General features: G+C 44.0%; 34 protein-coding genes, 1 other RNA gene, 1 pseudogene and 1 CRISPR repeat array. Of the genes and pseudogenes, 21 read left to right on the plus strand and 15 right to left on the minus strand.

Going from position 1 to position 41808, the window contains the following annotated elements; all coding sequences use genetic code 11:
- Window positions 1–207 precede the first annotated feature (207 nt).
- Window positions 208–2012: direct repeats of the CRISPR family, unit length 35 nt; unit sequence CTTGCTTCCAATTCGTGAAGCGTATGAATGGAAAC.
- Window positions 2013–2300: 288 nt separating this feature from the next.
- The 6 genes from EWV60_RS03325 to EWV60_RS03350 all read left to right on the plus strand — a co-directional run bounded on the left by EWV60_RS03325 (window position 2301) and on the right by EWV60_RS03350 (window position 10644).
- On the plus strand, window positions 2301–3992 hold the full coding sequence (locus EWV60_RS03325; protein WP_287230941.1) for a Cas10/Cmr2 second palm domain-containing protein: 1692 nt from the start codon (window positions 2301–2303) through the stop codon (window positions 3990–3992).
- Window positions 3993–4466: 474 nt separating this feature from the next.
- Window positions 4467–5471: a CRISPR-associated protein gene (locus tag EWV60_RS03330; protein WP_287230944.1), complete on the plus strand. Its 1005-nt coding sequence runs from the start codon at window positions 4467–4469 to the stop codon at window positions 5469–5471.
- Entirely contained in the window at window positions 5472–6350 is an 879-nt protein-coding gene (locus EWV60_RS03335) for an RAMP superfamily CRISPR-associated protein (protein WP_287230945.1), read from the plus strand.
- A 293-nt stretch (window positions 6351–6643) separates the two neighbouring features.
- Window positions 6644–7114, plus strand: a complete 471-nt coding sequence (locus EWV60_RS03340; RefSeq protein ID WP_194013702.1) for a hypothetical protein — start codon at window positions 6644–6646, stop codon at window positions 7112–7114.
- A 1-nt stretch (window position 7115) separates the two neighbouring features.
- Window positions 7116–8861 (plus strand): RAMP superfamily protein, encoded by a 1746-nt coding sequence (locus tag EWV60_RS03345; RefSeq protein WP_287230949.1) that lies wholly within the window; start codon window positions 7116–7118, stop codon window positions 8859–8861.
- Between the two features lie 244 nt (window positions 8862–9105).
- Window positions 9106–10644, plus strand: a complete 1539-nt coding sequence (locus tag EWV60_RS03350) for a hypothetical protein (protein ID WP_287230952.1) — start codon at window positions 9106–9108, stop codon at window positions 10642–10644.
- Between the two features lie 501 nt (window positions 10645–11145).
- Here EWV60_RS03350 and EWV60_RS03355 read toward each other — a convergent pair.
- From EWV60_RS03355 to EWV60_RS03365, 3 genes are all read right to left on the minus strand, one after another.
- On the minus strand, window positions 11146–11523 hold the full coding sequence (locus EWV60_RS03355) for a DUF5615 family PIN-like protein (RefSeq protein ID WP_193979061.1): 378 nt from the start codon (window positions 11521–11523) through the stop codon (window positions 11146–11148).
- 5 nt (window positions 11524–11528) lie between these two features.
- Window positions 11529–11963 (minus strand): ribbon-helix-helix domain-containing protein, encoded by a 435-nt coding sequence (locus tag EWV60_RS03360; protein WP_002753696.1) that lies wholly within the window; start codon window positions 11961–11963, stop codon window positions 11529–11531.
- A 483-nt stretch (window positions 11964–12446) separates the two neighbouring features.
- Window positions 12447–14171, minus strand: a complete 1725-nt coding sequence (locus EWV60_RS03365; RefSeq protein ID WP_287230958.1) for a diflavin flavoprotein — start codon at window positions 14169–14171, stop codon at window positions 12447–12449.
- Window positions 14172–14479: 308 nt separating this feature from the next.
- Here EWV60_RS03365 and EWV60_RS03370 point away from each other — a divergent pair.
- Window positions 14480–15073, plus strand: a pseudogene (locus EWV60_RS03370) (transposase family protein); the annotation flags it as partial.
- A gap of 326 nt (window positions 15074–15399) precedes the next feature.
- Here EWV60_RS03370 and EWV60_RS03375 read toward each other — a convergent pair.
- On the minus strand, window positions 15400–16446 hold the full coding sequence (locus EWV60_RS03375; protein ID WP_287230960.1) for a glucokinase: 1047 nt from the start codon (window positions 16444–16446) through the stop codon (window positions 15400–15402).
- Window positions 16447–16636: 190 nt separating this feature from the next.
- On the opposite strand from EWV60_RS03375, the gene ccmP reads away from it, so the two are divergent.
- Entirely contained in the window at window positions 16637–17278 is a 642-nt protein-coding gene (gene ccmP / locus EWV60_RS03380; protein ID WP_002766539.1) for a beta-carboxysome protein CcmP, read from the plus strand.
- A gap of 386 nt (window positions 17279–17664) precedes the next feature.
- Here ccmP and EWV60_RS03385 read toward each other — a convergent pair whose 3' ends face one another.
- From EWV60_RS03385 to ssrS, 3 genes are all read right to left on the minus strand, one after another.
- Window positions 17665–17919, minus strand: a complete 255-nt coding sequence (locus tag EWV60_RS03385; RefSeq protein WP_287230961.1) for a hypothetical protein — start codon at window positions 17917–17919, stop codon at window positions 17665–17667.
- 52 nt (window positions 17920–17971) lie between these two features.
- The gene (locus EWV60_RS03390; RefSeq protein ID WP_287230963.1) at window positions 17972–19351 is read right to left on the minus strand and encodes an NAD(P)/FAD-dependent oxidoreductase; all 1380 of its coding nucleotides are present in this window, start codon (window positions 19349–19351) and stop codon (window positions 17972–17974) included.
- Window positions 19352–19550: 199 nt separating this feature from the next.
- Window positions 19551–19738: non-coding RNA, 6S RNA (gene ssrS, locus EWV60_RS03395), on the minus strand.
- A 293-nt stretch (window positions 19739–20031) separates the two neighbouring features.
- On the opposite strand from ssrS, the gene EWV60_RS03400 reads away from it, so the two are divergent.
- The 3 genes from EWV60_RS03400 (at window position 20032) to EWV60_RS03410 (ending at window position 23128) form a co-directional block, all read left to right on the plus strand.
- A complete protein-coding gene (locus tag EWV60_RS03400) occupies window positions 20032–21321 on the plus strand; it encodes a M16 family metallopeptidase (RefSeq protein ID WP_287230964.1) in 1290 nt (429 codons plus the stop codon).
- Window positions 21322–21641: 320 nt separating this feature from the next.
- Window positions 21642–22502 carry a fructosamine kinase family protein gene (locus EWV60_RS03405; protein ID WP_287230965.1) on the plus strand — a complete coding sequence of 287 codons (861 nt, stop codon included), beginning with the start codon at window positions 21642–21644 and terminating at the stop codon, window positions 22500–22502.
- Between the two features lie 35 nt (window positions 22503–22537).
- Window positions 22538–23128 carry a Uma2 family endonuclease gene (locus EWV60_RS03410; protein WP_287230967.1) on the plus strand — a complete coding sequence of 197 codons (591 nt, stop codon included), beginning with the start codon at window positions 22538–22540 and terminating at the stop codon, window positions 23126–23128.
- On the opposite strand, the gene murG is transcribed toward EWV60_RS03410, so the two are convergent.
- A complete protein-coding gene (murG, locus tag EWV60_RS03415) occupies window positions 23110–24183 on the minus strand; it encodes an undecaprenyldiphospho-muramoylpentapeptide beta-N-acetylglucosaminyltransferase (protein ID WP_287230970.1) in 1074 nt (357 codons plus the stop codon). The two genes, EWV60_RS03410 and murG, sit on opposite strands and share 19 nt — an antisense overlap.
- A gap of 77 nt (window positions 24184–24260) precedes the next feature.
- Between murG and EWV60_RS03420 the strand changes: the two genes are divergently transcribed.
- A complete protein-coding gene (locus tag EWV60_RS03420; protein ID WP_287230972.1) occupies window positions 24261–25067 on the plus strand; it encodes a DUF8623 domain-containing protein in 807 nt (268 codons plus the stop codon).
- A 111-nt stretch (window positions 25068–25178) separates the two neighbouring features.
- On the opposite strand, the gene EWV60_RS03425 is transcribed toward EWV60_RS03420, so the two are convergent.
- The 3 genes from EWV60_RS03425 to psb32 form a co-directional block, all read right to left on the minus strand.
- Window positions 25179–25997 (minus strand): transglutaminase-like domain-containing protein, encoded by an 819-nt coding sequence (locus EWV60_RS03425; RefSeq protein WP_016515376.1) that lies wholly within the window; start codon window positions 25995–25997, stop codon window positions 25179–25181.
- A gap of 370 nt (window positions 25998–26367) precedes the next feature.
- Window positions 26368–26967 carry a hypothetical protein gene (locus tag EWV60_RS03430; protein WP_287230976.1) on the minus strand — a complete coding sequence of 200 codons (600 nt, stop codon included), beginning with the start codon at window positions 26965–26967 and terminating at the stop codon, window positions 26368–26370.
- A 144-nt stretch (window positions 26968–27111) separates the two neighbouring features.
- A complete protein-coding gene (psb32, locus tag EWV60_RS03435; protein ID WP_287230978.1) occupies window positions 27112–27795 on the minus strand; it encodes a photosystem II repair protein Psb32 in 684 nt (227 codons plus the stop codon).
- A 189-nt stretch (window positions 27796–27984) separates the two neighbouring features.
- On the opposite strand from psb32, the gene EWV60_RS03440 reads away from it, so the two are divergent.
- The 6 genes from EWV60_RS03440 (at window position 27985) to apcB (ending at window position 35273) form a co-directional block, all read left to right on the plus strand.
- Window positions 27985–29994 carry a GAF domain-containing hybrid sensor histidine kinase/response regulator gene (locus tag EWV60_RS03440; RefSeq protein WP_016515378.1) on the plus strand — a complete coding sequence of 670 codons (2010 nt, stop codon included), beginning with the start codon at window positions 27985–27987 and terminating at the stop codon, window positions 29992–29994.
- A gap of 74 nt (window positions 29995–30068) precedes the next feature.
- Window positions 30069–30521, plus strand: a complete 453-nt coding sequence (locus tag EWV60_RS03445; RefSeq protein WP_149107819.1) for a hypothetical protein — start codon at window positions 30069–30071, stop codon at window positions 30519–30521.
- A 5-nt stretch (window positions 30522–30526) separates the two neighbouring features.
- Window positions 30527–31168, plus strand: a complete 642-nt coding sequence (locus tag EWV60_RS03450) for a hypothetical protein (protein ID WP_036396050.1) — start codon at window positions 30527–30529, stop codon at window positions 31166–31168.
- 280 nt (window positions 31169–31448) lie between these two features.
- Window positions 31449–33413 carry a single-stranded-DNA-specific exonuclease RecJ gene (gene recJ / locus EWV60_RS03455; RefSeq protein WP_287230981.1) on the plus strand — a complete coding sequence of 655 codons (1965 nt, stop codon included), beginning with the start codon at window positions 31449–31451 and terminating at the stop codon, window positions 33411–33413.
- 28 nt (window positions 33414–33441) lie between these two features.
- Window positions 33442–34581 carry a glutamate 5-kinase gene (gene proB, locus EWV60_RS03460; protein WP_287230983.1) on the plus strand — a complete coding sequence of 380 codons (1140 nt, stop codon included), beginning with the start codon at window positions 33442–33444 and terminating at the stop codon, window positions 34579–34581.
- A 182-nt stretch (window positions 34582–34763) separates the two neighbouring features.
- The gene (gene apcB, locus EWV60_RS03465) at window positions 34764–35273 is read left to right on the plus strand and encodes an allophycocyanin subunit beta (protein WP_036386273.1); all 510 of its coding nucleotides are present in this window, start codon (window positions 34764–34766) and stop codon (window positions 35271–35273) included.
- Window positions 35274–35343: 70 nt separating this feature from the next.
- Here apcB and ruvX read toward each other — a convergent pair whose 3' ends face one another.
- Together ruvX and EWV60_RS03475 are read right to left on the minus strand one after the other, a co-directional pair.
- Window positions 35344–35802: a Holliday junction resolvase RuvX gene (ruvX, locus tag EWV60_RS03470; protein WP_016515383.1), complete on the minus strand. Its 459-nt coding sequence runs from the start codon at window positions 35800–35802 to the stop codon at window positions 35344–35346.
- Window positions 35802–37043, minus strand: coding sequence for a GNAT family N-acetyltransferase (locus EWV60_RS03475; protein ID WP_149107821.1), 1242 nt, complete (start codon window positions 37041–37043; stop codon window positions 35802–35804). The genes ruvX and EWV60_RS03475 overlap by 1 nt, the downstream gene beginning before the upstream one ends.
- A 211-nt stretch (window positions 37044–37254) precedes the next feature.
- Here EWV60_RS03475 and EWV60_RS03480 point away from each other — a divergent pair, with 211 nt between their 5' ends.
- On the plus strand, window positions 37255–37761 hold the full coding sequence (locus EWV60_RS03480) for a hypothetical protein (protein WP_002741066.1): 507 nt from the start codon (window positions 37255–37257) through the stop codon (window positions 37759–37761).
- Between the two features lie 8 nt (window positions 37762–37769).
- Window positions 37770–38177, plus strand: a complete 408-nt coding sequence (locus EWV60_RS03485) for an MAPEG family protein (RefSeq protein ID WP_002774974.1) — start codon at window positions 37770–37772, stop codon at window positions 38175–38177.
- Between the two features lie 90 nt (window positions 38178–38267).
- Here EWV60_RS03485 and EWV60_RS03490 read toward each other — a convergent pair whose 3' ends face one another.
- Window positions 38268–39308, minus strand: a complete 1041-nt coding sequence (locus EWV60_RS03490; protein ID WP_002753648.1) for an adenosine deaminase — start codon at window positions 39306–39308, stop codon at window positions 38268–38270.
- Window positions 39309–39571: 263 nt separating this feature from the next.
- On the opposite strand from EWV60_RS03490, the gene EWV60_RS03495 reads away from it, so the two are divergent.
- Entirely contained in the window at window positions 39572–40402 is an 831-nt protein-coding gene (locus EWV60_RS03495; protein WP_149107823.1) for a hypothetical protein, read from the plus strand.
- Between the two features lie 6 nt (window positions 40403–40408).
- Here EWV60_RS03495 and EWV60_RS03500 read toward each other — a convergent pair whose 3' ends face one another.
- Window positions 40409–41299 carry an alpha/beta fold hydrolase gene (locus EWV60_RS03500; protein WP_287230988.1) on the minus strand — a complete coding sequence of 297 codons (891 nt, stop codon included), beginning with the start codon at window positions 41297–41299 and terminating at the stop codon, window positions 40409–40411.
- Window positions 41300–41808: the final 509 nt, after the last annotated feature.

Raw genomic sequence — 41808 nt, forward strand, 5'->3', positions numbered from 1 at the left:
TCGGTTATCAACATTTTTCGCGGGTTAGACACAATGGCTGAAAATCTAGAGTTTTCGTTGAGGTGCGTCGATGCCTTGTCCAGTAAGGCTTTGAGCCTGATGACCGAGGTGACTATTGAAAATTATTATTAATAATGTCTATGCTTTTCAATATCCCACGAAAAATCGTTGTACAATCCTTGTACAGCCTAGCTTTGCAAAGCTAGTCTTGCTTCCAATTCGTGAAGCGTATGAATGGAAACTTGGAATACTTCCGGTCTATGCGACCAGAGAACATCTTGCTTCCAATTCGTGAAGCGTATGAATGGAAACCACGATGGGAGGCTCCTCGGGAGGCTCCTCGCAAGCACTCAACTTGCTTCCAATTCGTGAAGCGTATGAATGGAAACAGCTCGAGGCAAGCGTCGTTAGGCGACATCCCCGTTCGACTTGCTTCCAATTCGTGAAGCGTATGAATGGAAACATAAACAAGTTAGCATCTGTTTTTAATTGCTTAGGAATCTTGCTTCCAATTCGTGAAGCGTATGAATGGAAACGAAAAAGGTCGCCCAGCAGGCTTTCTCCTGCCAGTCTTCTTGCTTCCAATTCGTGAAGCGTATGAATGGAAACTCCGTCCAGTTGTGCCACCGCAGCCCGTTAGGGCGGCGTTGCTTGCTTCCAATTCGTGAAGCGTATGAATGGAAACAGTGTCTGGGACACTATTTTTCTGTGATCGCACCTCTTGCTTCCAATTCGTGAAGCGTATGAATGGAAACTCTCATTACGCGTGATGCGTGTAGCATCTGCCAGCGGCTTGCTTCCAATTCGTGAAGCGTATGAATGGAAACGTTTTCTCGGGAACAGGAACCGCTGGTTTTGCTTGCGGCTTGCTTCCAATTCGTGAAGCGTATGAATGGAAACCTGTAGGGGGGGGCGAAGGACCGCATCAATGGCCCACACTTGCTTCCAATTCGTGAAGCGTATGAATGGAAACATCACGATAGGAGAAGAACCTGCGTTTGGTTGCTTGACTTGCTTCCAATTCGTGAAGCGTATGAATGGAAACTACTGTGCTCCGTTTCATAATCAACCTCGAAAGATCCTAAGTTCTTGCTTCCAATTCGTGAAGCGTATGAATGGAAACACGATTTCCTCTTTTATCTCTGATTGGTATTCCAGAGATTCTTGCTTCCAATTCGTGAAGCGTATGAATGGAAACATCAGAAATCCTGGGAAGTCGTCGCCAGGGGCTCCAACGACTTGCTTCCAATTCGTGAAGCGTATGAATGGAAACCAAAAAGGCATAGCGCAACAAATAGCCAGAAGCTTGCTTCCAATTCGTGAAGCGTATGAATGGAAACTCCAAAGCCTTTTAGCTTCGGATTTTATAAAGTCTTCTTGCTTCCAATTCGTGAAGCGTATGAATGGAAACAATTCAATTGCACGCCGTACATTTGCCGCACCCTCGTCTTGCTTCCAATTCGTGAAGCGTATGAATGGAAACTGGGTATAACCATGAATCATAGAACTTTTTTTCTGGAATCCTTGCTTCCAATTCGTGAAGCGTATGAATGGAAACCGTATATACGGATAGCCTCTGCCAAGGAAATTTTTTCTTCTTGCTTCCAATTCGTGAAGCGTATGAATGGAAACAATGCCTGATAATTAGCTCTCCCGGTCATTTGTAAGGCATCTTGCTTCCAATTCGTGAAGCGTATGAATGGAAACACAAAGCTTGCCGCGGTGATAAGCTGATTGGCGTTTTCCTTGCTTCCAATTCGTGAAGCGTATGAATGGAAACCCAACTGTCTTCGAACAACTTGCAGGGAAAAATACTGTATCCTTGCTTCCAATTCGTGAAGCGTATGAATGGAAACCTACATTAGGACTAAAAGGGCTTGTTGACATTGGTTTGATGTCAACTTGCTTCCAATTCGTGAAGCGTATGAATGGAAACCTACGGAATCGAATTTTTAAATTAGGAGATTCCCCCCGCGCCTTGCTTCCAATTCGTGAAGCGTATGAATGGAAACAATGTGTAGGGTTAATTCATGAATTAACCCTACAATTTTTTTAATTCCAATTAGTTAAGTGCCTGAATAGAAACGATGCTTAATTAAGAAAAATCAATAAAAATAAAGATTGTTTAAGAAAAATTATTTAAAATTAACACAATAATTAGAAATTTAGTGATAGATATAAAAGTACAAAAGAGCCAATTAATCTAACAATCCTATTTTTTTAGCCAGAGATAAGTCCTTTCTAGGTCTTTTCAAGGCTGTTGAATATACCTCTTAAACAATCGAGTTTTCTATAGCTTTATGCCCAAATATATAGCCATCACCTTCTCCCCCGTCCAAAGCTTTATTGAAAAATCCCGCAAATTGAGGGACCTGTACGGAGCCTCTCAGATTCTCTCGGATCTGACCAGTACAATCGTCACCCACCGGCCCGAGCAGTACCACCTAATTAGCCCCGGACTGCTAAACTCCCAACAGGGAATGCCCAACCGTGTTCTCCTGAAAGTCGATAGCGAAATACAGTCCTCCTCCTCCGAGGAAATCATTGCGGAACTGCAACGAGCCTTTTTAAATCGTTGGAAAAATATTCTCGCAACCTGTAGAAAATGGGTCGAAAACGCCCTCGCGCCTTACTATCGATCCTCAGAATGGAATTGGCAAAAAAGCTGGAAAAAGTGGGAAAAACGCACCTGGGAATTTTTCTGGGGCATGGGGGACGATCTAGAGTCCGCCATGGTCGATCTAGAAAATCGTAAACTCGCCCGCAATTGGCAAGGGGTGAATTGGGTCGGGGAAAGCTCTAGTCTGTCCGGGACTGACGCGATCGCTTGGTACGGGATGGATCGGGAAAACCAAGATATGAAAACGCTTGACTGGAGCGAAGAAGACCGACATATCGCCCTATTCTACCGAAGATTAGCCTTCCTTCTCGATGGAGTTAACGATCCTGACGGCCAACCCAAAGATAAACAACCGGAAGGCAAATACATCGATGGAAACGAAAGATTGAATATTCCCGAATTAACCAAACGGTTGATCACTCTCCCACATATCGCCCGCTCTCTAGGAGTTAAACTTCCCGAAGAACTTCGCCAGCGAGGATTTCGAGACCTGATCAGGAGACCGCAAGATAACCCCGCCTCAGTGGGACAAAAAACGGGCTGGTTCATGGGAGATGGCGATAAAGTAGGCGATTACCTGAAAAACCTCGGCTCAGACCAAAAAATCCGAGATTTCAGCAAGATTATGCGTCAGTGGGGACAAAAATTTCAGAGGGACTTTAACCAGACCGAACTCGGCAGAATAATTTACGCCGGAGGAGATGATTTTTTGGGCATCGTTTATAATAGCCAATTTCCCGATCCACAACTCGACTCGATCGAGATCGATCGAGTTTTCCACTGGCTACAAACCCTCGATCAACAGTGGAAAACTGGAAAAACTGAAGAAATCAATCAACGGGTGACTCTAAGTCTCGGCTTCGTTTGGGCAGCCCACAGCATTCCCCAGAGAGACGTTTTACAGCACTGTCGGGAAGCAGAACAGCGATCGAAAAAACTAGGACGCGATCGCCTCACCATCCGCGTTTTATTTAACAACGGGCAATATGTTCAATGGACAACCAGATGGAAATACTTGAACACGCTAAACCACTATCGAGATCGGGACGGCGGGAAAAACTGGGGTCATATCTATAGCGACTTTGCCCGACTAAAAGCCCGTCACGCTTTCGGTCTGGGCTATCTCGATAACCCTAGAAGCCATTCCGATGGCGCAGACTTGGAAATCCTCGATAACCTCTCCACACTCCTACAGTTTTTCGATCTATACTTTAGCGGCTATAAAGAAATTTTAGAAAAAGAAGATAATCAGATCGTCTCCCTCCCAGAGGGCGCGCCATCGAAGGACTACGCTAGGGCGATCGTTCGCTGGATAGACGAACTGATCGCGATCGGTTGGCATCTCTCGATCGGGGAAACGATCAAAAAATAATCCTAAATCCGGTTATTAAAGACCGATTATCTATTGCCATCTGCCTTGAAAATACAAGCTGAAATAACGCAAATTTGTCAATCATACTAAATCCCTTGAGTATAAGCTACATATCAGGAGAGACACTACTGCAAGGGGAGTGACTCTTAGATTATTACAGATGTGTCAGCGGCTGCGTGTAAGCATCCCACCGAAAAACTAATGCGCGGGGGGTTTGGGGGCGGCGCCACGCCCCCAACGGGGGGTTTGGGGGGTAGAACCCCCCAAAAGCTTGGATTGAGTGATAAAATCGGCAGTAATGCTAAATCCGTTGAGTATAGGCTACATATCAGGAGAGGCACTCATGCAAAAGGGGAAATAAATAATCAGTTTTTAATAACTGGATTTAGGATCAGAATATTTTCGGGCTTGGCGGCGTCAACTTTGGCATCAGGACTGCCGACCGCCTTCGTTAACTTTTCCCGCTTAAATTTTATGTTTTCCCATCTCATCATCATTAAACCCCTCGGCATGATGTACGGCAGTTCCGGCGCGTTCCTCTCCCCGGAAAACCTTGTCGGACGTTCTGGCTCTAAATTTCCCCCCGATGCCGCCACCCTATCCGGACTATTTTTCAGTGCCAATAAAACGACCCATCAGTATAGCCATCGGGAATTAAGAGACAACCTCTTCATCGCTGGCCCCTTCTGGGCCGAAACCGATAGTCTTCGTAACGTCTATATCCCGATTCCCCGCACGAAAATAATCGCCGCCAAGAAATCCGACGAATGGCGAATCATAGCTGCACCCGATCGACAAGTCGTCTGGGAGCGAGATTGCGACAAGGACTCAATAGAACCCGAATTTTCCTGGATTTCTAGTGAAGATTGGACAGAATCGGCGCAATACATCGCCGACAAAGGATTTGCGGAACTCTCACCGTGGGAATTTACCCCCATCCTACATCCCAAGCTAGAGATCGATCGACGCTGTACCGTCGAGAAGGACGGTCTGTTTTTAGAATACGCCGTGCAGATGAAGGAGGGAACCTGTTTGATCTATCTAGCCACCCATCCCCTCGATCCGGGATGGTATAAATTCGGCGGAGAAAATCATCTAGTCGAGATCGAGAGCGTTGAGATTAAACCGGATTGGGCCATCTATCAATTGCTGAGACAGCCAATCGAACAGGCCTTTGCGACGATTACTCCGGCCATCTGGGGATCGAAACGATTTTCCTCCCGAATTCCCGAACAACCCGATTTCCCCTCAGTTCAACTGCTGCTCACCGACAAACCCATCCCCTACCGTTACGGTTTAGGTGGACGCTTGGGACGGGGTAGGTATTCCGTTCCTTCGGGAAGCGTGTATGTGCTGGAAGAACCGATCGGGCGATCGTGGTGGGACTGGCCGGAAGACTGGTTTCCTAGAGAGGGGTTTCCCCTCAAACATATCGGCTGTGGACTATCTCTACCGCTAACAATAAAAGGATTGAATTGAATGTATCTAAAAGCCTACGGCATCATTGAAACCCTTGCCCCACTCCATCTGGGAGCCGCCGCCGGGGAAGAAAGCGGCAACCTTAACCTGATCTTTCGCGATCAGTTTACCCAAACGGGCATAATCCCCAGTAGTTCCCTACGCGGTCGTCTCCGCTCCGATATGTTAGCCCGTTTAACAAGCCAATACAAGAAGCGAGGGCAACCCCCGGAACAGGCCAAAACGAGCGCATTACAAGAAGTGGAACGCTGGTACGGCCGCGGTGCGGAAAAAAACCGACAGGAAAACTACGATTATGAATCGATTATCAAACCAGAACACGCCTCGATCGTCTGGCTGCCAGTTTTCTGCCCCGGACAACCGATCGTTTGGGTTAGTTGTCCGAGTTTACTGCGACGCTACCAACGCATTGCCGACGTCAAGGCAGACATCCCCCCCGCGTACACCGGCTCGCAAACTCTAAAAACCCGTTCCAAAAACAACTCTGACCCCGTACTTTTCTTCAACTTGGGGTTTATCACGGTGAGTTACCCCAATCGGGATCTAACACCCTGGTTTCCCCTCAAAAACCTGCCCGCCGTGGTGGTCGATGACAATGATATGGGTATGATCCACGATATGGCTCTCTATCGTCAGAGTCGCGTGCAGTTAGAAGAGGGGCGGAAAGTGGCGGCTAATAAAGCTTTTTTTAATGTCGAGGCAATACCAGAAGGAACAGTCCTCGCTTTTCCCCTTGCCCTTAAACCGATCGATGATAACGTTTGGGACAACTGGAAACCACTGGAACAAGATAAAACGGGGGATATTTATCTAGGGGGACTCGAATCGGTCGGCTTCGGCCACTGCATGATGACCTTGAAAAACTTATCGAAAGTTTAACCGGAAACTGTTAAGTAGGTAGGCGTTAAAAATTATCAGATGCCCCCCTTATCAAGGGGGATCCCCCCGCCTATCGGCACCCCCCTTATCAAGGGGGGCAGGGGGGATCGGCACCCCCCTTATCAAGGGGGATCGGCACCCCCCTTATTAAGGGGGGACTAAGGGGGGATCGGCACCCCCCTTATCAAGGGGGGCAGGGGGGATCGGCACCCCCCTTATCAAGGGGGGCAGGGGGGATCGAACCTAAAATCCATTTTTAATTTAATTATAACCAGCTACTTAGGAGACGCGAAATGACATGGAATCCTTATAACCTCGATCGGGCTGCCCAGGAATTGGTCTTAAAATACCGAGACAGCGACAAGGTGTTAAATGAATCCCACAAAATGAGAACCACCGTCGCCTACGGTTTAGAACGTTTTTGGGGTGAACACCTGAGATTGATCGACAAAAATGACGCTACTGATCAACAAAAAGGACGATACTGGCGAGATGTCTGGCAGAAATTCGTCGATATCTTAGAAGATGCGGGATTACGGGTTCCCCGTGGCAAGATTAATCCTCAAGATAAACCGGAAGCTCAAACCAAAGCTATCCAAGCGATCGCCAGAGAGTTCTGGAATCAAGAAACTTTTCCCCTAGAAGATCAGAGAATCGCTCTCTACGTCCTCACCCAACTTTGTGATAGCTTGGTCTGGTGGACGCAACGATACAAACAACCTAGCACCAACCCCCAAAATTCCAAGATCGAGGAGGAAGAATAAAATGCCAGACTGGTCAGATGTACCCCTCCTCTATCAAGCACAGATCGAGGGAAGATGTCAATTACAAAGACAAGAAAATAAACAAAAATCGCGAGCCTACGATTGGGTCGATCAGTGGACAAAATTTTATCATTCTGCTGACGATAGCGGTGGTCGATCCGGGCAACCCGATAACAGTAACCAATGGAGACGAAATTTATCTCCCGTCAACAGAAATAACTCCCCCGAACCACCGCAATTTAGCGAAGAAGCCAAGACGCGACCCTATACTATGACTTGGCGACTCGTCACCAATGGAGGTCAAGATGATGGCATTATCCGACCAGCTATCGGTGCGCGGGGCTATCCCTACTACCCCGGATCATCGATGAAAGGGGCTTTCCGTCGTGCCTGTACTACCGAACAAGCCCTAAAGTATTGCGGCAAACCCTCTCAAGGCGATCAGGGTTCTGAACCAGGTATTCTGCGCTTTCTAGGAGGCTATCCTACGGATAATAACTGGACTCGAAACTTAGTCGATATCGCTCATCCCCAGCAGGAAAAACAAGTTATTCAAGACGGAAAAACTAACGCTAATGTACTATTATCTTTTCACGAGGTAACTCTCAACTTCGGGATTTCCAGTACCATTCCCCTCGACGAACAAGAATGGCGAACGATCTGGCAAATTTGGGAGAAAGCGATCGGCAATGGACTCGGTTCCAGAGTTAGCGCCGGATACGGTCGCTTTAAAGATGTACCCTCACCAGAAACCCTCTTACAAGTTCATCTCAAAGGACAGGGAATCACCGCTACATTACTCGACAAAACTCCCGAATTCCGTCCCAATATGTTTAAAGCAGCCCTTCGAGGTCATACCCTACGTTTACTAGGAGGAATGACCGATGAAGAGACCGCTAAACATCTGACCCAAATCCTCTGGGGAGGCATCGACGGAGCGGCGATTCTGGGACAACTCGGCATCAGCTTCACCCACCATGATGATGATTTAAAATTTGACAAACATCGCTACACTCCCCCGGGTAAAAGCGAGCAAATTATGCCTCTATATAATCTCAAACGGGGAACTTTACAAATTTCCTGTATGAATCGTCGCACTTCCTCGGAAGATCGGCAAGAACTCGCGGAATTAGCCAAGGCAATAGTGCAATTCTCTCTCTTACTCGGTGGATTCGGCAAATCATGGCGAAGAGCGGATCACTGGCAGTTTTTCCGTCCCTATTTAGAAAAAGGCAATAAACCGATGATCGGGTGTCATTGGAAATTTATAGACTCTTCAGAATCTCTTTATCTTCCTATCACCGATTTACAACAAGATCTATCGCAATTTATCGATCGCCTTCGGACACTATTCCAGAATTACGCCGCTAAACAAGGCTATACGATTCATCCCGATAATCCTGTACACTGTGATTGGCGAGAAGCTTGGTATCCTTACGATAATCAAGGTGGGGTGCAAGTCTGGGGAAGAATTGTCGAGGATCGGATTAAAGCTATCAAATGGTTCCATCAACCTTACGAGGGAACCCACACCCTGCGGAACTTACAAGGAAGCATCGGACGGGACTCGCAAACTGGAAGACTTTGGCATCGAATTTACCCTTATTATCACTTGAATTCTGAAGGTAAACTGCAACGACAGAAACCACCGATCGAACTATTGACTTTCTTTCCCGAAACAACCGAGGATAGCGCTCATTTTATCGCTTTTCTCAACGAGCGATCGGACTTTGTACAAATTTGGTAATATTTGTCATATTTATCGGGTATGCTGAAAAAGTAGGGGCGAAGCATTCGGATAGAAAATCTACAGTTTCACCGATAGGTTATTGCCCGAATGCTTCGCCCCTACAGGACGCGGGCCGATAAAGACGCAAGGTTTTGAACGATGATCAAAATCTTGCACCTGTGAGAGCAAAACAGAACCCTAAAACCCTTACCTCGTCCATATTGCCCATTTATTCAGCAAACCCTATTTATCGGGTAAAACCATGACTACTTGGATTATCACAACGGGAAACAGCGATATTCAATTAAATACCGATGCCAATTGGATGAGAGGGGAGCGATTATTTAAGAAGGCTAGAAACAACAAACCTCTCTGTAATTGCCAGGGAGAAGGTGAAGATTTTGCCAATCTTAAACGAGAAAACGATACTAAGTCTTTTCCCGTTGCCGCTAGAGTTTTGGGATTAGTTTATCAAGGTCATGAACATTGTTATTCAGATTTAGTATTCCCTTTGCTTGATGGTTTAATTGAAAAATTTCAAGATAAAAAATCTCCCGATCGAGTTTATATCATCCTAACCGATCAAGAAGAGCTTTTTAAAACATCGGACATCAAAAATTCTTCCTGTCCTTTCTGGCAAGATACCTGTACCTTAAAACCGCTTTTTGAATGGTACTTCCAGACCAAACTTAAGCTAAAACCACATTTTATCACTTTACAGCCTTCTGTTAATAATAGAGGACTAGATCACTCTGATAAGGATACAGGACTAGATCACTGGGATCAAGTGTTAACTCTTGTCACCGAAGAGTTAAAAAAAATACGGCAAGATGATGTTTTTTACATCAGTCATCAAGCTAGTACCCCCGCTATTTCCTCGGCCGTTCAATTTGTCAGTATTGGTTACTTCTCTAACGTCAAGTTCTTGATAGTTAATCGATATTATGAAGAAAATAATATTAAAACAAGCCCCGAAATTATTCCGATTTCTAGCTATTGGAAACAATTACAAATACAGAAGGCTAAAAAATTAATCACAGATGGTTTTCCGGGATCGGCATTGGCATTATTAAAAGAGGTAGGATACAATAACTCAGAAAAAATTAAGGAGCTAGAAAGCTACATCGATCTTTTTAATATTAAAACCATAGATACTGGCGATGAATTTGATCCGAAACAAGCGATCAAGAGAGTTCGTAAAACCTTAGATTTAATCGAATATTTCTTGAAACAAGAAAACTATCTTCAAGCAATTATTCTATTATCTGCCGCTCAAGAAACGTTTTTAAAAGCTTCTATTTCACTCTACTTACAAAAACATATACCAGGAGGTTTTAAAGAATGGAACGAGAAAGGATTATCACTTAACTTAAAAGAAACAAAAATCCAGGAAGTGATTAAGCAACTTAAATTAGATAAAGCTGACAATCATAAATTTCAGAATTCTCATAAACTTTTTCCTTTACTCAAAGAATTTACGAAAACTGTAGATAATGATTATTGGCAATTATTAATTTGGTCATCCACAGAAAAAAGAGAGCATGAATTCGATCGCCGTAACCAACTAATGCACAATTTACGGGGAGTAAAAAAAGAAGAAGTGATTCTTTATCTCACCGATCCCAAAAAGTTAATCGATCTAAATCAAAACGATAGCAATCTCCCCAATAAGGTAGATGAGGTTTATAGAAACGAGATTAAAGGTAAATTTATTTCTGCATTGGAAACCCTATGTGGATGGACGGAAAATGATTATATCCCTTTAGAGCATCATCTCGAAAAATTAGCAAACTCCCTATAAAAAATAGGTTCCCCTAGTTTTTAGTTAAACTAGGGGATATTGATTACTTAGGGCTTGCTGAATAAATGTGAAATATAGACGAGGTAAGGGTTTTAGGGTTCTATTTTGCTCTCACAGGTGCAAGATTTTGAGAGAATCGTCGTTCAAAACCTTGCGTCTTCATCGGCCCGCGTCCTGTAGGGGCGAAGCATTCGGACAATAACCTATCGGTGAAACCGTAGATATTTTTCATCTTTTGGCTTTCTGTTGTTTATGCAGATTTCGATCGATCCCCAGACCAGAACGTTTAGCGCAGGTGCGATCGCATCGTGCGGTGCAACTACCGAGACTACATTACAGACAACTAACGCGGAAACCTTAATGGCGGCGATTTTGGTGATTTTCATTACTACGTCTCCATGCGTAGACAAAAATCAGGTCTTTTCGCGATGGATAATTGTAGTCATTTCTGCCACACCTTTGACTAATATAACACATCAGATCGCAATCTGTCCAAAAGAATTAGACTTTTGGCTTCAAATAAACAAGTCGGTTAGTCCAATCCTGCTTTCCTTGCAGTTCCCACAAGGCTAAAAGCGAACGGATCAAAAGACCGAAATTGCTAGGGGGAATAGACTCATAATCGATAAAAATAACGCCGCTATGACTTTTCCAAGCTTCTCCCCATTCCCACAAAACCGGGGTAATACTGTTCTGGTCGTAGGTTACTAGAGTTAATCGGGCTTCAGCCGCCGCTTTTAAGACGATTTCATCCGAATAGCCCAAATATCTACCTTTTTGCCAAGTTATTAGGGGAAAAATCGAGATTTCTGGACGTTTATAACTAATTTGTTCGGCAACCGTCGGAGAAATATGTTCATCCAATAAAAAAGATAGCATTTTAGCTATTCCCCGCTCAAATCAGCAGAAACCGTCATTGTTTCCAATTGCGGTAAGAGCCGCTTTATCGTCGTTTCATTCATCGCTTGAGCATCGGAAATCGCAGTTTGGACTTCGGACCGATAGGCTTCGGCATAGAGCAGGGCAGAGCGTACCCATTCCAGGGGTCGATGAAAATGTGCCGCCGTTTTTTCTTCATCTAGTCCGTAGCTTTGAGCGATTTGAATTACTTCCCACAGAGCCAAACTGGAGTTTTTTAGGTAGGGCTGCCGCCCCAAAGGAGAATGGCGAAATTCAATATAGGGGAACTCGCTTTCTCGGAGGGATTCCTCGATTAAAATCGCGCTGGTTTCGCTGGGGGTTTTTCCTAATCGGCGGGCTAACCTTTTCAGTCTTTCTGCTGTGTGGTCGGGCAGTCTGGTGCTAACAACTTGGGACATCAATTTTTTTAACTTTTAATTACACTGTAAACAGTGTAACTCAACTCATTCTGCCAATGCCATTAAAGAATTGACCGTTCACCGAAAAATTAGGACTAATACTAAATCCGTTGAGTACAGGCTAGTTATGAGGAGAGGCAAGAGGCAAAAGGGGGAATAAATAATCAGTTTTTAATAACCAGATTTAGTACAAGGTAGTGGCGCGGAGAAAAACCTTTTCTTTGAGTATTACCATAAGATAAATTTATATTGTTGTGACAATCTATAAGCATCTGAGGGGGTAAGACAATCGCTAAAATCCTTATTCTCTCGTTGACCCCCTCGGATGCCCTTGTACTTCTTTTGCCTATTGCCTATCCTGATATGTAGCCTATAATCAACGGATTTAGTATGACTAACTGGTTGAGAGGTTAAACAATCTCAAAAGCTGAGATCAAGCATCTTGATCTGTATTTTCTCAACCAGTCAAATCAAGCAAGAATCCTAATAATAATTACCGACTTTGCGATGGTGAACAGCCGTTAAACTATCAGGTTTAGAAACGCGACCATCGGTGACTTTATTGTAAACAATCAAGTGGTCAGCACATTCCATGCGACTAGCGACCTCACATTCTAAATAAGCGAGAGCATCGGCTAAAATTGGGGAACCATTATTAGCGGTGTGAGTATTGACTCCTGCAAAACGATCTTCCCCAGGTCCGAAACGTTTTAAAAAGTGTTTCATCAGGGTTTGATAATTGCCTTCTTCCAGAATATTTAAAATGAATTGATCCCCCACTTGCATTAAAGACTCGATCGCCCGATCTTTGGCCACAGCAACAGTAAAACCGGGAGGATCAAAACTTGCTTGCGTCACCCAAGAAGCAACCATTGCACCGCTTCTATCTCCTTTCTTGGTGGTAATAATATATAAACCACCGCTAATCCGTCCGATGGCTTTATCAAGGTCAGTATCGAGGGATTTTCTTTGTTTAACTTTTACCTCTTGGGTTAATATTTGTCCCATGTCTGTACCCGCTTCTTCACAGCGTTGATAGAGACTCTCGTTAGGAGTTTCTGCGCTACGAATGGGATCAAAAGCTTTGGTTAAACCAACTTCACGAAACTTATTAAATAGAGGTAAAATTGATTCATCATCATCCCCTTTAGATTCAAACATTCCGAGGTATTGTTTGGGGTTAACCGAGGCGAGAATTGTGCCTAGATTTCCCGTAATTTCTTGGGCATTAATACCAGAAACCGGGGGAGTACCGATGACGATTCCCACCGCAGAAGAAGCTAATTCTTTTACCTCCTGGGGATCGGCGGATTTCAGGTCTAAAGTTTCTACAGCCAAACCAGTTTTAGTAATACCTTTGGCAATCGATTGACAGAGGCGATCGCTATAACCATAGTCGGCAATGTAGAAAACAGCGACGGTTTTTTCTGCCTTAGTTTGTGCTTGACTCCAATCACGATAACGGGTCAATAATTCAGTAACATTATGTTTTAATACTGGTCCATGACCATTAGCCACGAGATTAATATTACCTAGGGGTTCCATCCGTTTCATCGCCGCTAGTACCGAGCGAGCATTAGGAGCCATTAAACATTCATAATAGAAGCGATAATCTGGTTCAATAGCACTTAATTGCTCATCGTAAAGATCATCGGAACAATAGTGCATTCCAAAAGCATCACAGGTAAATAAAATTCCCGAACCGTGATCGTAGGTAAAGATAGTATCGGGCCAGTGTAAATTAGGAGCGTTAACAAATTCGAGAATGTGACCATTGCCTAGGTCTAACTGATCGCCATTTTTGACCAGTTGACGTTGAAAGGGATGATGAACTAAATTCTCTAAAAACTGAATTGCTACCTTCGACCCAACGACGGTAATATTGGGAGCGAGTTGTAGCAGATCTTTGACTAAACCACTGTGATCAGGTTCAGTATGACTGATAATTAAATAATCGATTTCTTGGGGGTTAATTAATCCGTTGAGACTATCAAAATATAGTTGACGGAATTTTTCGTGAGAGGTATCCACAAGGGCGATTTTTTCCCCACGAATCAGATAGGAGTTATAAGTCGTACCGTTTTGTAATCCGAATTCAATATCGAAGCGATCGCGATCCCAATCGAGGGAACGAATAGCGGTGGTGTCTGCGGTGAGATCGGCCACCTGCACAGTGAGACGTTTTGTTTTGACTGGTGTAGCAACCATCGAACCCCTCCTTATTGTTAAGTTTTTTATACTTTGTCTCTATTGTGCCACGAGGAAATAAGGTATGGAGATTTATTTTCCCATAATTACTGATAACAGTTATCTTAATGGTCAGGGAGGAGTCGATCGTCGATTTGAGCAGAAACGCTCTCTAGGTATCTGTAGGAGGAAATGGGTGTTATACATTCCAGTCAAGGTGAACTACTTCCTATGTCACGGGGGATTGCCTCAAAACCGACTTACACCCAGTTTTTGGTCTTACATCCCCGACCTAGGCAGTATCTCCAGTTCCTATTTGGTATAAAGTTAGGATTGTAAATAAGACGGAAAAAATGCTTTTACAATCGGGAAACTTCCGTTTAAAAGGAAAAAAAGCTCTACTAAATCAAGCAGAGATACCGGTCATAACGGTAATGGATGTAACGGAAACTCCCAGGGAACGCCCCAAAAAGAAACAGAAAAATTTTTTTGGTGGTAAAAGAAGTTATCATACTTTAAAATCTCAATTAGTAGCTGATAAAAATACCGAGGAAATTATCTGTGTCTGTTGTGGGAAAGCTAGAGGTCACGATTTTAGTTTATTTTAAAAAAGTCGAGTTCGGTTTCATCCTTTAACTCCCAGCAGAGAAGACAATGATTATCAGGGAATAGATGCATAACATAGTAATAGTTATACACCGAAAAAGAAACCGAAAAATAGAAAATTAACAGAGTTATAAAAGGAGTATAACAATGCTTTAGCCAAAGAAAGGATTATCATTTAACCTATAAATAGGAAACTCAAAATCTTGAAAATATTATCGCGTAAATATCGGAATTGTCGTCGAAGATATAGTTTAAAAATTAACTTTTTGACGACTATTTATAACTATGAGTTAGGAATAGTTATAGCAACTTCTTAAAAGTTGCCAAACATTAATCCAGTCAAGGATAATTTATTCTCAATAATAAAAATTGAGATGGTTTCTGCAGCTTAAATAAAGAGGTTTTGATAACCAAATTAAAGCATATATAAAGAGTTTTGAGTTAAAAGTAAAACTTCAGGTTTTCATTCAGAAAAAATGCACTAACTGGCTAATTTTCCCAAAAAATTAGTTAGCCTACCATCATAACATATAATTAATTTGCAAGAGTTATAATGCACAGCAAAGGAAAGGATTAAGCCTCCATCACTACTACCGAATCACCACCTGAAAATAATCCCTAGCCATCTCCACTAAACCCTCCCTCATAGCTGACTAGCACAGTAAACCGCCCCCATCAGTCCCACTTGAGCATTAAGAACGATATGGACGGGAATATTGCTTAATAGCTCCCTCATCCGACCTTTAGCCCGAAAAGCCTTCATAAAGCTACCCTCGGTCATTAGGGGAAGATTTTTGGCCGCAATCCCTCCCGCGATGTATAATCCTCCGTAGGGAAGCAACTTCAGGGCTAAATTGCCCGCTTCCGCACCGTAGGCCTCGACAAAGATTTTCATGGTTTGATAACAGAGATGATCCGAGTTATCTTGGGCAAAACTGGCGATTTCAGCCGCTAAATCCACGTTTTTTTGCGGTTTATCCATTTCTGCTAACCAAGTGCGGTAAATTTCCGCCATGGCCGGCGACGACTGACTATAGTTACTATCGTGGAGAAATCGATAGATAGAAGTGATTCCAGGGCCAGAAACCACTCGCTCCACCGAAATTCGCTCGATATTATAGAGTTCCAAGAGATAATTTAATAGTTGATATTCTAAACTCGATCGAGGGGCAAAATCAGCGTGGGATCCCTCAGTAGCAAAGACCCGATATTTACCCTTCGAGATAGGAATCAAAAAACCCTCTCCTAACCCCGTTCCCGCACCGATAACCGCAATCGGGGCCTCTGGTACTGCTGGGGCCGACTGTAGATTGTGCAGCTCCTCTGGGGCTAATCCTAACACCCCATAACCGATCGCCGCAAAATCATTAATTAATTTTACTCGCTCAATCTGCAACTCTCGGCTTAGGCGATCGCCAGTTAGAGACCAACTTAAATTAGTCAATTCGGAACTATTGTTAACCACCGGACCTGCAATACCGAAACAAGCTTTTGCCACTGGGGGAATAGTAGCCTGTCGGGCCAAAAACTGCCAGACGATCGGCACCAGATCGGGGTATTGTTCACTAGGATAAATTTCTTGATCGAGAGTAGTTAGCAGGGGTTGGGGACTATCCGGTGAGTTTTGGCAATCCACTAAACGCAGGATTGTTTTAGTTCCCCCGATATCTCCCCCTAAAAGAATCGTCATGCTGGTTTTTCCCTTAGTTTGTACCCATAATTATAGTTTTTTACCCTTTCTATCAGGCAAATTTAAAGGCCACCAATTCTATACTATAGTGAAAGATGATAATGCCTAAACCCTAATTAAGGATAGATTAATCATCGCTCCCGGGTTGGAATGGGGATTGGCTAGAGGACAGAAAGAGGGAGAAATCAGCTTGGGTGTAGAACTTCGCAGTTACGTTTATCTTGACAATTTACAACTTCAACACGCCGCTTACATCGGTACAGTCGCCCAAGGATTTTTACCCTTACCCGGGGATGCTTCCCTCTGGATTGAAATTTCCCCCGGCATCGAGATTAATCGCATCACCGATATTGCCCTCAAATCCGCCGTGGTTCGTCCGGGGGTTCTATTCGTAGAACGACTCTACGGACTCTTAGAACTCCATTCTAGCAGTCAGGGAGAGGTCAGGGCGGCCGGCCAGGCAATTTTGCAGTATTTAGGCGTTAGTCAGCGCGATTGTCTGAAACCGCAAATTGTCTCTAGCCAAATTATTCGCAACATTGACGCTTACCAAGCCCAATTAATTAACCGTAGTTCTCGGGGTATGATGTTAATGGCAGGACAGACTTTATACGTTTTAGAAGTGCAACCAGCCGCCTACGCTTCCCTCGCTGCTAATCAGGCCGAAAAAGCTGCTTTAATTAATATCCTACACGTTACTTCCGTGGGCAGTTTTGGCCGCTTATATTTAGGGGGAGAAGAACGGGATATTATCGCCGGTTCCAGGGCGGCAGTTTCAGCTTTAGAAAATATTCAAGGTCGAGCTTTTCCGGGTAGCGACAAAAAAGAATAGGCTAATAAAGGCCGGAGGCAAAAGGCAAGAGGTGTTTAGATATGTATAATTAGGGCTTGCTGAATAAATGTGAAATGTAGGCAACGTAAGAGTTTTATGGCTTTTCTCGCGAAACAGGTGCAAGATTTTGAGAGAATCGTCGTTAAAAACCTTGCGTCTTCATCAGCCCGAGTCCTGTAGGGGCGAAGCATTCGGGCAATAACCTATCGGTGAAATCGTAGATTTTCTATCCGAATGCTTCGCCCGTACTTTTTGCCGCAAGCCCTAATTAATTGTGTCTAGCTACTTACTAAATCCCGTTTAAAAGGTATAGGATAGTGGGGAGTGGGAAGAAGGGAAAGAAAGTTTGAGCATTTGTACTAAATAGCTAAAAAAGGAATTTCGCCCTATTGAGGAGATTCAAAAATTAGTTCGCCATTATTCATTTTTTCAACGACTAAATGGCGATAGAGTGTCACTTGCCGGAGGATTTGGTCGGGATTATTTTTCTTATTAGAAAACATGATTGTTTTAATCGATTCAAATTCTATTCTTGTGATCACACCATCTTTGATCGCTCGTTCAATTGTAACTCGTAAATATTCTAATTCTTGGCTTTCCTCTGGGGTAATTTCTAGACTGTTAGGACGTTCTATTTTCATGATCGATTGTTTTTACCGGCTAACTGATAACTAGATAATCACGGCTATTTTTTCACACTTTCACGATCGGTGGAGAGAGAGTTTCCGTCTGGCTAGAAACGGCCAGATTATTATTATTTTGGCCGTTATTTTGCGGCAGTTGTCCCGAGGCTAAATTCTGCCCCTCTCCCGTAATCAAACGAGCGCCACGACCGCGGGTAAAATAATTCCAACCCCATTGCACCATCACCACTAATTTATTATCAAATTCGATCAGATAGTAAATATGGGCCCAAACCCAGACTAACCAAGCGATAAACCCGGAAAACTTGACAAATCCCAAATCAACCACGGCCGCATTTTGGCCGATCACTGCCAGACTACCTCGATCTATATAATGAAAAGGTTTAATACTTTGCCCTTTTAGGCGAGAAATTAATAAATTCGCCAGATATTCGCCCTCCTGCATGGCCACGGGGGCAATTCCAGGTAAAGGTTTATCTCCCTGATGGGCAAAATTAGCCAGATCCCCGATCACAAAAATATTGCCATAACCGGCGATACTTAAATCGGGTTCGACGATTACCCGGCCGACGCGATCAAGATTTACCCCGGTTCTTTCGGCCAAAATTCGCCCCATTCTCGATGCTTTTACCCCTGCTGCCCATAAAATTGTCTCGGCAGCGATTTCTGTCGTCTTTTCTCCCTGACGGACGCTGACACAACCTTCAACAATATTGGTAACGATGCTGTTAGTTTGCACTGTCACCCCTAATTTTGTGAGAGAAGCGGCAGCTTTAGCGGATAAATCGGGTGAATATGGGGGTAATACTCGATCCATCCCTTCTAAGAGCAAAATTTTCGCTTCTGTGGGGTTAATCTGGTGAAAATCAGACCTAAGCGCACCGTGGGCAATTTCAGCGATCGCTCCTGCTAATTCTACCCCCGTCGGTCCGCCACCGACAATAACAAAAGTTAATAAAGCTTGCCGCTTTTCGGCATCGATTTCTTTCTCGGCCTTCTCGAAAGCGAGATAGATGCGACGACGCATTTCTACTGCATCTTCAATGGTTTTTAACCCTGGAGCGTAGGGCTGCCATTGATCATTGCCAAAATAGTGATGACTGACTCCCGTGGCAATAACTAATTGATCGTAGGCGATCGGTGGGTGATCTTCCAAGATCACTTCTCCCTTGACTGGCTCTATATCTATGGCATGATCGAGGAGAATATCTGTATTGTCATGACCCCGTAGGATTAAGCGCAAAGGTGAGGAGATATCGGCCGGAGATAGCGCCCCAGTAGCGACTTGATAGAGGAGGGGCTGAAAAAGATGGAAATTTCGCTTATCGATGAGGGTAACATGAACGGGGGCGTTTTTTAGGGCTTTGGCCGTGTATAAACCCGCAAATCCGCCGCCTATGATAACAACTCTTGGCTGTTTTTCAGTCATTGCTTAACAATAATTCATAAATTTCTCCCTAGTGTAGTCCGGATTGTCACAATTTAGCGGTGACAAGCGTTACCGAAAATAGCAGTCTTTACCCTAGAAAAAAATATAGATACTGGCTTTTTTGACCAACCAAGAGGGCAAAACTAAGGAAGTACAGGAAATCTCCCCATAATTTGGCCTATATATGCTCGAAAAACTTGAAAAGACCGCTACGCCGTTTTACCTAAGTTTATGACCTGGGTTAACCAGGTGGGAACTTATATTCCGCGTTTCTGTTTCCGAGTACAAGCTCGGTTTACTACCACACGGATTGGTTACTTGCTCCCTTATCACAATCAAGCATAGATCAAAAAACTTGAAAGGCAGTCACCAACGTAGAAGCCCGATTTAGTTTTATCGTAGCATTTTTTTTTCTCAGAGGCAAGAGGGGAAGTGGGAAGTGGGGTGTGGGGTGTGGGGTGTGGGGTGTGGGGTGTGGGGTGTGGAAAGAATAAATAAAAATAATCTCCTGTCTCCTGTCTCCTGAATACTGTCTCCTGTCTCCTGAATACTGTCTCCTGAATACTGACTCCTAACTCCTAACACCCAACACCTGATCTTGTTGGCTCTGTGAAAGTCTGGGACTACAATAGGGAAAAGTGACAATTTTTGCCAGAGTGATTACCGAGGACTAATAAAGAATGACGGCTATCCTAGGGAAACCTGCAACGCTTAACACTCCGATTCTGCACCGTCTTGCCAATGGTTTAACGATTATTGCCGAAAGTCAACCGGTAGAAGCGGTTAATCTCAATGTCTGGCTGCAGGTCGGCTCGGCCTTAGAATCGGATCAGATCAATGGGATGGCTCATTTTCTTGAACACATGGTTTTTAAGGGAACCCGTAACTTAGACAGTGGTGAATTTGAACGGGCGATCGAATCGAGAGGAGCGGTGACTAATGCCGCTACTAGCCAAGAATACACCCATTATTACATTACCACTGCCCCGCAGGACTTCGCCCATCTGGCCCCGCTGCAGCTAGAAGTGGTTTTAGAAGCTTTAATTCCCGATGAAGCTTTTGAGCGGGAAAGACAGGTTATTTTAGAAGAAATTCGTCGTTCTCAGGATAATCCCCGTCGTCGCACTTTTTATCGCACCATGGAGACTTGTTTTCAAGTTTTACCCTATCGTCGTCCGGTGTTGGGTCCGATGGCAGTGATTGAAAATCTCACTCCTCAACAAATGCGCGATTTTCATCGGACTTGGTATCGTCCCGAATGGATGACGGTGGCGGTGGTAGGTAATTTGCCTGTAGATGATTTAATGGCTATTGTGAGCGATTCTCTAGATACTTTAGGCAGTAAGGGCAATTATGGGCTTATTTCCCATCCTATCGCTAATCTACAGCCCGAAGCTCCCTTTAACGAGATTATCCGTCAAGAATACGAGGATGAAAATTTGCAGCAGGCCCGCTTAATCCTATTTTGGAAAGTGCCGGGGTTGAGAGACTTAGAAAAAACCTATCCTCTCGATGTTTTAGCGGCTATTCTCGGTCAGGGCAAGGTATCGCGATTATTTCAATCTCTGCGCCAAGAAAAGGCCTTAGTTTCCCAAATAACTGCCAGTAATATGTCCCAAGCAGTACAAGGAGTGTTTTCCATTTCGGCCCAATTAGCCTCGGAAAATATCGAGCAGGTGGAGAGGGAGGTCGTAGCACAGATTGAACAAATTCAACAGGAAGCTGTGACAGCTTCTGAACTGGAACGAGTTAAAACCCAAGTGGCCAATCGGTTTATTTTTAGCAATGAAAGACCGAGCGATCGGGCTAACCTTTACGGTTATTATCATACTCAGATCGGTGATTTACAACCAGCTTTTTGTTATCCCCAACACATTGAAGCCCTCACTTTAGAGGATATTCAAAATGCCTGTCAAGAATATTTAAATCCCCACGCTTACGGTGTGGTGGTGGTGAGACCAATTCAGTAATCAGTGAACAGTAATCAGTAATCAGTGAACAGTAATCAGTAATCAGGGATAAAGATGAAGATATAGCGTTTTTCAGTCTGCTGAGGTACAAAAGTTATGGGTTTTAGGCAAAAGGCAAGAGGCAAAAGTCAAAAGGGAAGAAAAATATGTGTACCTCACTAGCTTAGGAAACGCTATAAATAAATAACTAAATAACTAATTAACTTACATCTGATAACTAAATAACTAATTAACTTAAAACTTACATCTGATAACTGATAACTGATAACTTAAAACTTACATCTGATAACTGATAACTGATAACTGATAACTGATAACCTATGTGGACTCAAATTGCTCGACATATTGCCCAAACCACGGAAAAACCTTTTGAAATCGAGAAAAGTCGTCCCGTTAGTGGTGGCTGTATCAATCAGGGTTATGCCGTCAGTGGCAATGGTTTAATTTATTTCGTTAAGATTAACCAAGCGAACCAAGAGGCCATGTTTGCCGCCGAAGCTTTAGGATTAAAGCAAATTCACGCCACCAAGACTATCAGGGTTCCAGAGCCAATTTGTTGGGGAATTGCCGAGAAATCTAGTTATTTAGTGCTAGAGTGGCTAGAATTCGGCGGTGGCAATAGTCAAAGCTGGGAAAAAATGGGGCAAAATTTAGCTCGTTTACATCAAGTTTCCCTGTCTGATCGCTTTGGTTGGCAGTGTAATAATACCATTGGTTCTACTCCCCAGATTAATACCGTTAGTAACAATTGGGCGGATTTTTTCGCTCATCAGCGTATTGGCTATCAATTAAGACTTGCAAAGGAGCGCGGCGGCAATTTTCCCGACGAGGATCAAGTTATTCCCGCTATTAGCGAGATTTTGAGTCAGCATCAACCCCATCCCTCCCTCGTCCACGGTGATTTGTGGTCGGGAAATGCGGCAATTACCGTCGATGGGGAACCAGTAATTTTAGACCCTGCCACCTATTGGGGAGACCGGGAGGTAGATTTAGCCATGACGGAACTTTTTGGCGGTTTTCCGGCGGCTTTTTATCGGGGTTATAACGATGTTTTCCCCCTCAATGCTGGTTATCAAAAGCGCAAAACTCTTTACAATCTCTACCATATTCTCAACCACTTTAATTTATTTGGTGGTGGTTACGCTTCCCAGGCCAATCGGATGTTACAGGAAATTCTTTAAGGGTTTTACTTGTGAATATTTACCGAGGATAAATTATGTCTATTCGAGAAAATACTGTGATTAAAACTCCAGAGACAAAAGTATGGACTGATGCAGAGTTTATGGCGTTACCTGACGATGGCAATTGTTACGAATTAGTCAAGGGAGAGTTAACTAATATGGGGAATTCTGGGGCTTTACACGGTTATATTGCCATTATTTTAAGTGCTGCTTTATTCGCTTTAGTAACATCTCGAAAACTAGGGGTATTATTGGACTCCAGCACTGCTTTTACTATGAAAAATGGCAATAAACGTTCTCCTGATATAGCCTTTTTTGCCAAGGAACGTCTGCAAGGATTGGAAGAATTGCCGACGGGTTTTTTAGAAGGTGGGCCCGATTTAGTGGTAGAAATTCTCTCTCCAGGGAATACAGTGGCAGAAATCGAGGACAAAATTGCCGAATATTTTGCCAATGGGACTCGTTTGCTCTGGGTTATCAGTCCAGGTCAACACTATGTTTTAGTTTATCGTTGCGGGTACGAACCGCAGGGATTATTAACATCAGGAGATTTTCTGGAGGGGGAAGATGTGGTTCCGGGGTTCACTTTTCCCGTGGCCGATTTGTTTCAAAAACTATCTTTTTGACTCTTTCTTCTCAACAAATCGGCTAATAAATCGGCACTATCACTAATAGCTAGATGAGAAGCTTGTTGAGCCATGGCGGCCAATTTTTCGGGATTAGACCATAAATCGAGGACTAATTCGCTTAAAAACTGAGCAGTTAACTCATTTTGACGGTAAAGATAAGCGGCTTGAGCTTCGGCGAAAACTTTGGCATTATAGAACTGATGGTCTTCGGCAGCAAAAGGATAGGGAATTAAAATCGAAGGCGTACAAGTGATCGCTAATTCCGTTAAAGTGCCGGCACCGGAGCGACTGATAGCCAGATTAGCTCTTTGCCATAATCCCGCCATATTGTCGTAAAAAGGCCGGGAAAAATAGTTAGAATGGCGCAAACTATCCGCTTCGGGGTCGTTTTCTCCCGTGAGATGCACGATATAAATACCTTTTTCTAACCATTGGGGAGCGCTTTGTCGGACAATTTGATTAAGAGCCACGGCCCCTTGAGAACCACCGGCAACGACAATTAAAAAAGCATCCTCTGGAATCGGTAAATCTAGGGACTGGGGAATGAGAAACTGCTCTCGTACAGGCGTACTAACCCAAGTGGTGCGAGTGCCGGGTAAATAGCTGGCGGTTCCCTGAAAACCGAGGGCAACCGTATCGCACCAGCGACCGAGAACTTTCGTGACTTTGCCCGGTATGTAGTTAGATTCGTGTAGGATGACGGGAATATTGGCTAAACGAGCCGCTAAAATGGTCGGGCCTGCAATATAACCCCCGGTGGTAAAAACTGCCGCTATCTGACGTTTTTTGATTAAATTACGCACTTGCCAAATGGCCCGCAGTTGACCGAACAGAATCTTGAGAGTTTTTAACCCGAAACGGGTTTGAAATCCCTCAATCGGGATGCTGTGCAGGGGATAGGTTTTTGGAACTAAGGACTGTTCCAGACGGTCTGGAACTCCTAACCATTCAATCTCGTAATCCGGCAAACGCTCGGCCACAGCCAAGGCGGGAAATAAATGACCACCAGTACCACTAGCGGCAATCAGGAGACGGGTTGGAGTGCGTGCCATAATTCGAGAGAGGGTAAATTCAGTCCTAGAATGAAATAATCTACCATAGTTATCGATCCTTACACAAACTATCACTAATGCGTAACTTGAACACGATTCCCAATAAATTTTTTCGTCAATCCCTCAATTTTTCCCTATCGTTGCTGTTAGGTTTGGGGTTAACTTTGACCCTTGCCACCAGTCTGCGGGCCGAAAAGCCAGAAACTGCTCCGGCTAATTTAAAAACCCTTATCTCCAAAATCGAAACGGCCGCTAATGAGCGGGATCTCAAGCAATTGATGGAGTTTTATAGTCCGAAATTTACTAATTCCGATGGTTTGACCTACGAAAAAACTCAAAAAGCTTTAACTCATTTTTGGGAACGTTATAACAATCTACAATACACCACGACTCTCGAATCTTGGAGTCGTTCCGGGGACAAGTTAACGGCCAATACAATTACTAAAATTACTGGGACGGGAAAGGTGCAGGGACGAGTGGTGGGAATGAATGCCACGATTCGTTCTCGTCAACAATTTCAGGGTAATAAACTGGTTTATCAGGAGATTTTAAGCGAGAGAGTTGAGTTAAATACTGGCAAAAATCCCCCCAGTATTCAAGTGAGAATTCCCGAAAGGGTGAAAGTGGGTGAAGAATTTGATTTTGATGTGATTGTTCGCGAACCTTTAGGGGATGATTTATTGGCTGGAGCGGCGATCGATGAGAAAGTAGATATTGAGCGCTATATTAATACAAATCCCCTAGAATTGGAATTATTACAGTCCGGCGGTTTATTTAAACGGGTAAAAGCGCCGGCAACACCAGAAAATCGTTGGTTATCGGCGATTTTAATTCAAGGAGATGGGATTGTTATCGTTACTCAACGGGTTAAGGTAGAAAAGTAATTTTTATCTGGGGTTTGCGGCAAAAAGCTTGTTGGTGGGGTGTAGGGTGTTATTACTGTTGCCTCTCGCCTCATTTCAACAAAATTTAGATGCGCGGGCAGCCTACTCTGATTAAGCATAGAGTTGAGAAACATCGCTCGTCCATACCTTAAATTTTGTTAAATTTACTTGACCAAAAGAAGTTGTTAGGGCAGCATCGACGGCATCTAAGCCGCGAGTCATTAAAATTCGCCCGATTCTGGGGGTGTTATGACGAGCATCAAAAGTGTACCATTGATGGTCTAAATAGACTTCAAACCAAGCACTAAAATCCATCGGTAGAGGTTGGGGAGAAATACCGATATCTCCGAGATAGCCAGAGGCATAACGAGCAGGAATATTTAGGCAACGGCAAAAAGTCAAAGCTAGATGGTTAAAATCGCGACAAACCCCCTTTCTTTCCCGATAGACATCATAGGCGGTTTTTGTCACCCGTGCGTATTCGTAACCAAAACGAATGTGACTATGAACCCAATCACAAACCGCTTGTACCCTTGCCCAACCGGGAGGAGTTTGTCCGAAAAGTTCCCAGGCAATTTCCGAAAGCAAATCCACTTCACAATAACGGCTACTCATTAGGTAGGGAAAAACTTGGGTTGGTAACTCTGTTAAGGGAATTTCTTGGGCATTCCCATTAACTATATCGGGTTTCCATTCATTCTCGATAACTGCTTCATTGTGAATGCGAATCTGGCCAGCAGGTAAAATTAGACGACTGGTTCGATTACCGAAGCTATCTAAAAATTCTTCTATTTTTGTTGCTGGTTGCACCTGCAACTTCTCCGATTGTCTAACTTGATCTAAAATTGAGGGGTGTAGATAAAGTTTTAACAACATGACTAGGGGTAAAGGGGCATCAAAGCCAAATTCATAACCAACATGGATTAACATTAGTCCTCCTATCTAGATGAAATTTTGTCAGGATTGGTAGAGATGAAACGCCAATAATCGCCAGACTGAAAAAATTTAGGCCCGACCACTTAGTTAAAAGTTTGGCTCTCCCAGGTTTGGTGGGTAAAATGTATTCTAAGATACATTCCTCCTAGCGAGGGGGTGGAACGAACCACAAAGACACAAAGGACACAAAGATCGATCCTATGTGAGTTAAACTTATCACACAGAACCTAGAAGAGCCAAAGTTTGAGGATAAAGTAATAGCCAAGCTGAAAACCGATAAGCTTTGTACATAGTTACTTTTATTATAAACCGCCTCAACTAAAAGCTTTGTAACTTTGAAGACAAGCCATCGGCAGGATTAGAGCTATCGAAAAGAGTCTGGGGTGGATGGTTCCTCTAATGGACGGATTTCAATGGGGATGTAGGCTAGTTTAGCAAAAATCTTTTGTTGATAACTGACGGGCCACCATTCGTAAAGAAAAATTTCTAAAGGTCGCCAGAGGGCCACCCAACCACTAATTAATAATCCTTCTTCTAAGAAGTGAATAAATGTATCGGTGCCAAAACGACCAATTAATTCGCTGAGACTCAAACAAACAAAAAGAAAGGAGAGACCAATTATTAAAGATATGCGTCCCTGTCGCCAAATTGTGCGTAATTTTCTTTGTTCTCCCTGTTGGCGATAGTCAAAATAATTATGTAAAGCTGAGGGTAACAGATTTCGGGCGGTGTTTTGTTCTGTACTGGGGAGATAAAAGACTAATTTAAGGGGGGTATTGAGGGGAAATTCATCCACAGAGTTAATAATATAATTTTCGGCGTTATCATCTAAATCTCTATCTAAAAATGGCGAAGGATCGAGAGAATTAAAGACTTGCTGTAACTGATTAAGTTTAATTTCAATTAAGTAAGCTCCTTCCTCCTCTCGATAATAGGATTGTAATTTATTTACCATTTTAGGCATTAGTTATTAATGTTAAGCAAATGGGGTGAACTGACACAACTAAAATCTACTACTAGAAGTTACTTCATCTTGCTCATACAGGCTAAGGATTGAGCTATCTCTGAGAGTATTTTAGCTGTATCAGTCCCAGATCATTAATTTAATTTAGCGACCAAAACCAGCGTACCAAAAATAGGTAACCATGGGAATTACTGTGGCTAAAACCAGTAAAACTATCACCCAAATTGTGGCATTTTTATCGTCAGTTTCTTCTGCGGTAGTAAAGGTACTTTCGATATTAATTGTCGCTACTTCCGGCGGTCCGGGATCCGCTTCTCCAGAAAGTACCGCCGTTAGACGACGACTAGCATCGAGTAAAGCTTGATTATATTTTCCCCCATCTTTGAGGGGAACTGCCATAGTTTCCGAGAGGATACTATCAGCAATAGCATCGGTTAATAGGGGTTTTGCTTCCTCCCCAACCCGAATAGCAGTTTTATTGGTTAAAGTATCAAGGACGATGATAGTTTGATTGGCACGACCTTCGGAGTTAGAATACCATTCTCTCAGGATATCATCGGCTAAATTGTCAATTTTTTGACCGTAATCCAAGCGTCGGACTACCACCATTCTCACTTCTTGTCCGGTTTTTTCGGCGAGGTTTTTCAGATCTTTATTTAATTTTCCTTCGTTAGCGGCACTAATGGCCGAAACGGGATCGACCACATAAGTGGGCGCTCCAGAGCTTAAAATGGGGAGGTCATAGACTCCCATGGCAGCAGCCGGTGACAGAGAAACACCCAAGACTACACAGCAGGAGAGAAGGAGAGAAGCTAATAATTTGAGCATATTGATTCGGTAAAATTCCTATAGAACATAATAGGGGAAAAGTTTACTGTTTTTTGATTAGGGAGACGGGAAGTGGGGAAGTGGGGAAATGGGGTGATGGGGAAAATCAACTAATACCCTAAAACTCTACAACCCCAACACCCAAACTGTTTTAACTGATAACTGATAACTGATAACTGATAACTGATTATGAGTGATTTTGAGGAACTAGAGTCTAAAAAACGGGAAAAAGCTCTAGAAATGCAGGCCTATCGCGATAATTTGCTCTCACGGGTGACAAGATTACTAATTTCTCAAGATATCCACTTGGCGATTGATCATACCCTAGAACTGCTCTGTCAATTTACCCAGAGTGCGCGCTGTTACATTATTCAATATTCCACCTGTCGTCAGCAGTGGAGTATGGTTTATGAATACTGTCACCCCGACTATCCCCAAGTTATCCCGATTAGGGAACAATCACAAAATCTCTCGACGGAAACCTTTCCCTGGTTTTCTGAACAATTATTAAACGGTATTCCAGTTAAACTGAACTCTTTAGACGATTTACCCGCTACTGCTATCCCTGAAAGAGCTATTCTCGCTAATAGTTCTACTCCCTGTCTCTTAATCGTTCCCATGTGGGATAGTTGTGGGGTAACGGTGGGTTATCTGGGATTGGATGCCAGTGCAGAAAAGCAATGGACAAAGGAAGATGTCACCTTTGTGCGGTTGGTGGGAGAATTAATTGCGATCGCACAAAGTAGATATGAAGCGGAAAAAGGATTAAAAGAGGCTAAAGAAGCGGCAGTTAAAGCAAATAAAGCTAAAAGTGAGTTTCTAGCTAACATGAGCCACGAATTACGCACTCCTCTTAATGCTATCTTGGGTTTTACTCGCTTAATATCCCGGGATAGCAGCATCAGCAGTGAATATCGGCAATATTTGGAAATTGTCAATCGTAGCGGGGAACATTTATTAGAGTTAATCAACGATATTCTAGAAATGTCGAAGATAGAAGCGGGAAGAACGGTTTTTAACCCTAGTAATTTCGATTTATACGCTCTTTTAGATAATATTGCCGAAATGCTACGCTCACAAGCGCAAGCAAAAGCTTTAAGCTTAATTTTTGATCGCAGCTCCGATCTGCCTCAATATATATGTACTGATGAAAGTAAATTGCGACAGGTGTTAATCAATCTCTTGGGTAACGGATTGAAGTTTACCGAGTCGGGAGGGGTGACTCTCCGGGGAAAAGTAGGAGAGAAAAGAGGAGATTATCAGCGATTGCTCTGGGAAATTGAAGATACAGGCGCAGGAATCGCCCCAGAGGAGATTTATAAGCTATTTCAACCCTTTAACCAAACGGAAACGGGACGAAAATCCCAACAGGGGACGGGATTGGGTTTACCTATCAGTAAAAAATTTGTTGAGTTGATGGGGGGTGCGATCGGAGTTAGTAGTATTCTGGGTCAAGGAAGTATTTTTAGTTTTGATATTCAGGTGGGTTTGGTGGGAGAAAATGAGATTAAAACCGAAACCAATAGGGCAAAAGTTATCGCTTTAGCGGAAAATCAGCCTAAATATCGCATATTAGTCGTCGATGATCGACCGGAAAGCCGTTTACTGTTGCTGAAACTCCTGACTACCCTAGGATTGTCCGTGCAAGAGGCTGCTAATGGTCAAGAAGCGATCGCAATTTGGCAAGCATGGCAACCTCATCTTATCTGGATGGACATGAGAATGCCAGTTAAAGACGGTTACGAAGCAACTAGGGAAATTAGGCGGTTAGAGGCTGATAATCGCGGAAAAACGGTGATAATTGCCCTAACTGCCAGTGCTTTTGAAGAAGATCGCGCCTTGGTTATTGCCGCCGGTTGTGATGATTTCGTGCGTAAACCTTTCCGAGAGGAAGTTATTTGGCAAAAAATGGGCGAATATTTGGGATTAAAATATATTTATGCCGATAATGAGCCAAATCAGCCCAATTATTCGCCAGTTTTCCTCGATTCCCTGCAATCCCTATTAAAATTAATCAGTCCCGCCTGGATTGGACAATTGCAACAAGCGGCGCGAGAATGTGATGATGAAAAAATTATCGCCCTAACCGCAGAAATTCCCCCCGATTATGCTACCCTTGCCCAAGGTTTACAACAGTTAGCCAGAGAATTTTCCTTTGATGCGATCGAAACCATAATTAAAGATTTAAACATATCTTAAGAGAGTATTTTATCTAGATCTCAAAAACGTGATATTCTAAAGGCATAAATCCCTAAATATGGCAATTTTAAAGGATGAAACTGTTAAAAATGCTCATCGGTACTTTCCTAATACTACCGATTTTTTCCGTTCATGCTCAAGTACCCTCGCTTCCCCCAATCAAGCAAAATTCCCCCAATCTTGGTGATCTACCGAATGATCCCACCCAGCAGAAAAATTGGGTTTGTAACCAAGAAGATCAACGCATTGCCGTGGCTGCTAAAGAAGAGAAAGGTTGGAAAGAATTAATTGAAAAACAAGGTTGGCAATGTCGTGAAGGAAATACCGATATACCCGATCAAACTCTCAGCTTTTCCTGTGAACCAGAACAAGCGATCGGCATCTTGACAGTTTACTGGTTAAATGGTAGTAATGGTCAACAACAATTAAGTCAATGGCGAGATAAATTAGCGGCACAACAGGGGATGGTTTGTACCATTAATAACGTGCAGTTATTCGATACTCAAGAAAATATACCCAATCCATGACAACCATGATTAAATTAGCAGTTTTGCCTCAATCTATCCTCCTGGGTATCAGTTTATTATTAAACAATTCTCTGCCCTTACTTGCCCAATCTACACCCCTGAGCGTGGATAATTTAAGAAATACCGTCTATAACATTCCCAATCGGGGTTCCGTAATTGTCAGCGATGGTATTTTTCAATCCAATGAGGGACAAATTTTAGGAGTGCAAGTCAGTCGAGAAGCCTTGATGGGGGACTATAATAATGATCAAAGGACTGATGGTATTGTCGTCTTAAGAGTGATTACTAGAGAGCAACAGCAATTACATTATTTAGCCCTAGTGATCGATAATAACGGTACTGCCACTAACACCGATACTGTCCTGTTAGCCGATCGAGTAGTTGTCGATAATCTTAGTGCTAAAGATGGTATGATCACCGTCAATATGAGAAGATTTCTCCCTCGGGATCCTTCCTGTTGTCCGTCGGGAGTCATTACCCAACAATTTGCGATTAATTCTAGTATTAATCAATTGACTTTACTGAGTACCAACGAAAGTCAACCCACCACCCCAAATGTGCAGGTAATACCCGGTTCTCCCCTGAGAATTAATAATAGTAATCTCCCCTTTCAACCTCCTGCTGGGGCCATCCAAATTCGCTTTTAACCTTGTTTTTAGTGCGTTACGCTGGGTACATCTCCTATTTGTGAATCTACTCAGTTGGGATTCCCTGATAATCTTTTTTTTAAAACTGTGCTTTCTGGGTTTTTTGTCTTATAATTCAGACTCTTGGGGGATTCTACCCCCGAACCCCCTGTGCATTAGTTTTTCGGTGAAATGTTTAGACGCATTTGTTTATATATTTCTACCAGTCTAAGAGTCACTGATAATTGCTGAAGGCAACTCTCCTGACTCCTGACTCCTGACTCCTGACTCCTGATAAAAAATGGCCTACAAATATCCCATCCAGCGCTGGTATATTGCCGCAACTAATCCCGAAAAAATCGCGGGGTTAGCGCGGGAAATGGGACTATCATCGTTATTAGCAACTATCTTAATTAATCGCGGTATTGATACCCCCGAATTAGCTAAAACTTATATAGATCCTGAAGCGGATACCTTACCCTCTCCCCTGGGGGAATTTCCCGACTTAGAAAAAAGTGTCAATTTATTAGTAAAAGCGATCGCCTCTGGTGATAAAATTGCTATCTGTGGGGACTACGATGCCGATGGCATGACCAGTACATCTTTACTGCTAAGAGCCTTAAGACATCTCGGCGCTAGGGTAAATCATGCCATACCCAGTCGCATGAAAGAGGGATACGGAATTAATCAGCGCATTGTCGAAGAATTTGCCGAATCTGGAGTCGGATTAATTCTCACCGTTGATAATGGTATTTCCGCTCACGAACCGATCGCCCTAGCGATAGAATTAGGATTAAAAGTTATTATCACCGATCATCACGATCTGCCGCCAATTTTACCAAATGCCTCCGCTATTCTCAACCCGAAATTATTAACCCCTAACTCTCCCTATCAGGGATTAGCGGGGGTGGGAGTCGCCTATATTTTAGCGGTGACAACTGCCCAAAAAATGGGTAAATTACGGGGATTAACCGAGTCATTATTAGCATTATTTACCCTAGGCACTATAGCAGATTTAGCCCCATTAATCGGGGTAAATCGTCGCTGGTTAAAACGGGGTTTAAGAAAATTACCCAAATCCCAATTAGTCGGGATTCAATCCCTGATGCAAATAGCGGGAATTAGCGAGGAACAAAAGCAATTACAACCGGATGATATTGGCTTTAAATTGGGACCGAGAATTAATGCAATTGGCAGAATTGGCGATCCCCAGATAGTTATTGAATTATTAACCACCGATGACGCAGGAATTGCCTTAGAAAGAGCAATGCAGTGCGAACAAATTAATCGTACTCGTCAAGAATTGTGCGAAAAAATTGAAGAAGAAGCGATTAAATTAGTAGAAGAAACACCGATTCTTTGGCAACAAGATCGAGTTTTAGTCTTAGTGGAAAAAGATTGGCATCATGGGGTAATTGGTATTGTGGCATCCCGTTTAGTGGAACGCTACGGAGTGCCGGTTTTTATTGGTACTTACGAGGAAGAAGATACGGATAAAATTCGCGGATCTGCCAGAGGAATTGAAGAATTTCACGTTTTTGAAGCCCTGCAATTTTGCCAAGATTTACTAGGAAAATTTGGCGGTCATAAAATGGCGGGGGGTTTTAGTTTACCCACAGCTAATTTACTAGCATTTAAACAAAGATTAAGTCAATTTTCTCACAAAATTTTACAAATAGAACAATTAAAACCTTTAATTAAAATTGATACTATCATTGATTTTAAACAAATTACCCCGGAACTTTTTCAACAAATTGATAGTTTGCAACCCTGGGGAATTGGCAATGAATTACCCGTTTTTTGGACTCCTAACGTGCGAGTAGTGGAACAGAAAACTATCGGAAAAAATCATTTAAAATTATTGCTGGCTCAAAGCGATAATACCAGAATTAAAGCCCTAGCATGGCGTTGGGGCGAATATTGTCCTTTACCAACTCGTTTAGATATTGCCTATAAACTCAAAGAAAATACTTGGAATGGTAATACAACCATAGAAATTGAATTAGTGGGAGTGCGATTACCCCAAGAAAATGATAATATTAAAAAAGCAATTTTTATGCACGCCGATAAAATCTATCAATGTAGTTTTTGGGGTGATTTAAACGAGATTCGCATCAAAAATGAACAGGGCGAGATTTTAGTCGTGCAGAAAGGGCAGCGCATTGGTTTATTAGGGAAAAATCGGCAACAAGCTAGAGAAGTCAACGTGACTGAACCCCGTTTTTATACTTTAATTAAAGTTGCCATCAAAGCTTTGGCTATCTAGCAAAACCTCCAAAAAAAGCGCCTTGACGATGAACCAAACCATAGTGATCAAAATCGGTACTTCCAGTTTGACCGATAATGAAACCGGCCAATTATCCCTATCCACGATCGCCGCTTTAGTGGAAGTCCTCACCCGGTTGCGCGCTGCCGGTCATCGGGTGGTATTAGTATCTTCCGGGGCCGTGGGGGTGGGCTGCCGTCGTCTGGGAATACAGGAAAGACCGAAAAAAATCGCCCTCAAACAAGCGATCGCCGCCGTCGGTCAAGGTCGTCTGATGCGGATCTATGATGACCTCTTTACCAGTCTTGGTCAACCGATCGCCCAAATTTTGCTGACCCGTCCCGAATTGATGGAACGCACCTGTTATGTCAACGCCTATAATACCTTTCAGGCTTTGTTTGAATTAGGGGTGATTGCCATTGTCAACGAAAATGATACGGTGGCGATCGATGAGTTAAAATTCGGCGATAATGACACTTTATCAGCCCTTGTGGCCAGTTTAATCGAGGCTGACTGGTTATTTATCCTCACCGATGTGGATCGCCTCTACAGTGCCGATCCGCGGCTATTTCCCGAAGCACAGGCCATTGCCCGAGTTACTCCCGCGCAATTAGCGCAACTATCGATCGATGCCGGTAGTAGTGGCAGTCAGTGGGGGACCGGGGGTATGGCCACTAAATTGGCGGCGGCCCGGATTGCCACCAGTGCCGGGGTAGAAATGGCGATTACTAGGGGACGGCAGCCCAGCAATATCTTAAAAATTATGGCAGGAGAGGCGATCGGAACCCGTTTTGAGGCCCAAAAACGCAGTGATAACGCCCGCAAACGCTGGATCGCCTACGGACTAATGCCCATGGGTAAAATCTATCTCGATGCTGGGGCGATTCAAGCCATTTGTCAGGGGGGAAAATCTCTCCTAGCGGCCGGGATCACCAAAGTGGCAGGGGAATTTAGTGCCTCGGAATCGGTGCAATTGTGCGATCAAGAGGGCCGGGAATTGGCCAGGGGAATTGTTAACTATAGTAGTGAGGAGATCGATCGAGTGAAAGGTCAACATTCCGAGCGTATTGCCAGTTTATTAGGTTATATGGCCGCAGAAACCATTATTCATCGGGATAATCTCGTTATTTTGAGTGCCTCGTCCACCACCTCGACTAATAAGGGATAATTCCCCCACCCAGAGCAAGTCCAGCCAATGCCTTAAATGTAAAGAAATGTCTCAAAAAAACAACAAATTGTTAGACAAGCAAGGGAGTTAGACTAGGGATGTCCCCCGAAGTTCAACCCTGTGAGATTATAAATAAAGCGAAACTCAAAAATGCCTTTATTGCTGTTGGGAGAAACTTAATAATGCGAGACGCGGTAACTAGCCTGATTAGAAAATACGATGTCACCGGACGTTATCTCGATCGAGATGCGATCGATAATCTTAAACAATATTTTGCCTCGGGAACTGCCCGTCTAGCTGCCGCCGCCCTAATTAACGCTAATTCGGCGGCGCTCGTGCGTGGGGCGGCGATTCGTCTATTTGAAGAAGTTCCCGAATTGATCCGCGCCGGGGGTAATGCCTACACCACCCGTCGTTATTCTGCCTGTCTGCGGGATATGGATTACTATCTCCGCTATGCCAGTTATGCGCTGGTGGCTGCCGATACTAATGTTCTAGATGAGCGGGTACTGCAAGGACTACGGGAAACCTATAATTCCCTCGGTGTTCCCATCGGTCCGACGGTGCGCGGTATCCAAATCATGAGCGAAATGATTCAAACCATGGCTCTTGAGGCGGGTATTGCCGACACCTCTTTGATCGCTGAACCCTTTGATCATCTCACTCGCGAACTAAGCGAAGTCTCTATTTAAATTCAGTTATCAGTTATCAGTTATCAGTTATCGGTTAGGAAAGGCAAGAGGCAACAGGCAAGAGTATTTATTAATTTGTCTCCTGTCTCCCGTCTCCTGAATTATTAACTCGCCGTCGGCGATCGAGCCATTGTTGTAAAATAATCGCCGCCGCTTCCCGATCGATCGCTCCCTTATCCCAAGAGGAAAACTGTTTTTTGGCTTTTAAGAATTCTTCCGCCTCTAGGGACGTGCAACGCTCATCAATGTATTCGAGGGGTAAATCCAAGGCGATCGCTAGTTTTTGGGCGTATTTTTGTACCTGTTTGGCCTGAAATCCTAACTCTCCGGCCATGGTATAGGGCAGTCCCGCCACCAAAATCTTAATATTTCTTTCCTTGACAATTGCCTCAAACTGTGCTACATCGGCAACAAAGGAAGAACGGATAATCGTAGTCAAACCAGTGGCGATTAAACCTGTACCGTCACATCCTGCCACTCCTACCCGTTTTTTGCCGATATCTAAGCCCAGGGCGGCGACCCTTTCCATTACACTGGATGCCCCTGATCCGGGGGTTCTGAGGGGGGTTTAGCGGGGGGAAGTTCTCCCGGACTGTCGAGGGAGTCTAGGGGGGGATTATTGGGCCATTTTAACCAAGACATCCGACTAGGGATGGGAGTTCGTGGCACCGATTGTAAACCCTGGAGCATTTCTGCTAAGGCGGAATTTTCCGGCTTAGTTTCGCGAATTTTGTGCCATACCGAGCGCGACATCATCAGGGTGTGGGAACTGCGGATCGCTCCCAATTGTTCCAGATATTCCCGTCTTTCGTGCTGATAATCGGCAGATATCAACTCTAGCGAGCGAGGGGGATACTTGCGAGTGATCTGGGCCATCTGGATTAATAACTTAGGATAGAGCCAAGTGTAGGCGGGATGGACAATTAATTTCGCTTGATGGGGTCGCTCATCCCGATTAGATAGAATTAATTCAAAATAACCGATCGCCGCTTTTCGTTGCGGTTCAAAAACGTAACCGCGACTAATTTGCGGACCGCCGCACCAACTCTGACAGCGACCGAACAAACTATCAACTAAACTGATTTTAAAATCCTGGATATGGCGATCAAATACCTGACGCAGTAGCGGCGGCATAGACACACAATCTAACTGATAAAGCAATTGAGCGTCAGCATTGCTCACAGGCAGTAAATTCGGTAAATCTGCCTCTTGTTTGCTCAATTCCTGTAATAATTGCGGCGGTAAAGACCAATAGGTTAATTCTGCCAAAGGCTGAAAACCGTGTTGCCGGAAAAGTGCCAAACTGTCCTTTTGATTGATATTAACCTCTAACACCCAGGTGCGGGCTTCCCAAACCGTTTCTAGACAATAACGCAGTAATTGCGCCCCGATGCCCTTGGGTTCGCCTAAAGACTCCCCCGGATGCACCCGCACCTGTTCCACCCGCCAAGTGCTGCGACTACTATTAAAAGGAGTGACTTGGATGGCCCCGCGAATTTTCCCTTCTTCTCCCCGATTGGCCAGGGACTCGGCCACATAGACATGAAAACGGTGTTGCAGAGGATTGGGAAAAAAACTGAGAATTTTAAACAACCCAAACCAAGGCCGCACCCGTTGCACCTGCGTGCGGAAATTTTGGGCGCGACGATCAATATCCTCATCGAAGTCATCTAGGGTTAAAGCTTCAATGTCTTCCAAATCCCGATATTGTACGGGACGGATTGGGCGATCGCTAAAATCGTCCCCTTGGGGAACAGGAGAAGTGGTCATGGCTCTGGGGTAAATATCGTCTATGCACCTATCTTACCGTAGAATCTAGAAGCACTTCCCCACCGATAACAATTTCTGAGGGATCATAGGGGACGACCACAGAAAGAACACCTCGATGGGTAGCTGGGGTTTTCTGACCAAATTTCCGATCATGACAATTCGATGCTACAATAACGGACGGTTAATCAGTCCGAATTTGCAGTAAAAGTCTTTGAGTCAATCTGTAGATACCACTAACACCCTAGACACTCTAGCTCAAGAACTGGCCGCCATTCAGCAGACCGGTTCTAAGCGCGTCGCTTTATTGGGTTCCCGTCACGTTCCCATCACCCACCAGCAATTGATCGAAATGATGGCCTATGCCCTCGTGCTGGCGGGCAATCGGATTATGACCTCCGGGGCGACGGGAACCAATTCCGCCGTCATTAAGGGGGCAATGCGGGCAGATCCTAATCTGTTAACCGTGATCTTACCCCAAAGTCTCGATCGCCAGCCCCTGGAATCCCAAGAACAACTTCAGCAGGTTATCCATCTGGTGGAATGTCCCGAAAATGACCATCTATCCCTAGGGGAAGCCAGCAGCCTCTGTAATCGGGAGATTATCAATCGTTGTCAACAGTTAATCTGTTTTGCTTTCCACGACAGTCAAACCCTTTTGCAAACCTGCGCGGAAGCGGAAGATCAACGCAAGCTAGTTACCCTATTTTATTTTGACTAAATTCAGCGATGAATCTCTCCGTCAGTGCCATTCTTCTCTATTCGATCGTGGCTGCCGCTGTCTCTGTATATCTACCTTTTCTGCTGGTGGCTTACGCTAGAGCTAAGGTGGGTTACAATACCTCCGCTCCCCGGGCCATGTTCGACCAACTCCCAGACTACGCTAAACGAGCAACTTGGGCCCATCAAAATGGTTTTGAAACCTTTATGATCTATAGTGCCGCCGCTCTCATGGCCTACGTTACAGGAGTCTCCTCATCCCTAGCTGCTAACTGTGCGATCGCTTTTGTGATCCTCCGGCTTCTATTTTCCCTTTTTTATATCACTAATATCCCGATCGCTCGTTCCCTGATGTTCGGTCTTGGTTCTCTCTGTACTTATACTCTCTTTGGGTTAAGTTTAATCAAGATTCAGTAGAATTACCCAAACCAGATGCAGGAGAGTCGAAAAACGCTATAGTTCGGGAGCGGTAAAGAATTTGCTTAACCCAAACTATAGTTAATTGTGTTACTGATAAACCGGTAATTTGGGATTATCTACTGATAACAAACCGGTTAAAAGTGAGGCGGGTTTTTGACTATAGGGCCAGGCAAAAGCATGGCGAAAAGCCGCATCTTGACAAGCTTGTAATTGTCGGAAATCGATCACATCTAGGGTGAGTAAATTCTCGTACTCGAAGGGCAGCCGGACATTGTGTAAACCAGCATTATCGGTACAGATAGCAATATCAACCCCCGCTTCAAAACAGCGATCGAAGACTATCTTTAATTGCGATAAACTTTCGAGGGTGCCAGTTTTTAAATAGGTGGTGGGACAGACTTCTAAACATTGATGACGACGGGCAACTTCCGGCAGCAATTCTGGGTATTGTAGGGGAATTTGAATACCGTGACCAATTCTTTGCAGATAGGGCAGTAATTGGGGATAACAACCGTTCTTTGTTTCATAAAGATGGCCGGTGGTATTTAAACCGTTTTCCCTAGCATAACTGTATAAACCAGCAAATTCCTCTAGTCGAGTTTGGTAGTACGAATCACCCCCCGCAATATCGATCGCACAGACGTATTCTCTCATCCCTAGGGCCAGATCAACGATCGCTTTGTTGACTTCGTAGGGAAGTCGCGAGTGCATACAGAGAATTTGACTGGTAATAATCGGATATTCGCTCATTTTCGAGGCTTGACCAACGATCTCGACAATTGATCGCATTTGCTCGATTCGCTCTGTCTGGTTCAAATATTCGTCGGTGCGATAGTAGGGAGTATAGCGCAATTCTAAATAGGCAAGATTCTCGAAGATATAAGCACCGCGAATCAGACGATAGATAAAATAGGGCAAAGTTTGGGCGGTTTGGACACTTTCGACAAGGGTGTGTAATTCTAAATACTCATCTAAACTATTGCGTTCGCGGGTGTAAAATTCCTCAAAAGCGGGATATTCTGGGAATTTATCCGCTAAATCCCGCTCATGTCTGTGAAAGTAGCGCCAGAGAATTCTCGGTACTACCGATCCCCCTAAATGCCGATGCAAATCCGCGTATAAAGCCACAACTCCGCTGCTCCTTAGTCTCTCAAATGTTCCTTAAATATAACGAAGTTTTACAATTGTTTGACAATTGCTCGCAAATAGTATCAGTACCTAGTCGGTGAACAGTGTGGGGTGTGGGATGATGGGGTGTGGGGTGTAGGGTGTGGGGTGTGGGGTGTGGGGAGTTTTCTCAGTGAACTGATAACTGATCAGTGATCACTGATAACTGATCACTGCTTAATGATTTGATAGCATGGAGGAAAACCTATAGAGGGTAAAGCGGTATGAGTAACTATAAAGATTCTTCTTCCATGCGCTATTTCTTGGCAGGATTAAAACCCTTTGCCCAACCTTTATTTTGGCTGCCCCTAGGAATATTTTCCTTAGCTCTCATTGCTTTCTCGATATATCAACAGAATCCTGAATGGTTGGGTTCGGTATTCGATACCCCAGGAAAGTCCTTGGAGGAACGCGAAATCGAGAGCAACAAGATTACCGATACTCCTCTCCCCACTGCCGTACCACTGCCGGCCATTCCTGCCAATAATAATACCGCTCGCCCGGGGAGACCGGCCTCGACGCAGCCTTTTGATCCTTTAAATACTAATCCCAATGACAACCAGAAACCCTCTTTATTCGCTCCGTTAATGCCGCCAGTCAAGCCAAATCCAGTACCGAATGCTAGTAAAGGTCTGCAACCGATTCAAGTGCAACCGATTAGTGGCAACACTAGCAATTATCCTTTACAGAGAGAAATCGAAAATCGCTCGCGGACTGCTAACTTGAATAATTATTCTAATCTCAACCCTGGGGGCAACCCGAATCAAGTCGCCCCCCAGGGAAATTATTCCCCTTATCAACAAAATGTTCGGCCTCTACCCTCCTGGAATAATGCCAAACCTAACCCGGTCCCTGGCTCTAGCAACCAATCCAACTATTATCAACCCCCCATATATCAGACCCCCGTTTACGGCAATCAACCCAACGTCACTGGTTATCCCAATCAGGGAATGCCGCCCAACAATAATGGCATCCCCAATCAAGTTCCCCCTCAAAGTATTAACCGAGGTTTCTCCATCCAACAACCCATTAATACCCGGTCTTCTGGTTACTAGAGGAACTTAGCTATAAGCTTGCAGGAAGTCTAATAAAATCGGATTAACTATTTCTGGGGCTTCATCCTGGGGACAGTGGCCTAAGCCAGCTAAGGGGATAAACTTTTTTACGGTCGGGAATCGTGCTAATTCTTGGCCCAAGGGCAAGGGTTCCCAGGGATCCTCGCTACCCCAAAGCAGAATAGCCCGACAGGGGAGAATCGGCAGTAGGTCTTCCGGGAGTGGGCCACCAGAATAACCGGTAAAAGCGAGGAAAACCTTGATCGCTCCTGGATCTCTGGCGGGTTTTAAGATTATTTCCACTAATTCCTCCGTTACAGCTTCTGATCGCCGATAAGCTTGCAGGAGAATTTTACGCACTGTCTGGGGTTTAGCGATCTGTTGGAAGAAAAAAGCCCCAATTGCTTTATTTTTGAGAATTATTTGGGCAATATCCGCTCCTAAACGACGATACCAGGGTAATTCCCCCCGTTTTCTTTCGTGAAGTAGTCTGAGGGAACAATTAATCGCCGCCACCCCAAGGACAAAATCGGGATGATCGACGGCAGCCTGCATAATGGCGATGCAACCGATGGAATTCCCCGCCAAAAAAGCAGCACCCCCCACCACTTCCCGACAAAAATCGGCAATTTGCGCCCCCCAAGTCTCGAAAGTGTAATCGATCTCGTTTTTCGGTTCGGGTTTGTCGGAACCGCCAAAACCAATTAAATCTAGGGCAAAACAGCGACATTTTTCGCCTAAAACGGGGATATTTTTCCGCCAATGTCCCCAAGATGCCCCAAATCCATGCACAAGCACGATCGCGGGTCCTGTCTCCCCCGCACTTTGATAGGTGATTTTGAATCCCCGCCAATGCCAAATTTTTGGTTGTGTCTCTAATCCTAGAATTTGCTGCATACTTTGTTGTGTCTGTAAAGTATTTGTTGCTTTTCTTAATATATACTGTCAGGTTAAGTGGCGGCTTGGCTGGTGGTCTGGGGATGAGGTTTAAAGACTGATCGGGTTCCAATTATTTTTATTAATAAATATTTTACACACTTGATACTGGGTAAGCAAGAGGCTACGGCACTACTAACAGATCATTTCCTCTAAAAAAATGGAGAATCACGTTTTTATCCATGACTACAATGCACAGTAAAGCAAAGGATTAAGCCTCCATCACTACTACCGAATCACCACCCATCAAGAGTAAGACTGATTCTGTATTCTGTGCTACCGTTTGAATTGGGAATTACTGTCTAGAATTTGGTATCGACGACTGGCGACTGGCTCCCCAAAACGAAAACTGGCTCTTCGGGACTTGGTATGGTTCGATATGGGGGCATAAATCGACTAAATCCTTATCTGGCAAGGGATTTAATTGATTAGTTCGCTCTAGATCGCAAACAATTGACAAAAATCGCGGT

Origin of the sequence: Microcystis sp. Msp_OC_L_20101000_S702 (assembly GCF_007095705.1) — a bacterium.
GTDB classification, from domain to species: Bacteria; Cyanobacteriota; Cyanobacteriia; order Cyanobacteriales; family Microcystaceae; genus Microcystis; species Microcystis ichthyoblabe_A.

What these genes read in the sequence shown, in the direction of transcription:
- EWV60_RS03325 (WP_287230941.1), top strand. Translation starts at nt 2,301, where the DNA reads ATGCCCAAATATATAGCCATCACCTTCTCCCCCGTCCAAAGCTTTATT.
- EWV60_RS03330 (WP_287230944.1), top strand. Translation starts at nt 4,467, where the DNA reads ATGTTTTCCCATCTCATCATCATTAAACCCCTCGGCATGATGTACGGC.
- EWV60_RS03335 (WP_287230945.1), top strand. Translation starts at nt 5,472, where the DNA reads ATGTATCTAAAAGCCTACGGCATCATTGAAACCCTTGCCCCACTCCAT.
- EWV60_RS03340 (WP_194013702.1), top strand. Translation starts at nt 6,644, where the DNA reads ATGACATGGAATCCTTATAACCTCGATCGGGCTGCCCAGGAATTGGTC.
- EWV60_RS03345 (WP_287230949.1), top strand. Translation starts at nt 7,116, where the DNA reads ATGCCAGACTGGTCAGATGTACCCCTCCTCTATCAAGCACAGATCGAG.
- EWV60_RS03350 (WP_287230952.1), top strand. Translation starts at nt 9,106, where the DNA reads ATGACTACTTGGATTATCACAACGGGAAACAGCGATATTCAATTAAAT.
- EWV60_RS03355 (WP_193979061.1), bottom strand. Translation starts at nt 11,523, where the DNA reads ATGCTATCTTTTTTATTGGATGAACATATTTCTCCGACGGTTGCCGAA.
- EWV60_RS03360 (WP_002753696.1), bottom strand. Translation starts at nt 11,963, where the DNA reads ATGTCCCAAGTTGTTAGCACCAGACTGCCCGACCACACAGCAGAAAGA.
- EWV60_RS03365 (WP_287230958.1), bottom strand. Translation starts at nt 14,171, where the DNA reads ATGGTTGCTACACCAGTCAAAACAAAACGTCTCACTGTGCAGGTGGCC.
- EWV60_RS03375 (WP_287230960.1), bottom strand. Translation starts at nt 16,446, where the DNA reads ATGACGATTCTTTTAGGGGGAGATATCGGGGGAACTAAAACAATCCTG.
- EWV60_RS03385 (WP_287230961.1), bottom strand. Translation starts at nt 17,919, where the DNA reads ATGAAAATAGAACGTCCTAACAGTCTAGAAATTACCCCAGAGGAAAGC.
- EWV60_RS03390 (WP_287230963.1), bottom strand. Translation starts at nt 19,351, where the DNA reads ATGACTGAAAAACAGCCAAGAGTTGTTATCATAGGCGGCGGATTTGCG.
- EWV60_RS03400 (WP_287230964.1), top strand. Translation starts at nt 20,032, where the DNA reads ATGACGGCTATCCTAGGGAAACCTGCAACGCTTAACACTCCGATTCTG.
- EWV60_RS03405 (WP_287230965.1), top strand. Translation starts at nt 21,642, where the DNA reads ATGTGGACTCAAATTGCTCGACATATTGCCCAAACCACGGAAAAACCT.
- EWV60_RS03410 (WP_287230967.1), top strand. Translation starts at nt 22,538, where the DNA reads ATGTCTATTCGAGAAAATACTGTGATTAAAACTCCAGAGACAAAAGTA.
- murG (WP_287230970.1), bottom strand. Translation starts at nt 24,183, where the DNA reads ATGGCACGCACTCCAACCCGTCTCCTGATTGCCGCTAGTGGTACTGGT.
- EWV60_RS03420 (WP_287230972.1), top strand. Translation starts at nt 24,261, where the DNA reads ATGCGTAACTTGAACACGATTCCCAATAAATTTTTTCGTCAATCCCTC.
- EWV60_RS03425 (WP_016515376.1), bottom strand. Translation starts at nt 25,997, where the DNA reads ATGTTAATCCATGTTGGTTATGAATTTGGCTTTGATGCCCCTTTACCC.
- EWV60_RS03430 (WP_287230976.1), bottom strand. Translation starts at nt 26,967, where the DNA reads ATGCCTAAAATGGTAAATAAATTACAATCCTATTATCGAGAGGAGGAA.
- psb32 (WP_287230978.1), bottom strand. Translation starts at nt 27,795, where the DNA reads ATGCTCAAATTATTAGCTTCTCTCCTTCTCTCCTGCTGTGTAGTCTTG.
- EWV60_RS03440 (WP_016515378.1), top strand. Translation starts at nt 27,985, where the DNA reads ATGAGTGATTTTGAGGAACTAGAGTCTAAAAAACGGGAAAAAGCTCTA.
- EWV60_RS03445 (WP_149107819.1), top strand. Translation starts at nt 30,069, where the DNA reads ATGAAACTGTTAAAAATGCTCATCGGTACTTTCCTAATACTACCGATT.
- EWV60_RS03450 (WP_036396050.1), top strand. Translation starts at nt 30,527, where the DNA reads ATGATTAAATTAGCAGTTTTGCCTCAATCTATCCTCCTGGGTATCAGT.
- recJ (WP_287230981.1), top strand. Translation starts at nt 31,449, where the DNA reads ATGGCCTACAAATATCCCATCCAGCGCTGGTATATTGCCGCAACTAAT.
- proB (WP_287230983.1), top strand. Translation starts at nt 33,442, where the DNA reads ATGAACCAAACCATAGTGATCAAAATCGGTACTTCCAGTTTGACCGAT.
- apcB (WP_036386273.1), top strand. Translation starts at nt 34,764, where the DNA reads ATGCGAGACGCGGTAACTAGCCTGATTAGAAAATACGATGTCACCGGA.
- ruvX (WP_016515383.1), bottom strand. Translation starts at nt 35,802, where the DNA reads ATGGAAAGGGTCGCCGCCCTGGGCTTAGATATCGGCAAAAAACGGGTA.
- EWV60_RS03475 (WP_149107821.1), bottom strand. Translation starts at nt 37,043, where the DNA reads ATGACCACTTCTCCTGTTCCCCAAGGGGACGATTTTAGCGATCGCCCA.
- EWV60_RS03485 (WP_002774974.1), top strand. Translation starts at nt 37,770, where the DNA reads ATGAATCTCTCCGTCAGTGCCATTCTTCTCTATTCGATCGTGGCTGCC.
- EWV60_RS03495 (WP_149107823.1), top strand. Translation starts at nt 39,572, where the DNA reads ATGAGTAACTATAAAGATTCTTCTTCCATGCGCTATTTCTTGGCAGGA.
- EWV60_RS03500 (WP_287230988.1), bottom strand. Translation starts at nt 41,299, where the DNA reads ATGCAGCAAATTCTAGGATTAGAGACACAACCAAAAATTTGGCATTGG.